General features: G+C 51.0%; 52 protein-coding genes and 1 tRNA gene (1 of these 53 only partly in view). 22 read left to right on the forward strand and 31 right to left on the reverse strand.

What is annotated here, in order from left to right; all coding sequences use genetic code 11:
- From fliD to K0H81_RS13340, 17 genes are all read right to left on the reverse strand, one after another.
- Nucleotides 1-1,182 carry the 5' portion of a flagellar filament capping protein FliD gene (gene fliD / locus K0H81_RS13260; RefSeq protein WP_144204200.1) on the reverse strand. It extends 192 nt beyond the left edge of the window, so only the first 1,182 of its 1,374 coding nucleotides appear in the window; it begins with the start codon at nt 1,180-1,182; its stop codon lies off the left edge, out of view.
- A 30-nt stretch (nt 1,183-1,212) separates the two neighbouring features.
- A complete protein-coding gene (locus tag K0H81_RS13265) occupies nt 1,213-1,602 on the reverse strand; it encodes a flagellar protein FlaG (protein WP_220058621.1) in 390 nt (129 codons plus the stop codon).
- A gap of 104 nt (nt 1,603-1,706) precedes the next feature.
- Nucleotides 1,707-2,525 (reverse strand): flagellin N-terminal helical domain-containing protein, encoded by an 819-nt coding sequence (locus K0H81_RS13270; RefSeq protein WP_041510627.1) that lies wholly within the window; start codon nt 2,523-2,525, stop codon nt 1,707-1,709.
- A 236-nt stretch (nt 2,526-2,761) separates the two neighbouring features.
- Nucleotides 2,762-3,583 carry a flagellin N-terminal helical domain-containing protein gene (locus tag K0H81_RS13275; protein ID WP_041510626.1) on the reverse strand — a complete coding sequence of 274 codons (822 nt, stop codon included), beginning with the start codon at nt 3,581-3,583 and terminating at the stop codon, nt 2,762-2,764.
- Between the two features lie 87 nt (nt 3,584-3,670).
- Nucleotides 3,671-4,861, reverse strand: coding sequence for a flagellar hook-associated protein FlgL (gene flgL, locus K0H81_RS13280; RefSeq protein WP_220058622.1), 1,191 nt, complete (start codon nt 4,859-4,861; stop codon nt 3,671-3,673).
- An 11-nt stretch (nt 4,862-4,872) separates the two neighbouring features.
- Nucleotides 4,873-6,789, reverse strand: coding sequence for a flagellar hook-associated protein FlgK (flgK, locus tag K0H81_RS13285; RefSeq protein WP_220058623.1), 1,917 nt, complete (start codon nt 6,787-6,789; stop codon nt 4,873-4,875).
- A gap of 64 nt (nt 6,790-6,853) precedes the next feature.
- The gene (gene flgJ / locus K0H81_RS13290) at nt 6,854-7,879 is read right to left on the reverse strand and encodes a flagellar assembly peptidoglycan hydrolase FlgJ (protein ID WP_220058624.1); all 1,026 of its coding nucleotides are present in this window, start codon (nt 7,877-7,879) and stop codon (nt 6,854-6,856) included.
- 47 nt (nt 7,880-7,926) lie between these two features.
- Nucleotides 7,927-9,018 carry a flagellar basal body P-ring protein FlgI gene (locus tag K0H81_RS13295; RefSeq protein ID WP_220058625.1) on the reverse strand — a complete coding sequence of 364 codons (1,092 nt, stop codon included), beginning with the start codon at nt 9,016-9,018 and terminating at the stop codon, nt 7,927-7,929.
- Nucleotides 9,019-9,029: 11 nt separating this feature from the next.
- Nucleotides 9,030-9,704, reverse strand: a complete 675-nt coding sequence (flgH, locus tag K0H81_RS13300; RefSeq protein WP_220045235.1) for a flagellar basal body L-ring protein FlgH — start codon at nt 9,702-9,704, stop codon at nt 9,030-9,032.
- A 24-nt stretch (nt 9,705-9,728) separates the two neighbouring features.
- Entirely contained in the window at nt 9,729-10,517 is a 789-nt protein-coding gene (flgG, locus tag K0H81_RS13305; protein WP_011865151.1) for a flagellar basal-body rod protein FlgG, read from the reverse strand.
- 10 nt (nt 10,518-10,527) lie between these two features.
- A complete protein-coding gene (gene flgF, locus K0H81_RS13310) occupies nt 10,528-11,271 on the reverse strand; it encodes a flagellar basal-body rod protein FlgF (protein WP_220058626.1) in 744 nt (247 codons plus the stop codon).
- Between the two features lie 199 nt (nt 11,272-11,470).
- Nucleotides 11,471-12,832: a flagellar hook protein FlgE gene (gene flgE, locus K0H81_RS13315; RefSeq protein WP_220058627.1), complete on the reverse strand. Its 1,362-nt coding sequence runs from the start codon at nt 12,830-12,832 to the stop codon at nt 11,471-11,473.
- 63 nt (nt 12,833-12,895) lie between these two features.
- A complete protein-coding gene (gene flgD / locus K0H81_RS13320) occupies nt 12,896-13,678 on the reverse strand; it encodes a flagellar hook assembly protein FlgD (RefSeq protein WP_220058628.1) in 783 nt (260 codons plus the stop codon).
- Nucleotides 13,679-13,688: 10 nt separating this feature from the next.
- Nucleotides 13,689-14,108: a flagellar basal body rod protein FlgC gene (flgC, locus tag K0H81_RS13325; RefSeq protein WP_011865147.1), complete on the reverse strand. Its 420-nt coding sequence runs from the start codon at nt 14,106-14,108 to the stop codon at nt 13,689-13,691.
- A 2-nt stretch (nt 14,109-14,110) separates the two neighbouring features.
- Nucleotides 14,111-14,509, reverse strand: a complete 399-nt coding sequence (gene flgB / locus K0H81_RS13330) for a flagellar basal body rod protein FlgB (protein ID WP_011865146.1) — start codon at nt 14,507-14,509, stop codon at nt 14,111-14,113.
- A 188-nt stretch (nt 14,510-14,697) separates the two neighbouring features.
- A complete protein-coding gene (locus K0H81_RS13335; RefSeq protein WP_083764348.1) occupies nt 14,698-15,537 on the reverse strand; it encodes a CheR family methyltransferase in 840 nt (279 codons plus the stop codon).
- A gap of 137 nt (nt 15,538-15,674) precedes the next feature.
- Nucleotides 15,675-16,595: a chemotaxis protein CheV gene (locus K0H81_RS13340; RefSeq protein ID WP_220058629.1), complete on the reverse strand. Its 921-nt coding sequence runs from the start codon at nt 16,593-16,595 to the stop codon at nt 15,675-15,677.
- Between the two features lie 209 nt (nt 16,596-16,804).
- Between K0H81_RS13340 and flgA the strand changes: the two genes are divergently transcribed.
- From flgA to K0H81_RS13355, 3 genes are all read left to right on the forward strand, one after another.
- Complete coding sequence (gene flgA / locus K0H81_RS13345; protein ID WP_220058630.1) at nt 16,805-17,512, forward strand: flagellar basal body P-ring formation chaperone FlgA; 708 nt, start codon at nt 16,805-16,807, stop codon at nt 17,510-17,512.
- Nucleotides 17,513-17,632: 120 nt separating this feature from the next.
- Nucleotides 17,633-17,950: a flagellar biosynthesis anti-sigma factor FlgM gene (flgM, locus tag K0H81_RS13350; protein WP_220058631.1), complete on the forward strand. Its 318-nt coding sequence runs from the start codon at nt 17,633-17,635 to the stop codon at nt 17,948-17,950.
- A gap of 10 nt (nt 17,951-17,960) precedes the next feature.
- Nucleotides 17,961-18,386: a flagella synthesis protein FlgN gene (locus K0H81_RS13355; RefSeq protein WP_220058632.1), complete on the forward strand. Its 426-nt coding sequence runs from the start codon at nt 17,961-17,963 to the stop codon at nt 18,384-18,386.
- Between the two features lie 78 nt (nt 18,387-18,464).
- On the opposite strand, the gene K0H81_RS13360 is transcribed toward K0H81_RS13355, so the two are convergent.
- Together K0H81_RS13360 and K0H81_RS13365 are read right to left on the reverse strand one after the other, a co-directional pair.
- Entirely contained in the window at nt 18,465-18,911 is a 447-nt protein-coding gene (locus tag K0H81_RS13360) for an LPP20 family lipoprotein (RefSeq protein ID WP_220058633.1), read from the reverse strand.
- A complete protein-coding gene (locus tag K0H81_RS13365) occupies nt 18,908-19,519 on the reverse strand; it encodes a FlgO family outer membrane protein (RefSeq protein WP_350354812.1) in 612 nt (203 codons plus the stop codon). Before K0H81_RS13365 ends, K0H81_RS13360 begins: the two co-directional genes overlap by 4 nt.
- A gap of 425 nt (nt 19,520-19,944) precedes the next feature.
- On the opposite strand from K0H81_RS13365, the gene K0H81_RS13370 reads away from it, so the two are divergent.
- The 13 genes from K0H81_RS13370 (at nt 19,945) to K0H81_RS13430 (ending at nt 34,774) form a co-directional block, all read left to right on the forward strand.
- A complete protein-coding gene (locus tag K0H81_RS13370) occupies nt 19,945-21,105 on the forward strand; it encodes a flagellar assembly protein FlgT (RefSeq protein ID WP_220058635.1) in 1,161 nt (386 codons plus the stop codon).
- Nucleotides 21,106-21,181: 76 nt separating this feature from the next.
- Nucleotides 21,182-21,257 (forward strand) — tRNA-Arg (locus K0H81_RS13375).
- A 50-nt stretch (nt 21,258-21,307) separates the two neighbouring features.
- On the forward strand, nt 21,308-22,636 hold the full coding sequence (locus tag K0H81_RS13380) for a motility associated factor glycosyltransferase family protein (protein WP_220058636.1): 1,329 nt from the start codon (nt 21,308-21,310) through the stop codon (nt 22,634-22,636).
- Nucleotides 22,633-22,872 carry a hypothetical protein gene (locus K0H81_RS13385; RefSeq protein WP_220058637.1) on the forward strand — a complete coding sequence of 80 codons (240 nt, stop codon included), beginning with the start codon at nt 22,633-22,635 and terminating at the stop codon, nt 22,870-22,872. Before K0H81_RS13380 ends, K0H81_RS13385 begins: the two co-directional genes overlap by 4 nt.
- Before the next feature lie 68 nt (nt 22,873-22,940).
- On the forward strand, nt 22,941-23,813 hold the full coding sequence (locus tag K0H81_RS13390) for an N-acetylneuraminate synthase family protein (RefSeq protein ID WP_220058638.1): 873 nt from the start codon (nt 22,941-22,943) through the stop codon (nt 23,811-23,813).
- A complete protein-coding gene (locus K0H81_RS13395; RefSeq protein ID WP_220058639.1) occupies nt 23,810-25,549 on the forward strand; it encodes a thiamine pyrophosphate-binding protein in 1,740 nt (579 codons plus the stop codon). The genes K0H81_RS13390 and K0H81_RS13395 overlap by 4 nt, the downstream gene beginning before the upstream one ends.
- Nucleotides 25,542-26,276, forward strand: a complete 735-nt coding sequence (locus tag K0H81_RS13400; RefSeq protein WP_220058640.1) for an SDR family NAD(P)-dependent oxidoreductase — start codon at nt 25,542-25,544, stop codon at nt 26,274-26,276. The genes K0H81_RS13395 and K0H81_RS13400 overlap by 8 nt, the downstream gene beginning before the upstream one ends.
- A 9-nt stretch (nt 26,277-26,285) precedes the next feature.
- Nucleotides 26,286-27,470: a methyltransferase domain-containing protein gene (locus K0H81_RS13405; protein WP_220058641.1), complete on the forward strand. Its 1,185-nt coding sequence runs from the start codon at nt 26,286-26,288 to the stop codon at nt 27,468-27,470.
- Between the two features lie 77 nt (nt 27,471-27,547).
- Nucleotides 27,548-28,708 (forward strand): ATP-grasp domain-containing protein, encoded by a 1,161-nt coding sequence (locus K0H81_RS13410; RefSeq protein ID WP_258406293.1) that lies wholly within the window; start codon nt 27,548-27,550, stop codon nt 28,706-28,708.
- The gene (locus tag K0H81_RS13415) at nt 28,705-30,654 is read left to right on the forward strand and encodes a glycoside hydrolase (RefSeq protein ID WP_220058643.1); all 1,950 of its coding nucleotides are present in this window, start codon (nt 28,705-28,707) and stop codon (nt 30,652-30,654) included. Before K0H81_RS13410 ends, K0H81_RS13415 begins: the two co-directional genes overlap by 4 nt.
- Nucleotides 30,651-32,366 carry a cytidylyltransferase domain-containing protein gene (locus tag K0H81_RS13420; RefSeq protein ID WP_220058644.1) on the forward strand — a complete coding sequence of 572 codons (1,716 nt, stop codon included), beginning with the start codon at nt 30,651-30,653 and terminating at the stop codon, nt 32,364-32,366. Before K0H81_RS13415 ends, K0H81_RS13420 begins: the two co-directional genes overlap by 4 nt.
- Before the next feature lie 9 nt (nt 32,367-32,375).
- Nucleotides 32,376-33,812: a B12-binding domain-containing radical SAM protein gene (locus K0H81_RS13425; protein WP_220058645.1), complete on the forward strand. Its 1,437-nt coding sequence runs from the start codon at nt 32,376-32,378 to the stop codon at nt 33,810-33,812.
- Complete coding sequence (locus K0H81_RS13430) at nt 33,812-34,774, forward strand: glycosyltransferase family 2 protein (protein WP_220058646.1); 963 nt, start codon at nt 33,812-33,814, stop codon at nt 34,772-34,774. The genes K0H81_RS13425 and K0H81_RS13430 overlap by 1 nt, the downstream gene beginning before the upstream one ends.
- On the opposite strand, the gene K0H81_RS13435 is transcribed toward K0H81_RS13430, so the two are convergent.
- Genes K0H81_RS13435 through pseB form a run of 6 tightly spaced genes read right to left on the reverse strand, consistent with a single transcriptional unit; the run spans nt 34,729 to nt 40,869 of the window.
- Nucleotides 34,729-35,580 (reverse strand): NAD-dependent epimerase/dehydratase family protein, encoded by an 852-nt coding sequence (locus tag K0H81_RS13435; RefSeq protein ID WP_220058647.1) that lies wholly within the window; start codon nt 35,578-35,580, stop codon nt 34,729-34,731. The two genes, K0H81_RS13430 and K0H81_RS13435, sit on opposite strands and share 46 nt — an antisense overlap.
- The gene (rfbH, locus tag K0H81_RS13440) at nt 35,573-36,889 is read right to left on the reverse strand and encodes a lipopolysaccharide biosynthesis protein RfbH (protein ID WP_220058648.1); all 1,317 of its coding nucleotides are present in this window, start codon (nt 36,887-36,889) and stop codon (nt 35,573-35,575) included. Before rfbH ends, K0H81_RS13435 begins: the two co-directional genes overlap by 8 nt.
- The gene (rfbG, locus tag K0H81_RS13445) at nt 36,882-37,949 is read right to left on the reverse strand and encodes a CDP-glucose 4,6-dehydratase (RefSeq protein WP_220058649.1); all 1,068 of its coding nucleotides are present in this window, start codon (nt 37,947-37,949) and stop codon (nt 36,882-36,884) included. The genes rfbH and rfbG overlap by 8 nt, the downstream gene beginning before the upstream one ends.
- A complete protein-coding gene (gene rfbF / locus K0H81_RS13450; protein ID WP_220058650.1) occupies nt 37,950-38,720 on the reverse strand; it encodes a glucose-1-phosphate cytidylyltransferase in 771 nt (256 codons plus the stop codon).
- Entirely contained in the window at nt 38,717-39,877 is a 1,161-nt protein-coding gene (gene pseC, locus K0H81_RS13455) for a UDP-4-amino-4,6-dideoxy-N-acetyl-beta-L-altrosamine transaminase (RefSeq protein ID WP_220058651.1), read from the reverse strand. The genes rfbF and pseC overlap by 4 nt, the downstream gene beginning before the upstream one ends.
- A complete protein-coding gene (gene pseB, locus K0H81_RS13460; protein WP_220058652.1) occupies nt 39,874-40,869 on the reverse strand; it encodes a UDP-N-acetylglucosamine 4,6-dehydratase (inverting) in 996 nt (331 codons plus the stop codon). The genes pseC and pseB overlap by 4 nt, the downstream gene beginning before the upstream one ends.
- Nucleotides 40,870-41,337: 468 nt before the next feature.
- On the opposite strand from pseB, the gene K0H81_RS13465 reads away from it, so the two are divergent.
- The 3 genes from K0H81_RS13465 to K0H81_RS13475 all read left to right on the forward strand — a co-directional run bounded on the left by K0H81_RS13465 (nt 41,338) and on the right by K0H81_RS13475 (nt 45,194).
- Complete coding sequence (locus K0H81_RS13465; protein ID WP_220058653.1) at nt 41,338-43,821, forward strand: 6-hydroxymethylpterin diphosphokinase MptE-like protein; 2,484 nt, start codon at nt 41,338-41,340, stop codon at nt 43,819-43,821.
- A gap of 110 nt (nt 43,822-43,931) precedes the next feature.
- Nucleotides 43,932-44,411, forward strand: a complete 480-nt coding sequence (locus K0H81_RS13470) for a DUF2947 domain-containing protein (protein ID WP_041510598.1) — start codon at nt 43,932-43,934, stop codon at nt 44,409-44,411.
- 222 nt (nt 44,412-44,633) lie between these two features.
- Nucleotides 44,634-45,194, forward strand: coding sequence for a chalcone isomerase family protein (locus K0H81_RS13475; RefSeq protein WP_220060861.1), 561 nt, complete (start codon nt 44,634-44,636; stop codon nt 45,192-45,194).
- A 154-nt stretch (nt 45,195-45,348) separates the two neighbouring features.
- Here the strand turns inward: K0H81_RS13475 and K0H81_RS13480 are convergent, their stop codons facing one another.
- Both K0H81_RS13480 and K0H81_RS13485 read right to left on the reverse strand, forming a co-directional pair.
- Nucleotides 45,349-46,263, reverse strand: coding sequence for an outer membrane beta-barrel protein (locus K0H81_RS13480; RefSeq protein ID WP_220058654.1), 915 nt, complete (start codon nt 46,261-46,263; stop codon nt 45,349-45,351).
- A 221-nt stretch (nt 46,264-46,484) separates the two neighbouring features.
- Nucleotides 46,485-47,096 (reverse strand): TetR/AcrR family transcriptional regulator, encoded by a 612-nt coding sequence (locus K0H81_RS13485; RefSeq protein ID WP_220058655.1) that lies wholly within the window; start codon nt 47,094-47,096, stop codon nt 46,485-46,487.
- 142 nt (nt 47,097-47,238) lie between these two features.
- On the opposite strand from K0H81_RS13485, the gene K0H81_RS13490 reads away from it, so the two are divergent.
- The 3 genes from K0H81_RS13490 (at nt 47,239) to K0H81_RS13500 (ending at nt 53,643) form a co-directional block, all read left to right on the forward strand.
- Nucleotides 47,239-48,354 (forward strand): efflux RND transporter periplasmic adaptor subunit, encoded by a 1,116-nt coding sequence (locus tag K0H81_RS13490; protein WP_220058656.1) that lies wholly within the window; start codon nt 47,239-47,241, stop codon nt 48,352-48,354.
- A gap of 3 nt (nt 48,355-48,357) precedes the next feature.
- The gene (locus tag K0H81_RS13495) at nt 48,358-51,429 is read left to right on the forward strand and encodes an efflux RND transporter permease subunit (RefSeq protein WP_220058657.1); all 3,072 of its coding nucleotides are present in this window, start codon (nt 48,358-48,360) and stop codon (nt 51,427-51,429) included.
- Between the two features lie 210 nt (nt 51,430-51,639).
- Nucleotides 51,640-53,643, forward strand: coding sequence for a methyl-accepting chemotaxis protein (locus K0H81_RS13500; RefSeq protein WP_220058658.1), 2,004 nt, complete (start codon nt 51,640-51,642; stop codon nt 53,641-53,643).
- Between the two features lie 556 nt (nt 53,644-54,199).
- Here the strand turns inward: K0H81_RS13500 and K0H81_RS13505 are convergent.
- From K0H81_RS13505 to K0H81_RS13520, 4 genes are all read right to left on the reverse strand, one after another.
- On the reverse strand, nt 54,200-54,682 hold the full coding sequence (locus K0H81_RS13505) for a hypothetical protein (RefSeq protein WP_220058659.1): 483 nt from the start codon (nt 54,680-54,682) through the stop codon (nt 54,200-54,202).
- Nucleotides 54,683-54,789: 107 nt separating this feature from the next.
- The gene (locus K0H81_RS13510; protein ID WP_220058660.1) at nt 54,790-55,134 is read right to left on the reverse strand and encodes a hypothetical protein; all 345 of its coding nucleotides are present in this window, start codon (nt 55,132-55,134) and stop codon (nt 54,790-54,792) included.
- A gap of 45 nt (nt 55,135-55,179) precedes the next feature.
- The gene (locus K0H81_RS13515) at nt 55,180-55,845 is read right to left on the reverse strand and encodes a hypothetical protein (protein WP_220058661.1); all 666 of its coding nucleotides are present in this window, start codon (nt 55,843-55,845) and stop codon (nt 55,180-55,182) included.
- A 23-nt stretch (nt 55,846-55,868) separates the two neighbouring features.
- The gene (locus K0H81_RS13520; RefSeq protein ID WP_220058662.1) at nt 55,869-56,561 is read right to left on the reverse strand and encodes an HNH endonuclease; all 693 of its coding nucleotides are present in this window, start codon (nt 56,559-56,561) and stop codon (nt 55,869-55,871) included.
- Nucleotides 56,562-57,671: the final 1,110 nt, after the last annotated feature.

The following is a 57,671-nucleotide window of genomic DNA, read 5'->3' on the forward strand; positions in this document are numbered from 1 at the left end:
ATTATTACGAGAATCGATCAGGCCACCACTCTTAACATAACCTTCAACTAAGGTGTCCAATCTGTTGGCCAAACCTGTGGTATCTGTCGCAAACAAGCCCTCGATGCTACTCATATCTTCACTGATGGCTTTATCAAGCTTAGTGCTATTAACCGACAGCTTGCCGTAGCGATCTGCCTCTATACCTATGTCATAGAGGGCAACCGACTGTCCACCACCAAGATCAACACGATTTGAGATCATATTACGCATCTGAGACTCAATTGAGCGTATCATCGAATCCCCCTGAAGCGCAGAGGCTTTCTCTTTCTCTGCGTCGTAGGAAGAGACCTTGTCTATGGTGCTCATCAGGTTGTTATAGGCGTCGACAAAACCCTGAACATTCTCTTTTACCGCATCTTCATCGAGTTCTATCTTAAGCACTGAGGTCTTATTAAGATCGGCGTCGGTAAGATTAAGGGTCACACCGGCAATCGCATTTTTAATTTCGTTGGTTTGCGACTGTAGCTTCTGGCCATCAATGTAGACGATTGACTCTTTGGCGGCCTGCACTTCGCTCAGATTTCCTACGCCAAACATGTCGCTAAGACCTGTACCAGAGGTATCGCTTGCAGTTACGCTGATGTTATTATCCGGCCCTTCGGTATCGGAACTGATCACCAGACGACTGCCACCATCGGTAGTGACTATCGTTGCGGTAACCCCGACATTGTCGTCGGCACTGTTAATCTTGTCTGCAATGGCTGACAGCGAGTCGCCTGCGGCCACATCGACAGAGAAACTCTGACCATTTACGGTAAAGCCGAGACTGCCCTCACCTACTGCTGCACTGGCATCGGCCGTGAAGGCCCCTGCCACCTTGTGACGCTGGGCGAGTTGCTCAACGACTATGTTATAGCTACCCGTCTGCGCATTTTTATCGGCAGTGGCCGTAAAGAAGCTGCTGTCACCGGTTGAAACCTGACGTTGATTTAGACTGCTGCCATCTTTGAGTTTTTCAAGGGCATCCTGAAACTTTGACAGAGCACTCTTTAGCGAGCCCATGGCCGAGACTTTCGCATCGATTGTGTCTTCTGTCTTATTAAAGATCGCTTCTTTAGGCACCTTCTCAGCATCAACCAGCACCCCCACAATCGTGTTGATATCAAGCCCTGAACCTATGCCTGTTGCCGTTAATGCCATAACTACCTCTACTCAAACTCCAGCTGAAACTTAAGCTTCAGTTTTCATTAATAATCCAGTGACTTCAGAAAGTTTCTGTGCCAACCTCAATGCTTCTTCGTTTGGAATTTGACGGATTACATCACCCGAATCAATATCCATAACGCTAACAATATTTGTGCCAGAATCTTCATCAATCTTAAAGGCCAAGCCCTTACGCATCACAGACATCATATTTGACATCTCTTCGACCAACTTCTGCATCGCTTCGGGCGATTGCTCTTCGACCTGCGCTGCTTCGGCTTGATTGCTCTGTTCGACCGCCTTTATCGATCCTTTGGCTAATTCCACGTCCTCTGCCGCATTTGCTTTAACAGGCGTCATGCCTATATCAATTTTAGCAGCTGTAGCATTGGATGAATTAACAGTATTAATATCCATGACCTATACCTCTACTTCGTTAATTTATCCTTAAAATCACGAAAGGGAGATCCGTCGCCGAACCTCCCTTGTCTTCATCAAACTCGGTCTAACCCATTACTTTATTAGAGTAAAGATAGGGCAACCTGTGGCAGCTGGTTAGCTTGAGCTAGCATAGCCGAACCTGTTTGCTGAAGCACTTGGTTCTTAGTCATAGCAGAGGTTTCTTTCGCGAAATCCACGTCTACGATACGGCTCTTAGCATCAGCAACGTTAGCCTGAGTGTTAGCGCTGTTGCTGATGTTGTGTGCCAAACGGTTCTGAATCGCACCAAGTTCTGCGCGCTGAGTATCGATAGTAGTGATTGCTGCATCGATAGCTGCAAGAGCCGAACCACGGTTTGCAGAAGTCGCGTTAGTCAGAGCATTAACACCTAGAGAGGTCGCATCTGAAGTGCCCACCTTAACAGTGATATCTTCGCCGTCTTGGTGACCAACCTGGAAGCTCTTACCTGCTGAGAAAGAACCATCAAGCAGCTTGGTGTTACCAAATGCAGTGTTGTTACCAATTTCGGTGATTTCTAGAGCCAGCTGATCCATTTCTGCTTTCAGAGCGGCTAAGTCATCTGCGCTGTTCGCACCGTTTTCAGACTGGATAGTCAGGTCACGCATACGTTGCAGCATGTTAGTCTGTTCTTGCATCGCGCCTTCAGAGATCTGAGCGATAGAGATAGCGTCGTTAGCGTTACGCATACCAACTTCAAGACCACGAACCTGAGAGTTCAGACGGTTCGAAATCGCAAGACCGGCAGCATCGTCTTTCGCACTGTTGATGCGAAGACCACTTGATAGACGCTCCATAGAGGTCGCTAGGTTGCCGCTAGAAGCATTTAGGTTTTTCTGTGCTTTTAGAGATGTTACGTTAGTGTTTACTGTAATAGCCATAATCGATTCCTCTTTATACCTGGCTTAAAACTAAGCCTGTCTACTTAAGCCAGGCCGGTCTTACTGGGTTACAGTATATTTAACGGCAGAGGGTTTTCGATCTTTAGAAAAATTTTCATAAAAAAATAGACTATTTTTTATAACCCATATTTATCAACAGCTTATTACAAAAAAAGACGACAAAACGGTGCAAAAAACTCATTTACACCGTTTTATTGTGGGCCAAATCTAAAGGATTAGCCCAGTAGTGACAGGGCAACCTGAGGTAATTGGTTAGCCTGTGCCAACATGGCAGAACCTGTCTGCTGTAGCACCTGGTTTTTCGTCATGGTTGAGGTTTCTTTGGCAAAATCCACATCCACGATGCGGCTCTTGGCATCGGCAACGTTAGCCTGAGTATTGGCGCTGTTACTGATGTTGTGCGCCAGACGGTTTTGCACCGCACCTAACTTGGCACGCTGGGTATCGATAACCTTAATAGCCGCGTCAATTTTACCGATAGCAGCATCACGGCCGGCTGACGTTAACACAGTAAGGCTATTTACTGACAGTACACCTGCGTTCAATGTGCCTACTGAGATAGTGACATCTTCACCGTCCTGGTGGCCCACCTGGAACAACTTACCAGCAGAAAACTCACCCGTGAGCAACTTAGTGTTACCAAAGGCGGTGCTGTTACCGATGGCGGTGATCTCTTCTGCAAGCTGGTCCATCTCGTCTTTCAACGCTTGTAAGTCGGCAGTGCTGTTGGCGCCGTTTTCAGATTGAATCGACAGATCACGCATACGCTGCAACATGTTGGTTTGCTCTTGCATCGCGCCTTCAGAGATCTGCGCGATAGAGATAGCATCATTCGCGTTGCGCATGCCCACCTCAAGACCACGAACCTGAGAGTTCAAACGGTTTGAGATCGCAAGACCGGCGGCATCGTCTTTCGCACTGTTGATGCGAAGGCCACTCGACAAGCGCTCCATAGAGGTTGCCAGATTTTGAGAAGAAGTATTTAGGTTCTTCTGCGCCTTCATCGATGTGACATTGGTATTAACATTAATAGCCATTGTGTTTTCCTCTTCTTGGTTGCACTGCCAAGACGTTGAGCTTGGCTAATAAATTACAAGTTAAGTTTGTCAAAGGCCTGAGCCCGTTTAGATATAATCAAAAAGTGTCGTCGACCCGACTTTGCTAAACACACTCGATACGGCATTTAAGGCCAACTGTTGTTTCTCGAGCTCAGTTATCGCCGAGGCATAATCTAAATCTTCCAGCAGTGAGAGCGCCGAACTATTCACCAGCTTTTCTTCCACATGGGTCGAACTGTAACGCTCAATCTGCTTCAAGCTATTACCGGCTTCTCCCCGGGCAATGCTCAACTGATTGACACCACTATCGATATTATTCAACATCTGTGCCAACTCAGCTTTACCTTGGGTAGTATTCACCTTATTAGGATCTTCGAGCAAGGTGATCGCCTGATTGATGGTATCGAAAACGCTCACCTGAGATTGCGGCGTGATGCTAAAACTATCCCCTGGTGCCATCTGGCCTTCGAGCTTCACCGCAATACCGTTGAAGTTAATGGAATTGGCGGCATCGAAATTAGGCACAGTCGTTACCAGAGTCGCTGACGAATCGCGGATCTCAAGATTGGCGCCATTCATGGTAAAGCTATAGGTATCATCAACATATGTGGCGGGATCGCTAATCGCGGCGCTCAGAACACGAAAATCCCCCGTCTGAGTCGACAAATAATTGGCACTAAAGTCGCCAAGACCTGATCGCGCATTCATAAAGGCCTGATCGCCAGGCACATTGGTGCCCAGGGTGACACCTGAAGCCACGATGGCCTGGCGCACACCACTGTCACCGCTATAGACCACATTTCCCGCCGCATCGAAAGCAAATGGCTGATTGCCAGTCTCATAGCCGGCAAACATATAGTTACCCGATTCATCTTTGGTGTTGGCCACAGAAACCAACTCTTCCAATGTGCCTTTCAGCTCATCGGCAATCATTTGCCGCTCAGAATCAGACAGGCTGCCATTCACTGCACGCAGGATCTGCTCTCTAACCGAGCCAGTCAGGGTTTCGGCAGTGCCTAGCTTGCTCTCGGTCAAGGCCAAGCGATTGGTGGCGTAGTCGATATTCTTCATAAACTGATCGACCAGGGCATTTTGCTGATTAAGGTTATCGATTCCGATAGCCGCCACAGGATCGTCACCCGCAGTATTGACCCGCTTACCACTGGCGATCTGATCGATGATCTTGCTGGTCGCCGATTGCTTGTTAAGCACGCTATTAATGTTTTGATTAAACATCTGCGCCGTTGAGATCCGCATAATAAAGGCTCCTATCTCACCGAACTAAAGAGGGTGTCGAAAATTTCAGTGGCCGTGGTCATGATCCGCGCCGAGGCCTGATAAGACTGTTGGAAGCGCATCAAATTGGCGGCCTCTTCATCCAGGTTTACCCCTGACTCACTCTGCACCCGGGTATAAGCCTGAGAATAGACGGCTTCTGCCGACCCGAAGGCCACCTCGGCGGCTTTGGCTTTGCCACCCACCTGCAACTTGGTGCCTTCGTAAACATCGGCCAGGGTCGAGCTGCCATTGTTCATCAGTTTGGTTTCCGAGAGCTTAGCCATGGCTACTGCATTGGTGTTATCCCCTTCGGCGAAGCTGAGATCGAAGGTAAACCTGTCAGTGGCTGGCGCGCTGGTATCCACCTCGAAGGTGAAGCCATAGGCACTGATGGACGGCGGCGTAAAGGCTGTCGGCGCACCAAGCGAGTTGCCCGCCGCATCGAATACCTCAAAGGTATTGGCAGCAGTATCTATCTCGAAGGTCAACTCGCTACCGGTTAAAGGGAAGTTGGCCGCACTGCGATTGTCGATACTCACTAGTTTCACCTGGGTATTGCCGGAGTTTGCTGCATCTGCGGTGATTTTTGGCGCAGCGGCGGCGATACCCTTAGGATCTGTCATCACCACCTTGATACCGGCCGCGGCGCCTGATGTAGGACGGATCTCGAACCTATCCCCCGAGGCCATGGCGCCAGAATCAATATTGATGCTAAAGCCGTCGCTACCGGTCAGTTGACTGCCATTTAAGGTAAGTGGCGTCACGGTGCCGGTTTCTTGATCTCTTAGCTCATAAGTAGCAGGTGCAGTAAAGGTCAACTCATAGCTGCCACCGGACAGGGCATTGACATCATCTATGTTGACTCTTAGTGCCGCATTGCCCGTGTTGTTGCCATAAGCGCCGGCGCGGCCCACAGACATGGCCGGATCGTTAATATCCAGGAAGAGATCGCTGCCGACTACACCGTTGAGATCGAAGCCTTGGGACTGCGCCTGATTAAAACTGTCGGCAATACCCAGAGCCAACTGGCCCATCTCTAGCTGCGCCGGGATCAGTGTCTCGTCGCGAAATTGAAACAGAGCACCCAGGCTGCCGCCCATCTTGCTGGGGTCGACCACTAAGGTCTGATTGCCGGCCGTGGTGGTGATACGCAACTCCCCAGGATAAGGGTCACCCGTGGTCGCGCCCATCTGCATAGAGACTTCGCCGGATACCAACATCACGGCGCCACCGAGCATGATGCTCTTGGCGCCAGATTCGAGTGGGATCACGTTAACCTGAGCGTATTCGCTGAGCTCCTGGATCAGGGCATCCTGCTTATCGAGCAGCTGCATGTCCGCGCCCTGAGACTTCATCAGTTCCTGATTGATATGGCCAAGTTCGGTACTGATCTCATTGATCCTATCTGTCATAGCCGAGATCTGGTCGTTGGTCTGCTTCATCTGACCATCGAGCTGCGACTGCATCTGATTGAGCACCTTGGCGATCTGGTCAGCATTGCCCAGTAGACTGCCGCGAATGCCCATATCATCGGGCAGATCAGCCAAGCTGTTGAGCCCGGCAAAGAGATCGTTAAGGCTCTGCGGCACTGCCTTACCTATCTGAGAAAACAGCTGATCCAGCTCGCTCATCTTAGTCTGGGTGGTCTGCGCCTGGCTCAGCGCCGTCTGACCGATACGCAGCTCGCGGGCGGCATATTCGTTATAGATACGTTTGACGTCGGTAATATAGGTGCCGGCGCCATAGAAGCTGTTGCCCAGACGCTGTGACTCCAGGCTAGATTGCTCCGCCACCTGACGGTGGTAGCCCTGAGTATTGGCATTGGTAATGTTGTTACTGGTCACCGCCAGTTGTGACTGAGAGGCCAGCACGCCGGTACGGGCGATATTCAGCAGATCCATCGACATTATGCTTTACCTCTTGTTGCACCTGTTGCTAACTGAACACTCATCGCTTATCACTCTCCACTTGTCACTTGCCAATGGCTGCGCCAAGCTGTTTGTTTACCGTCTGAGCCACTGTCTGAGTTACCGCCTGCATCACCTTGATCACCTTATCGGCATAATCAGGGTCTGTGGCATAACCGGCATCTTGCAGGCCTCGGATGAAGGCGGCGGGATTAGCGGCCTTGTCCATCGCCTCTTGATAACGCTCGCCTTCGGAGATGAAAGAGACGAAATCGTCAAAACTTTGTTTGATATCCTGATACACCCTGAAATCGGCTCGTTGCTTCACCGCAACCCCATGTTCAAATTCCAGGGTACTCACGCCTGCGCGCTCACCATCCCAGCGGCGATCGGCCTTGATGTTAAATAGGTTATTGCTGGGCTGACCGTCTGCGCGGCGCACCATCTTCTGCCCCCAACCTGTCTCGAGTGCCGACTGAGCAATCAATACCTCTGGGCTGGTACCCAAGGCCTTAGCCGCCTGCTCTGCATGGGGATAGACCGCCTTGACGAACGCCTCGCGACTCTCGAAGCCCTTATTAGCCAAAGCTATTGGCGCCTGAGACGGCAAGACCTTGCCGCTCACTAGCTCATCGAATACCCGCGGCAAGGGCTTATCACCGCTTGATCCCTTGCTTTGAACCTCTGATTGAGCCAGAGATTGTCTATCTACTTGTTGCACACTATTAGCAACCGGACTCACCATGCCGCCCCGCAGCACAGAAGCCGGCGTCATCTGGCTGGTCTGCGGCGAGAGCTGCTGCACCATGAGATCTGCAAGGCCCAGCATCCCCTTGTCCGACAGGTTGACCGACATCTGCTGGTCATGCATCTGCTCATAAAACTTGGTGTACTGGCTGTTTATGGGGCTGTCTGACTCAAACACCGCATTGGCATCGCGCATGCTTTTCATCAACATCTGCACGAAGATGCCCTCAAACTGCTGCGCCACCTCTTTGAGTGCCGCCTTGTCATCTTTTTGCGCCTTGGCACGTAGGGAGTCCAGGCCCCCTATGTCCAAGAAATGCGATGCGTTTGACAGCTTATCCATGTTGAGTCCCGATGCCTTGGCGACGACTAACTCGTCTGCGACAAAATTTAGATGATGATAAGCTCACCATGCAAAGCACCTGCCACCTTTAACGCTTCCAGTATGGCTAACACATCCGAAGGCGCGGCGCCGACCAGATTCACCGCCCGCACCAACTCATCGAGGGTAGTACCAGGGTTAAACAGGAACATGCGATTATCCGCTTCGGACACATCTATGGTGCTGTCGCTGGTGACCACGGTATCGCCCCCCGCCAACGGATTAGGCTGAGACACCTGGGTCGCCTCGGCGATAGTCACCGTCAGGCCGCCATGGGTCACCGCCGCCGGCAGCAGGCGCACATCTTTACCTACCACTATGGTGCCCGTACGAGAATTGACGATCACCTTGGCCGACTCGGAGGCAGGCTCCACCTCGATGTTTTCCAGCGTCGCCAGAAAAGAGACGCGCTGGGACACATCCCGCGGCGCACTCACCTGCACCGAGGCGGCATCCAGTGGACGGGCCATGCCTGGGCCAAGAAGATCGTTGATGGCATCGGCGAGACGTTTAGCCGTCGAAAAATCGGCGCGGCGCAGGTTAAAGGTCAGGTGATCGCCGGTAGAAAATGGCGTCGCCACGGTGCGCTCGACGATGGCGCCATTGGGGATTCGCCCTACGGTAGGCGTATTTTGAATCACCTTAGAGCCATCGAGTCCTTCGGCGCTAAAGCCGCTAACCACCATGCTGCCCTGGGCAATGGCATACACATTACCGTCGACCCCCTTGAGGAAGGTCTGCAGCAAAGTGCCGCCGCGCAGGCTCTTGGCCTCACCCAGACTAGAAACGGTGACATCAAGCGTCTGACCCGGCTTGATAAAGGCAGGCATGTCGGCACTCACCGCCACTACGGCGACGTTCTTGATCTTAGGACGGAAGTTATCGGGCAGATTAATGCCGAAGTTTTTCAGCATTGTCTTAAAAGTCTGCTCGGTATAACGTGTCTTCTCGCCGGTGCCCGGCAAGCCGACCACCAGACCATAGCCGATCAGCTGGTTGCTACGCACCCCTTGCACGTTGGCGATATCTTTGATGCGCTGGGCCGAGCTGACGCTTGAAAACACCATCAGGGCACAGGCCAATATTATTCTCATCTTCATGGCATCGCTCCTTAGAAGGGCCACCAGTCGCTCATAAAGAACTGGCTTAACCAACCCACCTTCTGCGCGTCGGCAAAGGTACCTGTACCGCTGTACTGAATACGAGCATTGGCCACACGCTGAGAGTCTATGGTGTTGTCGGGACGGATATCTTGCGAGCGCACTATGCCGGTCAGCCTGACAAACTCATCGCCGTTATTGATGGTGATCCACTTCTCACCGCGGATCACCAGGTTACCGTTGTTCAGCACCTGCATCACATTGGCCGAGATGCTACCCGACAGGCTGTTGCTCTGATCGGCATCCGACTCACGCTTAGTGTTCATGCTGTCTTTGTAGCGCAGGTCGATGGGCGATCCGCTAATGGTCACATTGCCACCACCGGCATAGATAGGATCCAGCGTCAAATCTGAGCCCTTCTTCAACTCGTTGTTGGCGCTCTTCTTCGCCTTAGTCGACTCTTGCAGGATCACGGTAATGATATCGCCGACCTTAAGCGCCTTGATGTCCGAATAGAGACTAGAAGCCTGGCTATCCTGATACATGGAGCCCGTGGCGGCAATCTTAGTCGGCGGCGCCTCGGGATAAACTGGTGCATAGTAAGGGTCATCGGCGATCGGCTTCTGGTTGGTTGAGGCACAGCCCACCAACGCCAGCGCAATCACTAAGACAGATGACTTAGCCATAACAAACTTAGCCATATCAAACCTCTACAAATTCTGATTGACGTAAGAGAGCATCTGATCGACGGCCGAGATCACCTTAGAGTTCATCTCGTAGATCCGCTGACTCTCGATCAGGTTCACCAGCTCCTCGGTCACGTTAACATTGGAGGTTTCAAGTGCGCCCTGACGAATGGCACCCATGCCATCCAGAGAGGCGGTGCCCTGAATAGGCGTGCCACTGGCGCCGGTTTCCAGATAGAGATTCTGCCCCATAGGATCCAGGCCGCTCGGATTGATAAAATCTGACATGCTCAGCTGACCCACCACCTGGTTTTCCGCCGCGCCAGGGGTCTTCACCGAGACCTCCCCTTCGGCAGACACGGTAATACTGGTGGCATCATCCGGGATGGTGATCGCCGGTTGCAGCACATAGCCAGAGCCTGGCGTCACTATCTGCCCGGTATCGTCCAAGGTAAATTGACCATTTCGGGTATAGGCGGTTGTGCCGTCTGGCAGCTGCACCTCGAAGAAACCCGGGCCTTCGATCATCAGATCCAGTGAGTTATCAGTAGTCAGCATATTGCCCTGGGTGAACATCTTCTGGGTCGCCACCACCTTAGTACCCGCACCTATGTTCAGGCCGTTGGGTAGCTTAGTATTAGAGGCGCTGATCCCCCCAGCCTGGTTGACGGTTTGATAGAGCAGGTCTTCGAAAACGGCCCGGCTCTTCTTGTATCCAACGGTGCTCGCGTTCGCCACATTGTTGGAGATCACCGAGATATCTGTTTGCTGGGCATCTAAGCCAGTCTTACTAATCCATAACGCCGGATGCATAATCTATCTCCTAACTAATGCGCATTAATGACGAAGAGGCTTGATCCATCTCTTCGGCGGTTTTCATCATCTTGACCTGCATCTCAAACTGACGCTGCAGATCGATTAAAGAGACCATCTCGTCGACGGCGTTGACATTGCTGCCTTCGATGGCGCCACTCTCCACGGCAACATTGGGATCGGCCGGGGCATTAACGCCAGACAATTGACGGAACAGACCATCCTCGCCGCGCATCAGGTTTTGATTACCAGGGTTAACCAATTTGATACGGCCGACCTCCTCGATCACCTCAGCGGTTGAGCCGAGCGGTCTGACCGAGATGGTGCCATCTTGGGCTATTTCGACCTTTTCGATAGGAAGGGGTAACACGATGGGACCGGCATCGCCCATAACAGGGTTGCCTCTGTCGTTACGCAGCAGGCCTGAAGTATCAAAACTCAGGCTGCCAGAGCGGGTGTAGGCCTCACCGCCATCGACGGCCTGCACGGCTATCCAGCCGTCACCTTTCACCGCGATATCGAGATCCCGTCCCGTGGTCTTTATGGGACCGGCGGCAAAGTTGGCCGACGGGGTCTCTGTCATCGAAAACACCCGTGTCGGCAACCCTTCGCCAAAGGCCTGCATAGATCTGGCCTGTTCCAGATCCGACTTAAAGCCGTCGGTATTGGCATTGGCAAGGTTGTTGGCACGCACTGCCAGCGAATGCATATTCTGCTTGGCGCCACTCATGGCGACATAGAGTAATTTATCCACTTGCTGCTCCGTCAATGTTTCAACTAAAACTGTCTAATAACAGAACAAAGCAAACATCATGCCAAACAATGGATTTGGTTAAGCAGGCGAAATCAAGCAGATAGAAATGAAGCTAAGAAAGGAAAGGAGAAGCGGCAAGAGAAGCGGAAATGTGTTGCCGTCAGGGCAACACATTTCACGAATTCCACTAAGCGGCTGCTTAACGGATCTGCAGTACCGTCTGCTGCAGGGTATTGTTCACTTCCAAGGTGCGCGAGTTCGCCTGGAAGTTACGCTGGGCCGAAATAAGGTCCACCAGCTCAGTGGTCAGGTCGACATTTGACTGTTCCAGCGCCGATGAGCGAATGCTACCGAAGGTGCCGCTGTTGGCCTCACCCGCCAGTGCCGGACCCGAGTCAAGGCTCTCCTTCCAGGAGGTGTTACCCACCTGAGTCAACCCCTGCTCGTTGGAGAAGCGCGCTAGGGCAACGCGCGCCAGCGGCACGGTTGAGCCGTTACTGTAGCTGGCGTTGATTAAACCATCGGCGCCCACTTCCACGTTGGTCAGACGACCAACCGTAGTACCGTCCTGGCTCAACTCTGTCACCTCGAATGGCGAGGCGTATTGCGTCGGGCTGTTAAAGTTCAGCGTAAGTGTCTGGGTGCCGTCTGTACCAGGCCCCAAGACATTTGCGCCGCTCACGCCCAACTGCTCAGTGGTTATAACGGCAGGATCGCTACCTGTGTAGGCACCGGTATCGTTAAACGAGAGCACAGAGCCTTTCCAGCCGCTGGCATTAACCGCACTGCCACTAGAGTCGGCCACGCCATCACCCGTGGTATCTCGGCCATAGGTGCCCGCGGCGCCCGCCAGGTCCACCTGCTTGCCGTCTACCGCATAGAAGGCCACCCAGTTACTGGTGCCTGTGTAGGCCGCCTGGGGTGGACGCACGAAATAGGTGGTCAGAATGTGGGGCTCACCCAGTGAGTCGTACATGGTGACCGACGTCGAGTTATTATAGGTATCAGGGTCGTTCGGATTGAAGTTAGCTGGATCCAGCGTGGCCTCACCCGCGTTAAGGTTCATCTGAATACCGATATTGTCTGTCTTCTGTGGGCTACCGGCAGTATCAGGGATCTTCACCGGCTGAGTAGTAGTCAGACTCACAGAGGTCGAGTTGCCATCCTTGTCCACTGGGAAGGTCTGCAGGTAGTTACCGGCCGAGTTCACCAGGTAGCTGTCGGCATCAACCTTAAAGGCGCCGGCACGGGTGTAGGAGAGATCCTGCGAGCCCACTTCTGATGAGGTCACGAAGAAACCACCGCCATTGATCGCCATATCCAGCGCGTTGCTGGTAAATTGCAGGCTGCCCTGCTGGAACTGCTGCGCAACCTGAGCCGTGGTGACACCGCCACCGACAGTGGTCTTGCTGTTGGCGAAGATAGAGCTGGCATACACGTCAGCGAACTCGGCGCGCGACTCCTTAAAACCTGTGGTATTGACGTTGGCGATGTTATTCGCCGTGGTATTGAGATCTTTTTGCGCCGCTGCGATACCACTCAATGCAATGTTAAATGACATAAATCACCTCACTAAAAATTTGTTATCTGTTCTGGACCTTACAGCCCTAACGCTCTGCTTTGTCTAAGTTTCAGACACGGCCAGAACATCACCGAGTTTGATACCGCCTATGCCTCTTAGGTTGAGAATTGCGCCGGTACTTGCCGTCCCCAGCGAAACACTCGTCACGTGAGCGTAGGTCGATACGGCTAAATCTTCACTCTTACCATCTACCTTGCCCGATGCCTTGATTGAATAGTTACCACTGGCAACGGGTTCCCCATCCTTATCCAGTCCATCCCAGGAGACATCTATGTTGCCGCCATCGCTACCATCGACGGTGAAGGTCTTCACCAGCTGGCCCTTCTCATCTTCGATACGCACGGTTATCGACTCGATAGGCTCAGGGGTACTGATCACCCCTTTGAGCACGGGATCTTCCGCCGAGATATGCCCGGTATCCGATGGGATCAACACCTTCTGCCCCACCAGACCAGATGCCTGCAGCGCCTGGCTCGAGGTCATTACGGTGTTGAGGTTGACTATCTCCTCGTTAAGCTTAGTGATGCCATCCACGGTGGAGAAAGACGCCATCTGGGCGATCATCTGATCGTTGTCCACCGGCTTAAAAGGATCCTGCATCGACAGCTGCTGACTGAGCAGGGAGAAGAAATCCTCCTGAGTCAGCTCCTGGCTCTTGGCCTCAGGGATCGAGGACTCCTCTTGCAGACGCATGCTGTCGAGAAACGGATTTCCCGTAGTCTGGGTGGTTTCCTGACTGCTCGATGCCTGAGGCGTCACTGTCTTGGCGCTCTGGGTCGAACTGGTTTGCGCAACCTGAGTATTTAACGGATTAACTAGGCTCACGACTTACCCCCTAGGAATTGCCAATGCGTAAGGTTTGCTGAAGCATAGATTTTGCCGCATCGGCAACCTGTACGTTCATCTGGTAGGAACGAGAAGCCGAGATCATGTTGGCCATCTCCTCCATCACATTGACATTTGGCTTATAAATAAACCCATCGGCATCCGCTAACGGATGATCGGGTGAATACTCTTTCTGTAACGGCTTATCGCTCTCGACGATACCGGCCACCTTTACCGCCTGGCTGGTATTCTGCTGATGACTAGCCTTGGCCAGCTCGGCCTCGAAAACTGGGTGACGGGCGCGATAGGTCTTATCCACACTGCTGGAGACTGAATCGGCATTAGCGATGTTACTGGCAGTGGTATTTAGTCTGACCGACTGGGCCGACATGCCAGAGCCTGCCACATTGAAGATATTAAAAAGGCTCATAATTACGTTCCTTTAAGGGCTTTTTTCAGGCCGGAAAACTTACCGTCAAGAAAACCTAACGACATCTGATACTCGAGCGCATTCTGCATAAACTCTGACTGCTCCTGCTGAATATCCACCGTATTGCCATCACCAGTATCGGGCTGATTTGGCACCCGATAGCTAATGTGCTGCTGGGAAAGCGCCGCTAAATCGAAGTGTTTTTCGTTGCTACGGCTCATCGCCAGCCCGCTTTGGGCCGTGCGCGCCGCCTGCAGCGCCTTATCAAAATCCAGGTCTTTCGCCTTGTAATGGGGCGTATCGGCATTGGCGATATTTGACGAGATCACCTCGGCACGCGCCGAACGTATCCCCAAGGTATACTGATGTATCCCCAATGCCTTATCGAAACTAATCGCCATAAAATTGCCTCCACACACGAATGCCATAAACAAAGCAATACTTGTGCCAATAAAATCCGTTATGGGTAACTTGCTAAGGCAAAGCAGATATAGAAATGGCAGGCATAAAAAATGCCAGCGATTGCTGGCATTTAAAACTTGATTGCGAACTCAGAGGGTTAGCCCCTTCAAGAGCTTAGTCTGTGACCTTAGGTCCGCTTCTGGTAATAGATCCCTGGGTTACACCTCACCATATCAAACTCGTCGGTCAGACCGGCAATCGACTCCGAGGCCCCCAGAAACAGTATCCCCTTGGGATTGAGGGCGGCAGCAAATTGCCGCAATATCTTGGCCTTTGCCTCTGGGGCAAAATAGATCAGCACGTTGCGGCAAAATATGATGTCAAACTTACCCAGCAAGGTGTAACTCTCGAGCAGGTTGTGCGCCCTAAAATTCACCAAACGCTTGACGTTTGCCTTCACCACCATGGAGCCACTCCCCGTGGGTTCAAAAAACTGGCGTTTGCGCTCCTCGGACAGACCTCGCCCCAAGGCGAGGTTGTCATATTCGGCCGCCTTACAGCGCTCTAACATGGAGGGGGAGAGATCAGTAGCCAGAATCGTCGCACTGCCGGGCAAGGCGCCAGGCTTGCGCTGCTGATATTCCAAGATGGTCATGGCTAGCGAATAGGGTTCCTGCCCCGACGAGCAAGCGGCCGACCAGATCTTCAGCGGCCGTCCTAGGCGGGCATATTCGGGTAACAGGTTATTGCCTAACAACTCGAAGGGATAGCGATCGCGAAACCACAAGGTTTCATTGGTGGTCATGGCGTCGATCACCTCGGCACGAAGTTGCCGCTCGGTGGGCTTCATCGAATGTTTAACCACTTCAGATAATGAGGGAAGGTTATATTTCCCCATCAGAGGCGCGAGTCGACTACGAACCAAATATTGCTTATTGTCGCCCAACACAATACCGCTGTGTTGTTCCAGAAATAATTTAAATTGGTTGTACTCGGCTTCGGCAAGTGATTTATTCGGCACCTTGATATCCCAATATCAAAAAAGAAAACAGGCTACAACATACACTATAGCAAGCGTTACAGAGGTCAGCGTTATACATTAGCTAACTCACTGATACAAGCCTAAACTTACCAAATTTAGGCTCAGGCCCAACTTAGTACAAATTACAAACTAAGATGCTTATTCACCGCCGCCGCTAATTCATCAGGATTAAATTTCGCGATAAAGTCATTAGCGCCCACCTTCTCCACCATGGCTTGGTTAAATACGCCACTGAGCGAGGTATGCAGCACCACCTTAATGTCTTTCAATTTAGGGTTGTCGCGGATCTCTGCCGTCAGGGTATAACCATCCATCTCCGGCATCTCGATATCGGAAATGATCAGCGGGATCTCATGGGCCACGTTATCCATCTCGGCGGCGACGCTTACCAGCTTATCTAAGGCCTCACGGCCATCTTTGGCGGTATCTATCTGCAGGCTCAAAGATTCCAGGGCACGGATGATCTGCTTACGCGCCACGGCCGAATCGTCGATCACCATGATGTGATAGTGACGATCTCTGTCTATGGTTAGCTGCTCGTCGACTTCTTGGCTGATCTGAGTCTTCACCGGCGAGATCTCATCGAGGATCTTCTCAACATCGAGGATCTCCACCAGCTCCCCCTCAATCTCGGTCACGGCGGTCAAGTAGGAGTAGCGCCCCGCGCCTTGCGGCGGCGGCATGATCGCCTCCCAGTTCATGTTGATAATACGCTCGACCGACTTAACCAGGAAGCCCTGCACACTGCGGTTGTACTCGGAGATGATGATGAAGCAGCCTTCGGCATCTTCTATCGGTCTGCCGCCAGTGGCCGCACTGAGATCGATCACCGAAATGGTCTGGCCGCGAATATGGGCCACGCCCCTCACATAGGGATTGAGCTTAGGCAGGCCAGTCAGTGGCGGGCACTGCAGCACCTCTTTCACCTTAAATACGTTAATGCCAAACCTTTGCCGCCCGTTTAACTTAAACAGCAATAGCTCTAAACGGTTTTGTCCTACAAGTTGGGTGCGTTTGTTAACTGATTCAAGAATACTCGACATAATGCCTTTGCCCTGTTGTCGGGTGAATGCGAAGCCGTTCCCATGGTAATTATGAGTATAGGCATACTAATTGCTTTATCTAGTTATATGACAACCAGACCTTTACTTTGTCAAATTTATGACACTCATTTCTCACAAAAAATGGCAAAGCCTTGGCTCTTAAAACGAAGTATAGGTGTAATCTGGCTAATCAAGCTAGTCAATTCATTATGAAAGTAAATTTTGCATATTTTCTGTTTTTGCTACTCATCTCTCTGCCCTTAACGGCGGCAGAGACCGCTAGCGTTCCCTCTGTATCGACCATAGCGCGATTAGCTACAGAGGCAGTGCAGGAAAAAATGGTATTCCCCCAAGATGCCAAGGTCATTATTACCCCCCAAAGTCTGGACACCCGGCTAAATCCTCCAGCCTGTTTAGGCGAGCCCAAGGCGGAAATCGCCAGCGATCGCGCCATCAGTAAAAACAACACGGTCAAGATCAGCTGTGCCAGTCCAGATCTCGACTACCCCTGGCAGATCTACATTTCGGTTCGCGTCGAGGTGCTCTTTCCTGTGGTGGTGGCGAACCAAACCTTGGGGCCCGGCGATCTCATCGAATCGGATCAGATACGCCTCGACTATGTGGAGCAGAGCCAGCTCAGAGGTCAGCAATTTGATGACCCGGTAGCAGTGACCGGCACCCGGGTAAAGCGCAGAATTCCCGCCAATCAGCCACTGTTTGCCAGCAACCTCTGCTTCGTCTGCAAGGGCGATATAGTGGCCATCTATGCACGGGCCGATAATTTCGTGATAAAAACCAACGGTGAAGCGTTAAAAGATGGTAACCTTGGCGATAAGATACAGGTGCGCAATAGTCGCTCCAACAAGACAGTTGATGCACATGTAACGGGCATTGGCGAGGTGGAAGTCAGGATGTGATCCTGATGACCTTTGACGCGCAAAAATTTATACTGTTTTTTGAAACTTTATTCTAAAGCTTTGACCATGAGTGCCGATAGACAAGTATGTTGATCTCATTTATGTAAGTTGGACCCCACAATGCCTATAGATATTAAGCACGTAAATACAAACACTAACAGCCGGGTTGGCAGCGCCAGCTCGAAAGCCTCGCAGCACAAAGGTAGCACTGCGGCCACCAGCGCACCAGCGCAGACGGTGAAAAGCGATTCTGTCTCTATCACCTCTCAGGCGCAGCAGCTGCAAAGTGCCCAGGCCAAACTAAACGACATTCCTGAAATCGATATCAAGAAGGTCGAACAGATTAAGGCGGCCATCGCCGAGGGACGCTATAAGATAGATGCCGACAAACTCGCCAGCAACATAGCGCAGTTTGAAAAGGAACTTCAGGATCTTTAACTAATACGTTATGACGCAGATAACCGATATCATCGCCAATCAACACAAATTACTGGACAGCTTGAAGCAGACCATCACGGCAGAGAAGGATGCCCTGATCGCGCAAGACGCAGATCAACTATTGCGTCTGGCCAATGAAAAGGCCCAGTTGTTAAATGAGATCAAACTAGGTGATACCGAATTAGCTGCGCATCCTGACCTGGGCAGACTCACTCAGGAGCCTCAGCTTATGGCCCTGGTCGACGATGCCAAGCAGGCATTGGCCGAGTGTAAACAGCTTAACGAGCAAAACGCCGCGCTTATCGAACACAGCATGGCCAGCGTCAATCGTTTCTCCCAGGCACTGCTGGCCAGTCGTAATGCCAGTAGCCTGACCTATGACGGCAAGGGCAAGACCTCGACTATCTCCACGCTCGGCAATAATCTGAAAGTCTAACGACTAATATAGAGTTACAGGCTCAAGCTGAAGACATTAAAAAAGCCTCTTAATAGAGGCTTTTTTATTTGCGGGCACCTAGAAATAGGTCACTTCCTTCACAGTCTGCGGCCGATTCTGCTGCAGGTATAAGGCCCACACCTGCTGGAAGTCGAGCTCCAGTTCAGTCACATAATGATCCCCGACCGGGTAGCTCTTCACCACTTTCGCGCCGCGGATCACCCCGCTCACCGAGGCCTGAATATTATCATCGGAAAGCATCCAATCCTTCACGCTGCTCGACGCCGATAACTGCTGGCCGTAAACCTGCTCGGCTAGCTCACGGTAGGCGGCGATCTTCGATGCCTGCATCGCCATCAACACACGCTGAGATGCCTCTTTCGCAGGTTGAGTCGCCAGCGGCGCATAGCCGATTGCGGTTAACTTAGGAAAACTTTCCGGCGCCTGGGTTTCCCATTGAATGTATCTGTCTTGAGACGCACATCCACTCAGGACGAGCAGCAACACACTAATTAGATATCTCATTGCTTAACCCCTTTAATCTGGACATCTCCCTGACCCTGGCTGCTGTAACGAATAAGCTTGCCATCCTGGGCGACCACCTTCTCAGACAGGCTAAGGTAGTCCGCCAGCTCGGCCTGACTCACACTCGCCGCTGCGACCGAAACCACACGGTTGTTAGTTACATTAACGATACGGCTGTTTACCACCACACCATCAGGCTTAAGGCTCATGGTTGACACCAATACGTGCTCTACCGGCAGATCCGCTGGTAGTTGGCGCCAGTCGCGGGTCAGCAGCAGCTCACCTTGATCTGTCACCCTAACGTTCTCGCCCACGTTCAGATCCACCAGATTAAACTGATGATCATGCATGGCCGCGATCAGCCCCTGTTGTATCTGTAACCCCAAGGCGTTAGTCGACTTGAGGTTATCCAGCAACACAGGCGTCGCCACCAGCAGGGGCTGCTTAGGCGTCAACTGATCGTTCTGGCGCACCAATTCATTTGCCAACTGCTGAGTCAGATGCATCACAGATGAACTCGCTGGCAAACTATTGCCGGTCTGCAAGGTTGGCGTGGCGGGCTCATTTGCCGCGCAGGCCCCCAATAGCAACAGGGAAGATATTATCAAAGCATTTCGCATCATGATGTCCCATGGTTTTCGATATTGACCCAGGCCAATATACCCACTTGGCTGCGCCATAATTTCGGCCAACCAAACCTATTGGCAATTATGCAGCAATATATATGCCATAAGCTTAGCATTGTTCGATTTACACCTATTAGGGTTAACCTCAAGTATTGGGCTCACACTTGGCGAATCCTGAAGGACTGATTGGCGTTCGTCATCCTACTTTTCAGCAAATGACCTGACGGTGGCCAACTTTGGCTAACTTTGGCTAACTTTGACTAACTTTGACTGACTTTAACCAACTCAGGCATAGATATTGCTTTGAGTCTAACTAATCAATGGGAACATGAGAATGGGCGCAAAAACTGTCAGCATTTTGGCACCAGCTACGCGCTAGATAAACCGGCTCAGTTGAGACAGATACAATGAAACGAATTCAATTACTATTGCTGTTACTCGCCGCCTTTAACACTCAGGTGATGGCTCAGTGGCTTGAGGCCCAGGGCGAAGCCAAGATCATCAACGGCAATATCACCCAGGCGCGAGAAGATGCCATAGCGCAGGCGCTGAGCTATGTCACTTTGCAATCGGGTGGCCAGTTTACCAGCATGCAGCAGACTCAGAACGGTCAGCTAACCCAGACCCAGTTCTCGATGTCGCAGCAGGCCGAGGCCGGCCGCGTCGAGCTTATCAGCGAGCGTATCCAGGGCGATACCCTCAGCGTCAACCTAAGAGTCGATGTACTGCAAAACGCTAAGGTACAGACCTGTGGGATGAGTCAACTCAAGGCGGCCATCCTGGTGCCCCAGGCGCAAATTGCCGATCGTAGCCAACTCAGATATGGCAACCTTGGCAACTTCGAGAAAGCCCTGTCGGAGAAGCTCGGCAGCATCATCGCCCGCGAGGGTAAGGCGAGTTTCGCCCATGTTCATGCCAACGAACGACTCGATATCGAGCAGTCATTGATCGACATCCGCGGTTATCGCCTCCCCAGCTGGCTTAGCGAGATCACCGACAGCCAATACATTCTGCTGCCGGAGATCATCGACATCTCCACCGAGCCGGTCGAAGCCAGTCTGTTTGGCCTCTGGGGTAGCTATCCTCAGCGCCAGTTTCAGCTACGTCTATCTCTGTATCATGGCATCAGCGGCGAGCAGATCTGGAGTGAGTACTACGACGCCCCTGCCCCATGGGAATTTGAACGCCAAGCGACGATACCGGCCCAAAGCAACCGTTTTTGGGCATCCAGCTATGGTAAGAACATCGAAATGCTGCTGACCCAGGCCAGCGAAGATATCGACAAAGTGCTCGACTGCCGCCCGTTACTTGGGCAGGTAGTCTCCCGCGTCGACAACCGGGTTATCATCAACCTGGGGCGCAATCATGGCGTGAAAGTTGGGGATAAATTCCAACTGGTGCTACAGCAGAATCTGCCGGATCGCCTGGATAACATGCGGGCGGTCGCCAGCGAATCTCGAGCCCAAATCACCATAGATCAGGTGACCCAGGAAAGCGCCACCGCCCTGCTGCAAGGCGCCAATGGTGCAATCAACATACAAATTAACGACATCGCGATGAAAATCTAACTTAATTAGTGCACTAATTAAGCAACTAAATCTAAAGCCTTTTCATCGCGATGAAAAACAGTATAATCACTTGCGTCTCCCTATAGCTCAACAGGATAGAGCAGTCGCCTCCTAAGCGATCGATCGGGGTTCGAGTCCCTGTGGGGAGACCAGTTAGTGAACTAGCCTAATAAATGAAGCATGACTTCGAGGGACAGTGTCAATGACTGAGCTTTTTAATGCCAATCTCAACATCATCAGCCAACGTTGGCCTATCATTGCCTCTGCACTTCAACAAGTATCATTCGACCATCTCGACGCAGCACTCGTAACCGGCCAGAATCAAACCATTAGTGTTAACGGTATTCAGCTCAGTAGTCGCCATGACAGACTAGCCGAAGCAAGACTCTTGATCGATACCCTACTCCAAGAGACCCAAACGGTTACCCTGTATGGCATAGGTATGGGTGATGTACCCAGCCTGCTGATCGATAATCCTCAATATAGCCAGATCAAAGTATGCATCTTAAACTTAGCTGTATTCGCCTTAGTGCTAGCCTATACGGATCAGAGTGAATGGTTAAATCACCCAAGTGTGAGCCTATCCCTTAACCCCGACGCCAGACTGGATTACCCCTATATCGCGATTACCCCCGAACTCTCACTTTGCGACGAGGCCCACGCTAGACTAAGGGATCTATTGGTCATAGAGCTAAACCAAGATTTTGCCAATAAGCGACATAGGCTTGATGACCCTTTAACCCAGGAAAGGTTTAAGTGTAATGAGGCGCTTATCATCAAAGATCCCGATGCCGCCTCGCTGATTGAGACGATGAGAACCGATGAGGCCATTGTCATAGGTAGCGGCCCTTCCCTTGAAGAGCACTATGGCTACCTCAAAGCACTCAGTAAACAACCCAATAAGCCTGTGATGATTGCAGCCGATACGGCGCTCAGGGGGCTAATCCACAACGGCATCAGACCCGATATCGTCGTCACCGTGGACAGCCTCATCGATAGCTATCATCTTCCGCTCGAGGATACCGACGGCATTAAGCTGATGTATTTTCCCAAGGCAAACCCAAGAGTATTGGAAAACTGGCAAGGGCCTAGGTACATTGCCTATGGACAGAGCAATGTCTACGACGCCTTGGCTCAGCAATACCCCAAGTTGAGACTCTATATCAGTGGTAGCGTCATTCACCCTGCCATAGATTTAGCGGTTAATTTGAAGGCTAAGCAGGTCACCTTATTTGGCTGCGACTTTGGCTATTGCAACGACAAGAGCCATGCTTTTTGGAGCACTCACTCATTCAGGCTAGAGAATGACGATGCTAAGGCTTGGGTGTCGGCTGTCGATAACATAAGGAAAACCGCTCAACACTGGGTGCTAGATGGTCATGGCAATCGAATAACAACAGACCTAAATCTAAGAGCCTACCTGAGGTATTTGGAGCTCTACATCACTCGTCATCCGCAAGTCAGCTTCTATCGCGCGAGCCTCTCTGGCGCCGATATACAGGGCACCGAATATAAGGAGCCGAACGCATGAAGATGGTCGAATCTTTTATTAACACGGCCCATCTTTTCCGCTTAGGCCACGAAGCTGAAGCCTCGGTGGCACTACGCCAATGCATAGACGAGATGGAAAAACACTACCCTGAAATAATTCGACAGTCATCATTCGGCCAGATACTCTCGCCGATGCTGCAAGCTCAAGAAAGGCAGGACTGGCTCGCACTGGCAGATTATTTAGAATATGAATTACCCCAGCTATTTAAGTTGTAATACTCTGTTTAAAAGCAGTTATTATCAAATTCACATTATTAACACTAACCAATATATTGCGGGCCATTATGACAACACAAGCACCTATATTCATTGCCGAGGTTTCGAGTAACCATCATAGAGATCTGAACAGGTGTTTCGAATTTATCAAGGCATCGGCAGAAATAGGCTGTGATGCGGTAAAGTTTCAACTGTTTAAAATCGATCAACTATTTGCCCCCGAAATCCTTGATCGAAGCGAGATGCATAGAGCACGAAAGCAGTGGGAGTTACCCGTTAGTTTTCTACCCGAGCTTAAACGGTGTTGCGACAGCTATGGCATTCAATTTTCGTGTACGCCTTTTTACTTAGATGCAGTCAAAGAACTGGCACCCTATGTCGATTTTTATAAAATCGCCTCCTATGAATTACTATGGGACGATTTGCTTATCGCCTGCGCAAGAACCGGTAAGCCTGTAATAATCTCTGCCGGCATGGCAAACCTGGAGGAGATCGATCACGCCATCGCGACCCTGCAAGAGGCGGGATGTCAGCAGATCACGCTGCTACACTGCGTTTCAGCCTACCCCACTCCAATGGCAGACTGTAACCTTGCAGTACTAGGCACTTTCCGGGAACGCTATGGCGTCAAGGTCGGTTGGTCTGATCATAGCGTTCAACCGACCGTCATCCGCCGCGCCGTCAATCGTTGGCAAGCAGATTGCATTGAGTTTCACATAGATCTCGACGAACAGGGTGCTGAATACGCCGTCGGCCACTGCTGGCTACCTCAACAAATACAGTCGGTAATAGCAGAATGCCGCGAAGCCGAGCTTATCGATGGTAAGAGCGACAAACTGCTAGCCCCCAGCGAAGCCCCAGATCGTGACTGGCGCGCCGATCCCAAAGATGGTTTGAGACCGCTAAGACACATCAGAAATACTTTTGGAGTTAATGAATGAACCACCCTGTCATCAAGGTTGCAGCCGACGCCGTTATTCACTTCTTAGCCAGCCAAGGGATACGTTCGCTGCACAATTACCCCGGCGGAACCATAGCGCCATTACTAGATGCCTGCGGCCGTTTTGGTATCAAGGTTTTTACTTCCAAACACGAACAGGGGGCTGGCTATGCAGCATTGGCACAAGCCAAACTCACCGGCCTTCCAGGAGTTGTAGCCGTCACCTCTGGACCAGGTGTCACCAATGTGCTTACGCCGGTTGCCGATGCCTTCTTCGACAGCATTCCGCTTTTAGTCTTCACCGGTCAAGTGGGTACCGGCGACTTGACGGCTGACAAACCTGTGCGTCAATCTGGGTTTCAGGAAGTGGATACCCCAGCATTGATGAAGCCCATAACCAAAGCACAGTTTCAGCCTAAATCTATTGCAGAATTAGTCGCTATCCTCCCCAAAGCCTGGCAAATAGCCTGCGAAGGCCGCAGGGGACCCGTTTCGTTAGATCTACCTATGGATGTTCAACGCGCGGTATTTGACGATACAATTGAACCTATTGCGACATCGGCCAGAACAGATACTTCGAATGAGAAATTTATTAGCGAATTACTCGAAGCCATTCAGACAGCTAAACAGCCAGTTATTATCTGTGGCAACGGCATGGCCACTGGCGAACACGCCAGGTTGCTCAGTTCCATTCGCAGTTATTGGCCCGCCCCAGTGAGTCACAGCCTACTTGGAGTGGGCACGCTCGACTCAGAAGATCCCGGCAGTCTGGGGTTTCATGGGCACACAGGCAGTCAACTGGCAGGTAAAGCCATTGCCGATGCCGATCTCTTATTGGTGTTGGGCTCTCGCCTCGATGTACGCCAAACGGGCACCTTAACATCTGAATTCGCCAAACAGGCACGCATCTTCCGGGTCGATTTTGATGCCAATGAGCTCGAATATAGCCGCATTGCCTATCATAATGGTTTGTGTTCGGAACTGACTCCCGTATTGCAGGCATTGCAACAAGCCTTGCCAGGTAAACAGATTGCCGATCTCGGTCCTTGGCAAAAAAAGATCGCCAATTGGCGTCAAACTCTGGGGTGGCCTTATCCAACATATCCGGGGGCCGCACCTAAAGCAGTACTGGAATACCTGAGCGAAGCACTACCGCAAGAGACCATTGTCACCACTGGCGTCGGCGCGCATCAGCACTGGGTTGCCAGACATTTTCGCTTTGTCTTGCCGCAACGAAGACTAATGACTTCTGCCGGCCACGGCACCATGGGATACGACTTGCCAACTGCCATAGGCGCAGCCATACATTCTCCGCAAAGTACAGTACTGTGTGTCGCGGGCGATGGCTCACTGCAGATGAACATTCAAGAACTCGGCATGATTTCCGAGCTAGGGCTCAAGGTCAAAATAGTGGTGTTAGACAACCACAGACTAGGATTAGTGTCCCAATTCCAGTTAATGAACTGGGAAACCGACACCGCCTGTGGTAACAAGCACTCCCCTGACTTTGCTACCATTGCCAAAGGCTACGGCATAAAGGCCATTCACTGTGGCGTAGAAGACGAAGTACAGGCTGCCCTCAAAGCCTTTATCGCATTCGATGGCCCTGTGCTACTGCACTTGGAAATAGACCCCAGACATGATGTCGTCCCAATGCTACTTGGCGGCCAGCCTACTCACAAAATGTGGCCCTATTTCGACGCGCAAGGCAATCCTAAGGAGATGGGTGATGACTAAACTGGTGTTTATCAGTGGTGGCACTGGTGGGATAGGTACAGGCCTTGTTAAGACATTTGCTAATGAGGGTTATCGGGTTGCATTCAGCTATTGCCATCAAAAGCAAGCAGCCGAAGCACTGGCAAAAGCTCTCGGTGAGCATGTCGCCGCCTTTGAACTAGACCAATCAAACCCTCTCAGCATTAAGGGCTGTATCAGTGCTATCGAAGCACACTTCGGCACAGGTATAGATATACTCATCAATAATGGCGCCATCGCCCAGGAAAAGCCCTTCGAGGAGATCACTCCAGAGGACTTCAGCCAAATGCTGGATACCAACCTCCGGGGGCCATTTCTATTGGCTCAGGCCTGTATTCCATTCATGAGAAACACGGGTTTTGGCCGCATCATCAACATAGGTTCCGTAGGCGGTCAATGGGGCGGCTTCAATCAGGTGCATTACGCCGCGGCCAAAGCTGGGTTGATCAATTTAACCCAGTCGATCGCTAAGATTTATTCAAATGTTGGCATACATGCAAACACTATCGCCGTAGGCTTAGTGGCTACAGAGATGACAGCCAATGAACTAAATACCCCGGCTGGCCAACAAAAAGTTGCTGCTATTCCCGTTGGACGCCTTGGCACCGCTGAAGATATCAGTGGCATAGCATTATTTCTCGCATCTCCCCAGGGCGACTATTTGAGTGGCCAAACACTCAATGCCAATGGTGGTATGTACTTCGGTTAAGGTATCAAGATGATTCGAAAATGTTTTCTCTGTAACTCAGCCACCAAGGTGGTATTTTCCACCACCTGGGCACTGCCGGGACTAACACCAAGAGAGATAGGTTTCTCGGTCTGTCCCCATTGTGGCTCTGTGTCCCAAAGTCCTGCGGTCAGCTTTGACGAGATGATGACCTTCTATAGCTCCATGGCGGTATACACCAATCCTGGTCGAGCAGAAAAACCATCCGAGGCCAAGATCAGAGATCTCGATGAACAGATTCAGTTTATCAAACGTGGCATAGGTCAACTGCCAGGTTCGGCATTGCAAATTGGTTGCTCCGATGGCTACACACTGTCGCGTTTTCGCGACGCTGGGGTCAAACGAGTACTAGGGGTAGAACCGGGTACAGCCTCGGTAGAACTGGCCAAACGCCTCTATCAGGTAGACTGTATCCTCGGCTCAGCCGAAGCGTTTCACACCGAGGAAAATTTCGAGTTAATTCTCTTGACCCATGTGCTCGAACACCTTTATGCACCACAATCCATCCTAGCCAAGTGCCGTTCGCTTCAACAGGAGGTAGGTGAGGGCTTCATCTATGTAGAGGTGCCATTGATGGCACACCCAGACAGCTTATGTCCTGGATTTTTCTCCTTCGAGCACATCAACTATTACACCAAAGAGAACCTGCTCCAGAGCCTGCAACAAGCAGGCTATTCGCCTGTGTCAGTGGTGGAACACTTCAATAGTAACCTTTCCCCCATCATAGGCATTCTAGCCAGCACCAAACACCAGGGACACTACCATCCCCCCAAGGTCGACCCTGAACTCAACCGCCAATGGCTAAACAGTTACCGTGCGAAGGAAGTCAGCTACTGGCAAGGCTGCCTGGACGCAGTGCTTGCGCAGTTACAACAAAGCCAGCGCATCTTCTTATGGGGCGCCGGCATCCATACCTGCCAGTTGGTCGCCAACACCAATCTGCTAACCTCTTGCCATATCGATGGGCTAACCGACACATCCTCACTCAAATGGGGACTCAGACAGGGTGACTGGATCTGTCAAGATCCGGCGAACATCGACTGGCAACCCGGCGATACTGTGCTTATTTCCTCTTATGCCTCTGAAAAAGAGATATTTGATGCCCTATCCTGGCTGAGAAACAACGGCATAAATACCCTAAGACTACATAACGTAGATGATACCCGGGCCCACTGATGTCAAACATAAACAAACATTTGCTCATTGTAGGTGCAGGCATTGAAGCCTGTGAAGGCATACGCATTGCTAAGTCCATGGGTCTAAAGCTTATTATCGCCGACGGCAATCCAACGGCACCGGGACTGGCCATGGCAGACTGGTCGATCATAGAAAGTACATACAACGGTGAGGGGATCCTCACCAAGGTTCAACAGCTAATGAAACAGGGTGTCGGTGTGGATGGGGTGATAGCCATGTGTGCCGATGTGCCCCTCAGCGTAGCCGTTGTCAGTAATGCCCTAGGACTGCCTGGTCTATCATTGGAGTCAGCCTTCTGGGTCTCGGATAAGCTCGCCATGAAGACCAGACTCGCGGCACAGGGAGTCCCCATCCCCCATTTTGCCGATGTTTCCGATATTTCCACGCTACATGAACGGGCACAGGCCATAGGTTTCCCGCTGATAATAAAACCCGTAGACAGTCGCGGAGCACGCGGGGTACAACTCATAGAGAGTATTGATAAACTAAAGCAGGCCTGGTCATTGGCGGCCAAAGAGTCACCCACTGACAGAGTAATGCTGGAAGAATACTTAGCCGGGCCGCAGTTTAGCACCGAAACCCTAATCGATAACGGACGTTGCCACACCTTAGGATTTGCCGATCGTAACTATGAGTGGTTGGAGCGTACTAAACCTTTCATCATCGAAAATGGTGGCGAGGCCCCAACTGGCGTCAGCCCAGAGATCAAAGCCGAAGTGATCGAAACGGTAGAAAAAGCGGCAGCGGCGCTTAACATCAATCAGGGGGTAGCCAAGGGCGATATGGTGTATACATCCCAGGGCGCTAAGGTGATCGAGATAGCCGGCAGGCTTTCTGGTGGTTTCTTTTCCACCACCCAAATCCCCCTCGCCTCCGGGGTCAACTTTGTCGAAAAAGCGATAAAACTGGCCCTAGGCGAACCTTTAACCGACGCTGAAGTCACCCCAAACAATCAGCAGGCCGTCGCCATTCGCTACCTGGACCTACCACAAGGCAAGGTTAAGATGATAAGCGGAGAAGCCGATGCCAGAGCCGTCCAGGGCATCGAGATGCTCAAGCTCTTCATCGCCCCTGGAGATATTATTCAGCCAATAGCTAACCACACCCAGAGGGCCGGATTCGCCATCGCCTGCGCCGATGACAAGCAATCCGCCATCGACCGTACCTATGATGCACTGTCTAAAATTCAAGTGGTATATGAGGCTGCCGGCTCATGAATACCGCTCTGTACACTGTATTTCACCTCAACCTGGCCTTTTCTTCTATTGAAAAGGAACAGCATGTCGAGGTGGTTGAACGCTGTTATTGGCCACTACTAAAAATCGCAGAGCTTGGTATTCCTGTTGGCTTGGAGCTGACGGCCTACACTCTTGAGTGTATCAATACCGTAGCCCCCGCCTGGATCGAACAATTCAAGGCACTGCTACAGTCCGGTCACTGCGAGCTGATCGCCAGTGGTGACAGCCAGATCATAGGGCCACTGATCCCGGCCGAGGTCAATAGTGCCAACCTAAAACTAGGGCAAGACAGCTATCAACGCCTATTGGGCGTCCTTCCCAAAGTGGCTTATCTCAATGAGCAAGCGGTTTCTGCCGGGTTACTCGATGTCTACATAGATGCAGGCTTCGAAGCAGTGGTGGTGGAATGGGACAACCCCTTTTCTCATAACCCAGATTGGCAAAAAGAACTCTTGATGCAGCCTCAGTCACTAAAGAGCGCCAGTGGCCGCCATATCAAAGTTATCTGGAATCATGCCATCGCCTTTCAGAAGTTTCAGCGCTATGTTCACGGCGAACTAACTCTGGAAGATTATCTGCAGTATTTACTTAAGGTGTTAAAACCCGACACTGTGGCATTTCCTGTATATGGCAGCGACGCAGAAGTTTTTGATTTCCGCCCTGGGCGATACCATACCGAAGCAGAACAAATAAGCGGCGAATGGCAACGAGTTGAACAGTTATTCGTTACCCTCGATGCTATGGATAACTACTGTTGGCGTCTTCCCTCCAAGCTGCTGGCGAAAAAGGCAGACACCCTTTCCTTGCCACTCACCAATGCCCACTACCCTGTCTCGGTCAAGAAACAGGCCAAATACAATATAACCCGCTGGGCTCTGAGCGGCCGCAATGACCTCCTGCTCAATAGTATTTGTTATCGCAAGTTAGCCGAACTCAAGTCACAACAAAATACAGACGACGAGTGTTGGCGATGCTTGTGCCGACTCTGGGCCAGTGATCTGAGAACCCACTTAACCCAAACTCGTTATGATGCACTGACGTTAACCAAGATGGCTTCTGTAGCACCAACATTTGCCGCCTGGCATGATGATAAAGATCTGCGTGTTCATTATGATGAAGCCAGGCGCCGTCTGGAAGTGCAAACCCCCAAGATAAGACTGATACTTAACGGCAACCGCGGTCTGGCAATTGAAACGCTCGCCTTTGCCAGCCACAACTTTGAAGCGGTTGTCGGTACCCTATCCCATGGGCACTTCGACCACATCAGCTATGGTGCAGATTTTTACAGCAATCACCTCCTGCTGGAACGTTTTCGAGACCGCGACAGAGTGGCCGATCTCAACAGGGTGGAGTACCAGTTGGGAGAGCAAGATGGCTGTCTGGTCATCTATTGCCGCCAAGCACTCAATAGCGGTGCGGTCGTGAAATGGTATCGGCTAGAAGACGAACGCCTCTATACGGGCTTCCACTTTGAAGAAACCTGCCGCCCAGAAGCCTCGGTACGTTTAGGCTTCATGACCCTGCTCGATTGTCAGCAGCGAGCCTGGTATCAAACCCGTCTCGGCGGCTATGAGGATGAATTTTTTCAAATAACCCATGACATGGACCAAGGCGCACCAATTTCCTCCATCGTCTCATCATCCAGCGCTCTGGGAGCGACGGCCGGCGCCATCTGCTTTGGGAACCAGTTCAAGGGCATACGTATTGACTGGGATCCGGCTCGTTGCGCAGCCTTGCCTATGATTTCCAGTAAAAAAATCGATGAACAATACCTAAATCGCCTGTGGTTTTCTTTGACCGAAGCCGACGAAACCCTCAAACCCAATGGGCAACTGTTGGATTTCGAAATATGCATCAGTCCAGTGGTTCTGGACACTGACTCGCCTAAGTCAAACACATATCTCAAAGAGGAAACTTGCACATGACCAAGACACTCGCCATTGTAGGGGCCAGGCTCAATTCCAGTCGTCTGGCGGGCAAGCACTTATTGCCACTGGCCGGCGAACCTATGATTAGCCATATTTGGCGCCGACTGATGCGATGCAATGAGGTCAATAGTCTCGAACTGGCTACCACAGCAGATAATTTTAATCGTCCACTGCTGAATTGGGCAAAAGAACATCGGGTGGAATGTCATCCCTATGAAGGCGATGTCAACGACCTAATGGCAAGGCTCGATAACATTATTCAAAGACAAAACCCGGACTATATCCTCTACGTCTGCGGAGACTGCCCGCTAATCGATCCCGAGTTTATTGACCATGGGCTAAAGGCGCTTAAGCATTCAGACAAAGACAGCATCACACTAAAAGATGGGGTCCAGAGCTTACACGAAGGCTTGGCCTTTTATAGTCGCAGTGGTTGGAATAAATTAATGGCCGCCAGCCAATGTGCCATGTCCAGAGAACATGTGGGCTATGCCGATAGAATTACTCCCATACTCGATACGCTGGCCATTGACGACAGTGCAGATTACTCACAGGTCAAACACAGAATATCTGTAGATACCCAGGCAGACTATCGCTTTATGGCGGAGACATATCGACGTTGGTATCAGGACAATGATGCCAACTCCATCGTCGATCTGCTAGGGGTACAGCAGCTACTGTTAGATGAACCCGAATTGAAAGCAATTAACGACCATGTGCAACAAAAACGCCCTGAACAACACTATGCCAATATCAGCCTCTACTGTCATATTGGTCCATCAATAGGCTTAGGTCACTTGAGACGCTGCGCCCTCATCGCGGAGGCGTTACAGGAGCAATTAGGTACAGGTACAGAGATCTTTGTTGTAGGCCAAGCCTGTGAACTGCCATGGCTTCATACAAAAATTTGCTGGCTGGAGCACGAATCACAACTGATTTCTCGGCTAAGCAATGACAACAACCAACTGTTGATATTAGATTTCCATCCTTCTTATATCGACGAAACGACCTTATTGCCTGTATGCAAGCAAATGCAACACCAAGGCACATCTATCGTAGCAATGGATAAAATGTCTTCCCTGCTTCCCTTTGCCGAACTGCTTTTCGTTCCCAGTTTCTTCACTCGCTTGCAGGATCCCAAATTAAGCTTCGGCTGGGATCATTATCTCTTTGAGCCTGTGCCCCAAGAGACGAAAGAGAACTTGGTGCTCATATTAACAGGAGGCAGCGACGCGCTTGGTTTTGGCCAGTCACTACCCAAAGCCATACAGCAAACGCTGAGCCCTGATTGGCGCTATATTTGGGTTCAAGGACCGCTCGCCCCCTCCCCTGAATTAGCGGGAATAGAGAAGATAGCGCTGATGGTCAACCCACCCAATCTCGCGACGCTGATAGCAAAAGCCAAGATAGTCGTAACTTGCTATGGTCTCTCCTTGTTTGAGTCTATGGCCAGAGAAGCCGCTGTGATCCTGCTGCCTGCCCAAAAAATTTGTGATGAAGATGAGTTAGCATCCCTTGCTGAAACAGATGCCTGCCTTGTGAGTCATACTACAGAAGAAGCGGTTAACTACCTGACTCATTTGCAATCTTCACCCGAACAAATGAGACAATTATCCGAAAAAGCTGGCTCACTTTTTGCTGGTTCAAACGGTATGTCAATTTTGATACAAAAAATCAAAGCACTCTTACTTGCTGGTCAAAGCACCTAAGGATTAAAAATGTTCATTCTGGTAACGACTCCCGTAGGACGAACCGAAACAGGGGAACAAATAGACTACTTCCCCAGCAGATGGAGCGGAAGCTCGGGCCAGTATAAAGTGACAACCTTTTATCCGTTTAACCTGTCATATCTTACTGCCATGTTGAAACGTGACAGCGACCACAGAGTCAAATTTGTAGACATGAATTACTTCGGTGTTGACAGTGACGAATATATCACATTGCTCAACCGACTCAGACCCGACATTTTAATAGTAGAAGTCGATTCCATTATCTATCGTAAACAGATGACTATCTTGCGCACATTAAAGCAGGACCTACCATTGCTAAAGATAATCATTTGTGGCCCCCAAGCCACAGCCACCCCGGAAGATGCTTTGGCAAACGGTGCTGACTTTGTTGCTATCGGCGAGTTTGAAGAATCAATAACGGAACTGATTACTTCGGGTTTATCAGAGAGCGTTGAAGGTATCTACCCAAATAGCCGCCGGAATTTATTGGACGTCAATTCACTGCCGTTTCCCGAAAACGAAGATATAAAGCGCCGAGATTATTGCCGTTTATATGGCTCGGAATACAATGAAGTTGAGATGTGGGTGACCCGGGGCTGCCCAGTCATGTGCAATTTTTGCGTGGTCGCCAACGTGTACTATGGTAAGCCCAACCATAGAGTCCGAGATCTCGATAATGTGATAGCCGAAATTAAGCTGCTGCAAGAGAGCATTCCTGATTTACAGGGCATTTTCTTTAATGAAGAGGCCCATACGATTAATCGAAATTATCTCAGAGCCTTGTGCCAACGCCTGATAGATGAAGGATTACATCAAACACTAAAATTCAATTGCATGGGCAATTATGACACTCTCGATACAGAGACATTGAAGTTAATGAAAGCGGCCGGCTATTACAAAATCCGCATCGGCCTTGAGAGCCTGGACGAGTCGGTAATGCAACATATATCCAAGTTCAGATCCAAGAGTAATGTCGCCCGATTACTGGACGTGCTGCACGATTGCAAAGAACTGGGTATTAAAGTCTATGGCACCATGTCTGTCGGAACCGTCGGCGCGAACTACAAATCGGATATTGAATCTTTAAACACAATAGAAAAGTTGCATGCCGAAGGCTACATACAGGAGTTTTCCCTATCCATTAATACACCGCTGCAGGGAACGCCCTTCTTCGATAAAGCTCGTGATGCAAATTGGCTCATCGCGACCTCCTCAGATTATGATGGCAGTTACGGCTCCATGGTGGATCTGCCAGATTATCCCGCAACACTGGTCAATGAAGCATTTGAGTACGGTTCAATAATCCGGGCTCGAATAAATCAAAAAAATCAGGATAGTGGCGTACATTACTCATCTTACGATCGACAGTGGTGTGCCCCGGTTTATGCCACATCAAATCGAAAAGTTGGCGAGGGGATCATCTAATGTCCCCAACAATCACTATTTGTATCCCGAACTTCAATCATGGAAAGTTACTCGGCCAGACACTCGACGCTGTATTCAGCCAGAACCTTGATGGCGTACAGGTTTTAGTATCAGACAATGCCTCAAACGACGACAGCCTTAGCGTGATCGACACCTTCCGTCACCAGCCAGAATTGAGAGTATTGCGCCAAGATTCGACCATTCCCATGGCATCAAACTGGAATACAGTAGTGAAAGCTGCAGATACTCCCTGGATCATCATGCTGTGTTCAGATGATCTTCTGCTGCCCTCGGCATTGAGCCAATTAAAGCAGGCCGCACAGACCTCGGACGTGCAAGCAATATTCTTTGAATATGATTTTCTTGTTGAGGGCCAGCGGATCAAGAAAACACCTTTTTACCAGACCTCGGCTATGATCTCGGGACAGCGACAAGCTGAAATTTTCCTCAAAGGAAACAATTATCCTTTATCAGCCTGCATGTTTAAACGAGACTTACTACAAGGCATTGGCTGGTTCGATGAAAGCAAGGCATTTTGTACCGATTGGCATGCCTGGCTGCAAATGAGCGCAGCGGCCAATCAGGTACTCTACATCAAAGAGCCCCTTCTGCTATATCGTCAGCATGCCGAGAATGAAACCCACAGGTGTGTAAGGGACCAAGTCGCTCTGAAAGAGGTTATTAAGATGAAAACAGATTTCATCTCCGAACACGCCATTACCGACAAAGATATCATTTATGGCGCGGCCTCAAACAACCTCAAGCTCGCCAAACACTATGCCAGCCAGATGGTTACTCAGGGATTTTCAAAGGCCGCCAATTATTATCTGCAACAAGCTTCTTTACTTGAGCAGCAACTGACCACCATAGGTACCAAGCCCCAAATGAGTCACTCTTCGGCACCTTATCCTCTGCCTCAAGATGCTGCCGAATGCAAATCCTTGAGCTTCTGCCTGACATAATCCTCAAGTTGATAGCGGGGGGACCAACCTGGAAGGGGAGGAAGCAGGCTGTCAGCAGGCAAAGCGATCTCAACGGTTTCGCTCTGATGAAGATTAAAATTCAGTTGCAATGGATGGCCCAGTTTAGCCAACATCGCCGATAACTCGTTGAAACTATAGAGGTGTTCTTGCCTGACCCGATAACTGACTTGAGGCAATTGAACGGGAGAATTTATCAGGCTCATGATAGCACTCACGACATCTCTGACATCCGTCAACGAAAAGCGTTTACCTGAATCCCCAAGCTTGGCAGGCAAACCGGAGTGCGCCTGATGAATTAAGTAATCGACCAGCTTCCCCCTGGTATCCCCGGGGCCATAGGTGGAGGATAATACCAACTGATAAGCTTCAAGTTTCTCCCTTTGTCGGAAGTATTCCAAATATACCGCCAAGGCTTGTTTGCTGGCGCTGTAATAATCAACCGCAGCACTGCACTCCTGATCGCCAAACTGCCAGAAACTGCCGGTGGCAATGAACTTAACATTGCGCTGGCTAGTCGTCCAGTTAAGTAATCTCAGTGGCAGCATAAGGTTGGCATTAAATCCAGCACCTTTAGCCTCATTTCCATATGCCGCGGCCAGATGAACCACGGCATCAGGAGCAAAGTCCGACAGTCTTATTTCCAGCTCGGGAGAGTCAAATGCCAGAGCATCCCCCTCTTGCCGGCGCTGTATCGACAATACTTGGAATCCCTGAACCTTAGCCGCTTTCACTAAGTGGCCACCAAGAAATCCTCCGGCACCTGTGATAACCAAGCGTTTAGTCAATTAACCTCCGCGACAGGCTTGAAATAGTTTCAACGACATACTCAAGCATACTAGCGGTGAGGCCGGGATGAACACCGAGCCAAAACGTATTGTTCATCACTTGGTCAGTATATTGCAGGCTTCCTGCAACACGGTAGTTGACGCTTTCAAAATAGGGCTGCTTTGTTAAATTGCCCGCAAACAGTAATCGAGTACCAATCCTAGCGGCTTCCAGAGCCGACACAAACTCCTGACGACGCCCCGATAACGCCCCCTTCAGCGTAATGGGGAGCCCAAACCAAGATGGGTCACTGTCTGCCGTGGCCTTACCTGTTTCTATCCCGGGAATTGAGGCCAATCTAGCCGAAAGAAAAGCAAAGTTATGTCGGCGCGCTTCACAAAATCCATCCAACTTATCCAATTGTGCCAACCCGCATGCCGCCTGCATATCTGTGATCTTCAAGTTATAACCCATATGACTATATATATACTTATGATCATAACCATAAGGAAGGTCACCAAGTTGCCAGTCAAATCGCCTTTTACAGCTATTATCGGCCCCAGGCTCACAATAACAATCTCTCCCCCAATCCCTGAATGACTCGACTATCTTAGCGAGCTTCTTAGAGCGGGTAAAAATGGCCCCCCCTTCTCCCATGGTAATATGATGCGCAGGATAAAAGCTCAATGTGGCAATATCACCAAATGTCCCTACATGCTGCCCTTCATATTGACTTCCCAGAGCATCACAACAATCCTCAATAAGCCATAATCCATGTTGTTGGCAAAAATTATTCACCGCAGCCAAATTGAACGGATTCCCTAAGGTATGAGCGATCATAACGGCTCTTGTTTTAGGGCTCAGCGCGTCCTCAAGTAGGCTAGCATCAATGTTCAAAGTCTCTGGATCAATATCGACAAACACTGGGACGGCATTATTCTGAACAATAGGATTAACAGTGGTTGGAAACCCTGCAGCAACAGTGATAACTTCATCACCCGGTTTAATCGCTCTGTCACCCAGCTTGGGCGAAGTCAGGGCTGAAAATGCTAACAAGTTGGCGGCAGAACCTGAAGCCGTTGTCAAAAGGTGCTCAACACCGATCCACTGTGCCAGCCGTTGCTGAAATAACTGATTAAACCTTCCGGTAGTTAACCATCCATCTAGGCTAGCCTCAACCATAGAGCTTATCTCGTTACCATCCAGCGTCTTACCAGAAACGGGGATATAATTTTCACCAGCAATGAAAAGCCTGTCTTGATATTTTATTTCGGCATATTCACGAACCAGATTCAAAATCTCTCGATGTAATTCTTCCAACCTACTCATGCAGCGCATCCTCTAGTGCAAGATAATCGGCTATCTGTTTTTCTGTAAGTGCCTTGGGGTCGGCTTTATTCGCCACACCTATATACCATTCCAATAAACGCTTGATGGTTATATCCAGTGACCAGCGTGGCAGCCAATTTAAGCTATTTTTCGACTTACTACTGTCCAGCAACAAGATTTCAGTCTCACTGAAACCAAGGTTTTGAGCCTCGCAGCTAAAGCTCAGAGACATCTGCGAATAGCAACGAGTTACTAACTCCTCTACGGTACAGGCGTCTTCGGGAGCGGGACCAAAATTCCAAGGCCCCGAATACTCATCTGGATCTTCAAAGAGCTTTTCCGCCAGCAACAAATAACCATAGAGCGCATCAAGCACATGTTGCCAAGGACGCACAGCCGAAGGATTCCGCAGCGCAATTCCCTCATTCCGAATGATGGCGTCCACTATGTCTGGTACGATTCTGTTGGCTGAATAATCACCACCACCGATAACATTACCAGCTCTGGCCGACGCCACACCAGTCATCGGCTGTTGTTGCAGGAAAGAAGCGTAATAGGACTCTACGACGAGCTCACAACCAGCCTTAGAAGATGAATATGGGTCATTTCCGCCTAAGGGATCTGACTCGACAAATCCTCTAGTGTGCATACCCGGCCGATAACATTTATCCGAGCTGATGACGACTATCGCCAGTCTCGACTCCCATTGACGGAAGTTATCCAGTAACTTGGCCGTACCGAGAATATTGGTTTCCAGCGTCAAAATCGGCAACTTATAACCTTCAGATACCAAAGGCTGAGCCGCCAGATGAAAAACGACATCCGGTTTCACCTGTTTCACTCTCTCGCTCAACTGCTGGTCATCATTAATATCACCGAGTTGATGATCACAAACCGATGAAAGTGATGCGATATCAAACAGGCCACCGGGTTCGACTCTATCTGAATAACCAAATACCTGAGCCCCGCGGGCATGCAATAACAGCGTCAGCCAGCTTCCCTTGAAGCCTGTATGGCCAGTGACAAGAACACGCTTCCCTTGCCAGAACGATCTCTTCATCTACCACACCTTCCAAGGAGCCGTATCTGAATTCCACAAGGATTCCAGATGCATTTTATCCCTAAGAGTATCTACAGGTTGCCAGAATCCGTTATGCACATAGGCCATCAACTCTCCCACATCGGTCAAATGTCGCAGCGGCTCCTGTTCCCAAGAAGTACCTTCACCATCAATAAACTTCAGCACTTGGGGTGACAAAATAAAGAATCCACCATTAATACGCCCCCCTTCATTTGCCGGTTTTTCATCAAATCTGGTTACTTTGGCACCATCCAGAGTCAACCCCCCAAAGCGAGGAGGAGGCACGACTGCGGTCAAAGTGGCTAATTTCTTATGACTGAGATGAAAGTCAATTGCTGCCGAGATATCAATATCCGCGAGTCCATCACCATAGGTCATGCAAAAAGCCTCTTCCTCACTCAACAAATCAGCAACTTTCTTTAGACGGCCCCCGGTCATAGTGTTTATTCCGGTATCAACCAAGGTGACGCGCCAAGGTACCGGCGCGGCATCATGTACAATGCGCTCACCGGTCGCAAAATCAAGGGTAAGATCGCAGCCAAGCAAATGGTAATCATTAAAATACTGTTTAATGATCTCAGCCTTATAGCCGCACAATATGATGAAATCATTTAACCCGTGAGCGGAATAGATTTTCATAATGTGCCATAGCAACGGCTTGCCACCAATTTCCACCATAGGCTTGGGGCGTATCGCTGTTTCCTCACTTAAACGGGTGCCAAATCCCCCCGCTAAAATCACCACCTTCATAGACTCTCCGTACTCATTATTTCCGCAATGCCTGAGCATATATATTCCACTTCCTGCTCAATCAACGCTGGAAAGAGTGGTAAGGTCAAGATCTCTTCATAAAACTGCTCAGCACAGGGAAAGTCACCCGCTTTGAAGCCGAGCTCCAAGTAATAGGGTTGCAAATGCACCGGGAAATAGTGCACATGGACCTGCACACCTCGCTCTCGCATGCTATCGAACACTTCTCGACGCCGCTCTGCTTGCTTTAAACGTATCATGTATAGATGGCGGGCGCTGACGCTGCCAAGCAGTGGTTCTACGCTTACAACAGGCTGCTTTGCCAATGCTTGAGTGTAATATTCGGCCAACTGATTACGCTTAGAGACAAATTCATCCAAGCGTTTGAGTTGAGAGAAGCCCAGAGCCGCCTGCAGATCTGTCATACGGTAATTGAAACCCAGCTCATGTTGCTCGTAGTACCACTTTCCCTCGTCGGGTCGCAACATAGTATCTGGATCCCGGCGAATCCCGTGACTTCGAAAGAGCGCCATCTTATCGGCCAATAATCGACTCCGGGTCAGTGCCATTCCACCTTCGGCACTGGTAATTATTTTTACCGGATGAAAACTGAAAACCGTGATATCCGAGTACCCACAGCTCCCCAGCTTATGGCCCTGATAACTGCCGCCGATGCCATGAGAGGCATCTTCAATAATCTTAAATCCATACTCTTTACCAAGCTCGAATATGGCAGCCATATCACAGCTGTGACCACACAGATGAACTGGGATCACCACCTTAGGCAAGGTCCCCTGACGCTTAGCCTCAATGAGCTTAGATCTCAACGCCTCTGGAGACATGTTACCTGTGTTGGGGTCGACGTCGACAAAATCAACTTGAGCGCCGCAATAAAGTGCACAGTTAGCCGATGCCACAAAGGTGATCGGCGATGTCCACACCCTATCGCCAGGGCCGACACCAAGCACTAGGCAAGCTATATGCAAAGCCGAAGTTGCACTGTTTGCCGCCACAGCAAACTTAGCGCCGGTATACTCACACACAGCCTGCTCAAAGGCTGGCACCTTAGGCCCTTGAGTCAACCAGTTCGATGACAATACCTCGACAACCGCATCAACATCCTGTTGGTTGATATCTTGTCTTCCGTAAGGGATCATGCCTTGGTATCCAGCTGAATGATGTCATCACCTGTGAGAAAATGTGGGTTCGTGCCCGAATTGTACTCAAAGCCCATCTCAACTAACTTGCCTTTCTCTCCTAAGGCATTGGTACAAAAGTCTGTTTCACGCCCAAAAAATCGAATGCTGGGTGTGATAACAAAATGATCATCAAACTCTAAGGTGTGGTGTGAGTCATCTGCCGGACACATGATTTCATGCATCTTTTCACCCGGCCTGATCCCAACGATATCGAGGTCAAGATCGGGACCATAAGCCTTAGCCAGATCGGCGATTCGCACGGAAGGGATCTTAGGCACAAAGATCTCGCCCCCCTGCATGCGCTCGAAATTTTTCAGTACGAAATCGACCCCATCTTGCAAGGTGATCCAAAACCGCGTCATATCCGGATGAGTGATGGGAAGCGATTTGGCCCCTTCAGAAATCAGCTGCTTAAAAAACGGGACCACAGAGCCACGAGAGCCGACGACATTACCATACCGCACCGCCGCAAAACGGGTCTTACCACTGCCAACCATATTATTGGCTGCAATAAATAACTTATCAGAGGCTAACTTGGTTGCGCCATAGAGGTTGATCGGATTGGCAGCCTTATCTGTCGATAGCGCGATCACTTTATCGACATTGTTCGCGATTGCCGCGCGGATCACGTTTTCTGCGCCATGAATATTTGTCTTGATACATTCGGTCGGATTGTACTCGGCGGCAGGCACCTGCTTTATCGCCGCGGCGTGAATGACATAGTCGACCTCTTTAAACGCCTGCATCAACCTGTCGCCATCACGCACATCACCAAGGAAATAACGCATACAAGGCGCGTTAAATTTCTGCTGCATCTCATACTGTTTTAATTCATCACGAGACAAAATGATTAAACGCTTTGGCTTGTATCGGTCCAATATGGTCTTAGTATACTTCTGACCGAAAGAGCCGGTGCCACCTGTGATCAGGATAGATTTATTATCGAACATTAACGCTCCATATTCACATTAAAAGCAGCATCACAAAAATAAACAATTATTTAAGCACGCCGTCGGTTACGAGCCTGCGACTAATTTTAATAGCCAATCATGTTAGGCAAATTTCATACCATACCTTTCAGAACTCAGACGTCCAACAGACAATGCCCCTAAAAAGGCCAGCCCCGATCAATATGTAATAAACATCTTTAATCTTAGTAACTTAATATCTAATGTCTAACCTTATTTTTCAACAAGTCCCTAAGTGGTCTCATTTTGGCTAAATTTTAATCCTCTTCTACCTCAAATACTTACTACAGGCTGGCTGGCATAAAACTCGCATTCATATCAGATTAATCCCAGATTAACATCGCACTTGTGTCGTATTTGAGTCAGACTCTAAGCCATGCAGGGATTTAAATCGGCAAAAGTCGGCCAGAGTGTCAATAAATTGTCTAAAAACATCGAATTGAGGGTGCAATGCAGAACAATCAATCTGAAATAACCAATACCTTTGCCGTCAGCCAGTTTGGTGAATATTACTTACCAAGCGTCAACCGCAACACCTTCGAAAAAATCGATTCGACGACCCTCTTCGACAATAAACTCAAAAAAGCGTTATCAACCCCGGATACACTGCATATCATTGCTGGGCTAGACTCTGGCCTACTGGCAAACTATGTGATGGAGCAAACCACCCCCACGGGTAGCAAGTACATCTTTGTCGAACTCGATGAGATCTTATCTCTACTCTCTATCGAGATCCCCTCGACTCTTTCTGATGCTATTCAGGTCGTTTCCCTAGAACAGTTTTCGACTTTAATTCAATCCTATGAGAACAATTTATTCATCGTAAAGCAGCAATTTAAATTACATAGATCCGTTGCGGCTGACGGTAACTATCTCGATAGCTATAGTTGGCTACACGCCCAAATAGACAACGCCGTCAGACAGGCTTATTTCGAGAATAGCATAGGCTTCACCCAAAAAATCTTCGTCAAGACTCAACTGAAAAATGTCGCGGAAACCCTGAGACCGGCATCGATTTTAAGGGATAAATTCAGAGGCAAGAGCTGTATCATCCTAGGGGGTGGCCCTTCGTTGGATACTCACGTTGAATGGATAAAAGAAAACAGCGACAAGCTGGTCATCATCGCCGCATCACGTGTCATAGGTAAACTCAATCGATTGGCCATCAAGCCCGATATCGTCGTCTCGGTCGACCCTCAGTCCGTCAGTTTCGATGTCAACAAGGATATGATGTCGCTGCCCCATGACACCCTACTCATCTGCTCATACCATGTAACCCCGCAGATCTTGGGGCAGTGGCGTGGCGCTTGCCTATACACAGGACCGCGCTATCCCTGGAATGATTTTGCCAAAGACAAGAATATTCAATCCATAGGTCCGACCGTGATCAATAGTGCGATGGAAATTGCACGGGAGATGGGATTTAGCCAGATATTGCTCAGCGGCGTCGACTTCTGTCATTCCCAAACGGGCGCCAGCCACACCTCGGGCACCTATGCTGCCAGCCTTGGACCAAATTTGGGCGCCGTCATGGAATGGGTTGAAACCTATTCAGGAGAGATGGCCGAGACCCCAATGCAGTTATTGCAGGCGATCGGCGCGACCGAGGATCTTATCGCCTCTCACCCCCAGCAAGCTAACTATATCAATCTATCCGCCGATGCAGCCAAGGTGAAAGGTATCGAACATCACCCGGCAGATACTATCGCCCTCACACAGATAGATGCCGTCCAGCGACATCTACTCGCACCAGAGGCACACCTTGCGAGCGACGCCGAGTGGGTGGCGCATTTCACTCGTACTCTCAAAGAGTTGACCACAGCTCGACAGGCTTTAATACAGCTCAATAGCAAGAATAGTGACGCGCTGGCCATCATTGGTAAACTGGAGAAAGAAAGGACAAATGAACGCATCGCGCAGCTCGCTAACAAGCTGGAAAGCATCGAGCAGAGCATCAATAAAGAACACAAGGTGCTAGCAAGCCTGATTAAATTCTACGGTTACTACGAATTCAGTCATTTCTTATCTACCCAACAATCCGATGACTGGTCCCAAGAAGAGATCAACAAGCGCACGCGCATCTACTACAGCGCCTTCAAAGAGATGAGCGAGCAGCTACTGGAGCAGGTCCAATCGGCGATCGAGAGAACTGAGTCTCGCCTAGCCGAATATCAAAAGAAAGTCGAGGTAGAGCCACTGTGCCAAAGATGGGCTCAGGATAAGCAGTGGGGCCGCGCGTTACTTTGGCAGGAACGACATCCCCAGCAGTATCAAAAGCTGTCAGCCGCAGAGCAAGAAATGCTTACCGAGTGCCAGAAGACCTTTGATGCCTTGTTTGTCGTCAAGGAATATATCGATCATTCGGCTGAGCGTACCGCCCCAATCATGGATAACGCCTTTAAAAAACTACAGTTACTCAGGCAGCAAAAGCACTTGTTGGGTATCACTAAGATGGTGCAATATACGGCGCCTCATATCGATGAAGATCCCGAGATTGCCCGTTTATACAACCTGGCACTCAGTTATCGTTACCTACTGGAGAATCAATTACAGGCCTCACTCGATGCCGTGCTGAAGACCCCCTTGGCCGACCGCCAAGAGGAGGAGCTAAAACAGATCATTCAGCTTTCCCTGCAGCTCAACCAACTGCCGCTGGCCCTAGAGCACTATGCCAAGATAATCGCCTACAGCGACGAATATCTGCCGCAATATGCCCATGCGCTGAACTTGAGTGGCGATCCTCAGGCCGCGCTAGGCATCTACCTGGACTACCTGGACAAGTACCCGCAGGACATTCCTGTCATGTTGAAATTAGGGATATTTCTGGCTCAGGCGGGTCAAATCGACGGCGCCGCCTCCTGTTTCGAAAACGTCCTCATGCTGGATGAGCATAATCAGGCGGCGCTTAACTATCTCAAGCAAATAAAGCCCTAAGGAATATTTTGGCGCCAAGGGCTCATTTATCCTGCGGCGCCGTTTCCCTTGTCCGGTGGCAGGCCGTATAATGTCTGGCGTTAATAACTTACAGCCGATAGCGAGGCCCTGTGGCGCACACCTATATCCCACTCGAACAATACAAACGCAAATGGATCTTTAACCATAAAGATCTTCCTGTCACAGATGAAGACAAGGCCTGCATCAAGCCCCTGGATCAAAAATCATCCATGACGGTGTGGAATCAGTGGGTGAGCAACAAGAGCAGCCGCAGCGAGCAATTTACCAAGGGCGACTGGGCCGCCAAGGGCGATGCCTGGCAGGAAACCGACCACTGGCAAAGCGCCTGGGACAGCGACTCCCCCGCCCTACCCGAGCTGTTTCAGGGCCACTTCGATTGGAGTGATGATACTCAGGTCTATTTCTGCTACGACAAGTATCAGATAATTGAGACCCGCTGGGACATCTTCGTGCGTAACTGGAAATGTTTTCTCTTCTTCGATGACGGCCCACTGCTGATCGCCCCCAAGAAGAAACAGGCGGCGCTTTTCCACCAGAGCGGTCAATATCAGCTGGGTAAACGCGGCTAGTCCAACGATTACAATCTATACCAATCACGGTAAGTAAGTGAACAGAAATAGCGCAGGAAAAACGTTCGAGAACAAGGCAGAATTTTTCGATAAGTAGTTATTCTACAATCAAAAATAGTAACACAGTTATCGGACGATTTAACAAGCTAGAGTGATCAATTATTTGCTACGATTGGTATTATAAGAGGTTATATGAAGTCCCTCCTACGCCAACTACTCCTAATGACAGCCGTGGTCAGTGCTCCACTGGCCGCCAACACACTTACCGCTAACACACTGGCCACCAACATCCTGGCCGACGTGCCACTCGCCGACGAGATCACCCTAAGCGGACAGCCTTTAGCCCTTAACGGCGCCGGCATTCGCAGCAAGTTCTTTATGGATCTCTATGTGGGCAGCCTATACACCCCGAGCCCGAGCCAAACGCTGGAGAGTGTGCTCAACGCCCCTAGGATCGCGATTCGCTTGAATATCGTCTCAGGCATGATCACCTCTGAGAAGATGCAAGATGCGATCATCGAAGGTTTTGACGACGCCACAGACGGAGAGCCTCAGGCGATTCAACCCCAGATAGATGCCTTCATGGCCCTGTTCTCGGCGCCGATTGCCGAGGGGGATCAATTTACCCTGGAGGCAGTAAAAGATCTTGGCGTCACCGCCTATAAGAATGGCGAAAAGCAGGCGACGGTCAAGGGTGAGGCCTTTCGCAAGGCGCTGCTGAAGATCTGGCTGGGCGATAAACCGGCGCAGAAGAGCCTCAAAAAAGCCATGCTAGGTGATTAAGCAAGAGTTGAAGCTAGCCGGTAGCTAACTGAAAGCTAGATGAGAAATCATAAAAAAATGGCCTGACGGTATGTTCAGGCCATTTTTGTATTCATCACATTTTCTGATTCATCGCATTTTTTGATTCATCACTTTTTTATTCATCAGCGACAACCTAGAATCGATACTGGGCGGAAAACGCCAACGCGAGTTGATTCTCCAGCGACTCCTGGGTTTTCGGCGAGGAGAGCTCTATCTCACCACTGAAGAAATAGCCCAGATAGGCATCAAATTTGAGTGGCTCGCTCGCCTGCCAGCCCGCCCTGACAAAGCCAACCCACTCGTCTATCTCTAGGGTCACATCTTCATCTTTCACCAAGAATCTCTGGGTGCGCTTCGAACTGCCGACGCCTACTTCGAGCGACTCATACCACTGATAGCTCAGCTCCAGGCCGGCGGGGCCACTAAAGCCCGCCGAGAAGGGGTTGGCAAGCTTAAGCTTGTCGGTTATCTGCCAGTTCACCGCCAGATAAGGCAAGGTGCGCACCTCGGAGATGTCATTGAGATAGGCGACCCCGAGGCCCAACATGTTGCCGCCATTGAAGCGATACATGCCTGAGGCGACCACCCCATAACTTTGGGCATTGGACGATGAGGTGCCCTCGCTATAGGCGTACTGCAGCTTAGGCGCCAGCATGAACAGCCAACGATTGTTGGGACGAAAGCTGACCCCCAGGCCAACCCCATACCTGTCCACATTGGACCAGGGCGCCAGATTACCCTCCAGCAGTGAGGCGCCGCGGCCGCTCCAGTCATAATCCAGCCTGTCGTAACTGATGCTGGCACTCAGCGACCATTGACGATTCAAGGCATAACTGGTCTTGGCGCCGAACAGCCAGGTGTCGCGCTGCAATGCCAGGCCGCTGTCACCCACATCGGCCTCACCGACGCCGATGCGCGATACCGACAGGGTCAAGGGCGACGCCTGTCGCGCTCCCCCTTGGGCCGCCTCGGCGGAAACGGCCGTCAGACAGGTTACCCCTAGAAACAGGGCGTTGATCTTATTGCGAGATAACAGGCTTGGCTTCATACCCTCTCCCTGGGGCTACTCAGTTGATCTTAAGGTTTGGCCGGCTGCGCGATTTCAATGTAGGCACCCGACCAAATTCCAATCATAAAGTTAGTACACTCAAGCTTAGTACGACCAGACTGGCGAAAAGATCACTTTCCCTTCAAAACGGCAAGCTCTGCTACTAAAAGCGTGGCTAAAACTCTGATTAAAGCCGCACTCTGAACTAAAATTGCCAGCGCCTAGACTCGATAGGCGCGCAAGAACATGCTCACCGTCTCTTTGATGTAGGCCGGGCGCTTAGCAATCAGATCCTCTACCGGTAAGCCCAGCTCTAGCTTGAGACGCATCTCGCCAAACAGCATCATACACAGACGCACCGAGGCATGGCGCAGATCGCCAAAATGATACTGACCTAGCTTCTCCACCTGGGCGAAATAGTTTTCTAAAAGGTTCAATAAAAACTCAGGGCCGGCATTAAAAAACAGCGCCGAAATTTCCGGGTGGGTATCGGCCTGGGCCACACAGGTCTTAAACACCTCTATCGCCTCGGGCGATACTATCATCTCGCCAAAATAGTTGCCGAAATGCAGCAGCGCCTGCTCGGGATCCTGGGGGCTGGTAAACAGCTCAGCCGTCACCTGATGCACCACACACTTAGATTCGATTGATGCAACGAACAGATCATCCTTGCTGCCAAAATGCGAATAGACGGTCTGTTTAGAGACGCCCGCCAACTTCGCGACCTCATCCATGCTGGTATTGGGAAATCCTTGCCCACAGAAGAGCTCAATCGCGGCGTGTAATATCTGCGCCTTCTTCTGTTCACTACGGCTAAGGGGTGTTTGTACCATTGAAACGTCCTATAAGGTCTTCATTTTCATCACGACATATTTATACACAAACTAGACTAGACAGTCCAGTTTTTGCAAATTAGACTAACAAGTCTAGTTTAACGATTTATTCACCAACTGTTAACCACGGAAGTGTATCAGTATGACGATCTTTACCGCCAAGTCCCTCGCCAGGGTGTTGTTATGGAGCAGCCTCAGCCTCGCGGCCAGCGGCTGCCAACAGGATGAGTCCAGCAGCGCCCCCGACAGCGAACATTTCCCCAAGGTCTCCAGTCAGCGGCTGATCCGCTCGATCAGCTATGACACGGAGCAGGTATTCACCGGCAACATACGCGCCGGCAATACCACGGCCATCGGCTTCGAGCTGGCAGGTAAGATCAAACACCTGGCGGTAGATAGCGGTAATCATGTTAAACAGGGCGACCTCTTGGCCCAGCTGGACACCTCCTTGCTTGAAGCCGAGAAGCGCGAGCTGCAGGCCAGCCTGGCGCAAAACCGCGCCGACAGAGAGCTGGCCCAGAGCACCCTCAAGCGCAGCCAAGCCCTGAAACAACAGGGCTACGCCTCGGCCCAGCAACTGGACGAACTCAAGGGACAACTCAGCAGCCTGCAAGCCGCCGAGCAACGTCTGCGCGCCGCCATTGAGGCCAACGCGCTGCGGATCGCCAAGTCCACCCTAGTCGCGCCATTTGATGGTATTATCGCCAAACGTAACAATAACTTAGGCGAAGTCGTCGCCCTGGGCGCGCCGCTGTTTACCCTGATCCAACACAACAATCCCCAGGCCATCGTCGGCGTGCCCGTAGGACTCGCGCAAAGTTTGCAAGACAGCCAGCAGCTGACCCTAACGGTGAAAGAGACCCCCTATCTCGCCACCGTGGCCGGCATAGGCGCCGAGGTCAATCCTGTGACGCGTACCGTACCGGTGCGCCTGACCCTGCCTACCGATGCTAAGGTGATCAACGGCGAGCTGGCTTATTTGCATTACAACAAGACAGTCAATAACGCCGGTTTCTGGGTGCCCATCTCCTCGCTCACCGACGGCCTTCGCGGCCTGTGGAACCTGTATGTGCTGGTCGAGCAACAGCCGGATCAATACCTTATCGAGCGGCGCGACATAGAGATCCTCTACACCCGTGGCGATCAGGCCTTCATCCAGGGAGCCATCAGCGAAGATGAACGCTTCGTCACCCAGGGCCTGCACAAGGTGGTGGTAGGCGAGCGCGTCATGCTCAACACCCAAGTGGCGACGAGGTAAGTCATGATAAAAGCCTTAGTCGAAAATGGTCGTCTGGCTAGTCTGGTGATCGCCCTGCTGATCGTCGCTGGCCTTGGCGCCATCACCAGCCTGCCCCGCATGGAAGATCCCAGCATCACCAACCGCTTCGCCTCTGTGGTCACCCACTATCCGGGCGCGTCGGCGGAGCGGGTCGAAGCCTTGGTCACCGAGGTGCTAGAGAATCAGCTCAGACGCCTGGAAGAGCTGAAACTGGTGCAGTCCACCTCACGCCCGGGGATCTCCGTCATCCAGCTAGAGCTGAAAGACAGGATCACAGAGACAGACCCCGTCTGGTCAAGGGCCAGGGATCTCATCAACGATGCCAAGAACCTGCTGCCCCCCGCGGCGCAAAATGCCCTGCTGGATGATCAGCTGGGCTATGCCAACACCGCCATTCTGGGTCTGGTGTGGCAAGGTGCGGGCGAGCCGCGCCAGGATATCCTCAACCGCTATGCCAAGGAGCTACAGAGTCAGCTCAGGCTGATCCCGGGCACAGACTTCGTGAAACTCTATGGTGCCCCCACCGAAGAGATCTTGGTGCAGATCGACGCCCAAAACGTCAACCGCATCGGCCTCAGCGCCGCCGCCATCGCCCAGATCCTGGCTAACGCCGATACTAAGGTGTCCGCCGGAGAGATCACCAACGACGCCTTTCGCGCCCTGGTGGAGGTCTCCGGCGAGCTGGACTCTGTCACCCGCATCAGACAGGTGCCGCTCAAAGTGGATGAAAACGGTCAGATCATACGCCTGGGAGAGGTCGCCAGCGTGCAGCGCCAGCCCAAGACACCCGCCGCCAGCATCGCCCTCATAGAGCAGGCTCAGGGGATCATGGTGTCGGCGCGCATGCTCAACAACACCCGGGTCGACCTCTGGCTACAGCAGGTGCATCGCGTGGTCGAGAAGGTGCAAGGGGATCTCTCCTCCAACGTGAAGATCCAGTGGCTGTTCGATCAAGAAGGCTATACCACCACTCGCCTGAGCGACCTTATCGCCAGCCTGCTGCTGGGCTTCATCATCATCTTGGTGGTGCTCATGCTGACTCTGGGGCTGCGCAACGCGGTGATCGTCTCCCTGTCGCTGCCGCTGACCGCCCTCTTTACCCTGGCCTGCATGAAGTATGTCGGCCTGCCGATTCATCAGATGTCGGTGACCGGCCTGGTGGTGGCGCTGGGGATCATGGTGGATAACGCCATCGTCATCGTCGATGCCATCGCCCAGCGTCGCCGCCAGGGGCTGGATCGCCTCAGCGCCGTCGGCGAGACCCTCAAACATCTCTGGCTGCCACTGGCAGGCTCCACCATCACCACCATGCTGGCCTTCACCCCCATCATCCTCATGCCGGGGGCCGCGGGAGAGTTTGTCGGCGGTATCGCTATCTCGGTGATCTTCGCCCTGCTAGGCTCCTACCTCATATCCCATACGCTGATCGCCGGTTTCGCGGGCCGATTCGGCGCCGAGGGCGATGCCACGCACTGGTATCAGCGTGGGGTCAACTTCCCCATTATCGCCCGCGCCTTTAGCACTACACTGCATATCGCCCTCAAGCGTCCCCTGTTGGCCGGCGTGGTGATAGGCATATTGCCCATTAGCGGCTTTATCGCCTCGGGGCAGATGACAGAGCAGTTCTTCCCGCCGTCAGACAGGGACATGTTCCAGATAGAGGTGCACCTGGCGCCCCAGTCCAGCATTGAGAACACCCGCGCCCTAGTAGAGCGTATCGATGCCAAGCTCAGGGCCACCGGCGAGATGCAGAGGCTCGACTGGGTGATTGGCGGCAATGCGCCTTCCTTCTACTACAACCTTCTGCAGCGTCAGCAAGGGGCGGCCAACTATGCCCAGGCGATGATCAAGGTTGCCGACTTCGAGCGCGCCAACCAGCTGATCCCAAGATTGCAGACACAGCTCGACACCGAGTTCCCCGAGGCGCAGATCCTGGTGCGTAAGCTAGAGCAGGGCCCACCGTTCAATGCCCCCGTAGAGCTGCGCATCTACGGCCACAACTTAGATACCCTTAGAGAAATAGGCGATGAGGTGCGGCGCATTCTGATCACCACAGATCACGTGCTGCACACCCGCGCCACCCTGAGCGCCGGCGCACCTAAGGTCTGGTTTCAGGTAAACGAAGACGCCAGCAAGATGAGCGGCCTGAGCCTGACGGATATCGCCAACCAGATCCAGATGGCCACTACCGGCATCAACGGCGGCAGCATACTGGAGCAGACGGAGTCGCTACCGATCCGGGTACGAACCCAAGATCTGATGCGCGAGCAGCAGACCGAGCTGTCACAGATAAACCTGCTGTCGAGCAACGGCGTCGGCATCCCGCTCTCGGCGCTGGCCAGCAGCCGTATCGACGTCAGCCTGGGCGCCATCCCCAGACGTGACGGCCAGCGCGTCAACACCATAGAGGCCTACCTGGAGAGCGATGTGCTGCCCCAACAGGTGCTCAATCAGGCCAAGACGCGCATCGACGCCCTCACCCTGCCCGCCGGTTATCGTATCGAGGTGGGCGGCGAGAGCGCCAAGCGCAACGAGGCCGTGGGTAACCTGCTGTCCAACATCGTCTTGGTGATCACTTTGCTGCTGGCGACCGTGGTGCTGTCGTTCAACTCCTTCCGCCTGACCGGCATCATACTGCTGAGCGCAGTGCAGTCGGCAGGCCTTGGCCTACTCGCCGTCTACCTGTTTAACTATCCCTTCGGTTTTACGGTGATCATCGGCCTGCTGGGCCTGATGGGGCTGGCGATCAACGCCGCCATCGTCATCCTGGCCGAGCTCGAGGATATGCCAGACAGGCGAGAGGCGAGTATTGAGGCTATTGTCCAAGTGGTCAGCAGCTGCGGCCGCCATATCGGCTCAACCACCATCACCACCATAGGCGGCTTCCTGCCGCTTATCATCGCAGGTGGCGGCTTCTGGCCACCGTTTGCCATCGCCATCGCTGGCGGCACGGCGCTCACCACCCTGTTGTCCCTGGTCTGGGTGCCAACCATGTACCAGCTGCTGATGACCAAGCGCCAGGCGGCGCCCGTGCCCGCACTTCAGCCCAGCTAACGGCTTGGCTAACGGCTAAGCTAACGGTCTTGTCAACTCGCTAATCACAAGATGCACTGGCTCGCCCGCCCAGGGTGATCCAGTGCATATTTAGACTAATTGCCGAGGCCTGGGGCAATTTTTCCTTTACCGAAATAGACCTGCGTCAAAACAATCTCGCACTACCTTAGTTACATTAGCGACAGTCTAACCACAAGGTGGATTACCATAATGAACTATAAAAACTGGCCTATCGCCAAACAGATAGGCGCCCTTGCCCTGATCCTCACCGTCGTCGTATTTGCCATTCTCAGCAGCGTCTCCTACATCACAGCCGCCAACGTGCTGGAAGATAAAGGTAAGACGGCCGTAAAAGCGCAGATGCACAGCACCGCCGACCTGATTGAACTCGAGTACAACAGCCTGCTGTCTCTCGCCAGACGCAACGCCGATGTGCTCAGAGCCATGTACCCTGGTCAATTCTTCAAGCCAGATAAGACCGTCATGGTCATGGGGAAGCCCACCCCGGCGCTGGTGCACGAGCGCGAACAGATCAACGCCTCTAAGAGTAAGGTTGATCGCTACTCCAACCTCACCGGCGGTAACGCCACCGTCTTCGTACGCGATGGCGACGACTTTATCCGCATCTCCACCTCGCTGAAAAAAGCCGACGGCAAACGTGCCCTAGGCACCTACCTGGGTAAGAAGCACCCGGGCTACGGCGCGCTGATGGCGGGCAAAGAGTATGAAGGCTATGCCAGACTGTTTGGCAAAGACTATATGACAGTCTATCGCCCCATCACGGGCCCACAGGGCGACATCATTGGCATACTCTATATCGGCTTCGATATCTCAGAGGCGCTGACCGAGCTGCAGCGCTCCATGAACCAGCTCAAGCTGGAGGAGTCGGGTTACTTCACCCTGATCCGCAACGTGGACAACGCCATCATCGCCCAGCCCAACCAAGAGTCGGGCACCATACTGAACGAGGCGATACTGGACGGCCTCTCTCTTGACGCGGCCAAACGCGGCGGCCAGGAGAGCGAATACCTCAATGGCAACAAGGAGCCCATGTACGCCTACGCCGTCACCATTCCCGGCTGGCAATGGACCCTGCTGGGTCAGGCCAAGAAGCGTGAGCTGAACGAAGAGAGCCTGAAACTGCTGAGCATCAATGCCGGCGTCGCTGCCGTGGGCGTGCTGCTGATCACCCTGCTGCTCTCCATGGTGCTGATTAAGACACTGCGCCCGCTGCGTCACCTGCAGCACCAGCTTAGCGAGCTGGGCAAGGGTGACCTGACTCAAGAGTTCGACCAGGTCAGCCCAGACACAGACAACGAGGTCGACAGAATCACCCACGCCGCCCGCCAGATGGCACTGAGCCTGCGCGAACTGGTCGGTGCCCTGCGCGCCTCGGTTAATACGCTTGAGGAGCAGGCCAGCAGCGCCCAGGAAGTGGCCAGACTCAACGGCGAAGAGGCCCAGCAGCTGATGGCGCAGACCGACCAGATAGCCACGGCCATCGAAGAGATGTCCACCTCGGTGCGCGACGTGGCCAACCACGCCAGCGAAGGCGCCAGCCAGAGCCAGCAGGTCGACAACGCCTCCCGCGATGGCCACCAGCAGCTCGATCAGCTGGTGCAGGGCCTTGGCAAACTCAGCGAACAGCTAGATGCCAGCCATATGAGCGTCGAGAACGTCAGCAAGGAGAGCGAGGCGATTAGCCAGGTCACTGAGGTGATCAACAGCATCGCCGAGCAGACCAACCTGCTGGCGCTCAACGCCGCCATCGAGGCCGCCCGCGCCGGCGAACAGGGCCGCGGCTTCGCCGTGGTGGCCGATGAGGTGAGAACCCTGGCCCAGCGCACTCAGACCTCGATCTCAGAGATCAGCCAGACCATCACTCAATTGCAGCAGCAGATCAAGCTCACCGCCGAGCAGATGGGCCAGAGCCACCAGCTGGGCACCGCCTCCGCCGCCCAGGGACAGGAGGCCGCGACCAACCTCAACCAGATCACCATCAGCATCGGGGAGCTGGCTATCGCGTCGAGCAGCATCGCCAGCGCTACAGAGCAGCAGAGTGCGGTGGCCGACGAGATCACCCGCAACCTGCATGAGATCACCGAGCTCGCCCGCGACGGCGAACAGCGCGCCGGCGACACAGTCGACGCCGCCCAAAACCTCTCCCACATAGCCGCCGAGATCAAACAGAAGATCAGCGTGTTTAAGTCGTAAATTCAGCGTAACCGCTCATCTCAACGAAAAAAGCCGCTATCAAGCGGCTTTTTTATGTCTAGCTGACATACCAGTACCTGATGTGCTTAGCGAGGTGTCGACTCTTGGAAATTTAATGCCTAGGTAGTTTAACGATTGAAGCGCTGTGGCTTGGAATGGATGTTTAACGTTTGCCGGCATAGCCATCGGAAAGGAAGCCTTAACCATGACTTCATGGTGTATCAATTGCCTGCCGCAGGCCTTATGTGCAAACACATTTGTGACACGCTGCAAGCACTTCCTTGTGAGCTCTACCTCGGCATCCATGCCTCGGAAGGTCACAAATGTGTTTACACCTGATTATCTGTCTCTTCGATTGAGCTGCATTTGATATCCATAGACAATCAAAACAAAATCATACTTGGAAAAAGCAAATTAGATTCTTAACGCGGCTTCATCAGATTCGAATTAAATTTTATATGTGTAACCCTCCAACAGAGGGCCTATAAATGCTTAGCTACACTTTGCGACAGAGGAGCCGAGCCAATTCCCCCCAAAGCATTATTGGCTTGCTATCTTAAGACCTGCTCAATGCAATGCTGAAATTGAAAAGGAGCTCTCTTAATGAGTCTTCATCAATTTCGACTGATTGAATTTCCGATTCTTTCTCGTCATCTAAGGAGATTGTGATGAACAACTTTTCACGGTAAGGCACAAGAAAACACATTACGTAGTCTGTGTTTGTGCCCCAATCAAAAACCTGATGCTCGGCATATATTTCATCTGAATCTTTGAAGTCAAAGTCAGAAATGCGAGTACCAAGAATGAATTTGTGTATTTCTTTCTCATCCTTTCCGTGAAAATAATGATTGAATCTTGCGAAGTCTCTAACTTTTTCTGATTCGGAAAAAGCAATTCCCGATAAACTAGGAATATGTGCGATACCATCTCTTTGCGTGACCAGAACACCTGCCACCCAAATCTCGATTTCTCTTAAATCGCGACTATCAGCCAAAGTTTTACCAACTTTAAAACCGACAATTTCCTTCCTACCTAGCACGATTCACCTTAGTAATATAACGCCTTGCTAAGGGGCAGCCGAAATGCAGTGTAGGTTGTCCCGCGGAGGCCGAGCTTTTTTCGGCCGGAGTGAACTTGAGCAACTTGTTAAGTGTTTGCACAGAGTTTGGCATAAATTACCTTTTGCGCTGCTTCTGACTGAGAACTTTCAAACCGCTCGAATAGACCAAACCAGTACAGCCTCTCGTTCATGCTCATACCACCAATGCCATCTATGGCCTCTTTTTTAAACTTAGACCAGAGGCGATACAGGTGATTATGGGTTTCCTCTCTTTCGATCCAGGAATTACCAAAGAATCGCTCAATTGAATCCGCCAACTCGAAGGTATCAGTATCGTCCTGCTTCCACTCTGAAAGATGTTTCCCTAGACGAGCAACCACCTCATCTTCTGAGAACTTTTCAACTTCCTTGATATATTCGTCGTAGTTCATTCTGACACTTAACGCTTGCGTAATTGGTGCGAGCTTGCGAGCATCCTAATTGACGCACTTGTTAGCCATTTGACATGCTTCATGTATTACATTCCAGTAGAGAATTGGATCTTTGACTAGGCCATAGACATAAGCAGATATAGCTAGTAAAAAACAAACTACCAGCATTGAACTGGCTAATTTATTAAGGACTGAATTTTCTTTTAACTCTGGTCTAGTTGCAGATTTAATAAGAAAGCCACATCCGACCACCATGACTGCAAATACTGTTGCAGCTAAAAATGCATGGCTATAGCCAAGCTCCTTCAATCCGTAAAGGCATATACCAAGAAGAGTGCCTCCAAGGCAGAGCACTATGAGAGCTGTGCTTCCCGTAAAAAATGCAAGGTACTTGGAACTCTCGTTGATTATCCGAATTTGATTTTTATCTAGGCAGTAGGCACCTAGAACTAAGGTCCAAACTGTAAATAAAGGAACCGTACTAGCGATTAATTTATCGGCAATCATGCCTTGAACATCGACAAATTCTGACACTAAAGGATTGGCAGCGGAGATTGTTTTATACCATTCGTAGGCATCTGAAGTTATGAAGGGGCCAAATAGAATGAAGCCTAATCCCAGACTAGCTGACACAAAAAAAGCGAGAATAAAAAGCTTCCATTTCGAGTAGAAACTGAGCGTACTATCAATAACTATTTTAAGACGATTCATGTACTATCCCTGTATGGCTGGCGTTAGCCATTGTTTTTTCTTTTCCAGTTTAGAAAATGCTGTTTAAGCGCCGTCGGACTCGGCAACTGTTCCGGTACATCAGGTACACGAAGATGCACACCCACTATCTCTGGATATGAACTATGGAATTGCGGAGCTAACGCGACCTCTGCTGTCTCAGGATCAATTGATAGATGAAATAAATCGAAGAGCGTATGAATATCAGCTCGGAGTAACAACCCGTTTGAGATCGAGTAAGACTGTGACTCTGCATGCGGTATGATATGCGCGGCTTCCAGGACCGGCTCTGCATCGCAGCCCGTTATGGCGCAACGCCTACTATATGCTTGTAACAACCCCTCCCTAAATGCTTTTTGTCCTCTCCTAGTTAAGATGCTAGAAAGTACGTGTTCATCAACGACAGGGACCGGTTCAATAGGTTCGCTTATTGCTGGTACTTCTATTTGGAACAGTTCTTCGAGTTCTTTTGGACGGGCTGAGCCTATTGATTCATATTGAGAGATCTTTTGAATGGATATCTCTGCTTTAACAATTTCGCCTTCATTGTTCGGATCAGGCTTAACAACAAAACCACTTTTTGAGCCTTCCTCCCATACGATGACATAGAGTGGCTTTCCTTGCTTCTTGTAATCAATTGCGGCTTTTCCGGAAAATAGCGCTTTCGCACCCCGCTTCGTACCTAGAGCGTTTTCCATATTGTCGTGCCGTGCCTGACGCCACAAATTCTTCGTATGTATGGCTCGATAGTTGACGTTTCGTTCCTTTGACAATGCGAAGTCTCCATACTCTTTTGGCTAACGCCGTGTTTTGCGGCCATAACCGCGAGGTTGTTTTGTGCTATTCAAGCACAAAACGAGCGAGCGGTTAAGGGTCCGCAACAACACCTTGTTAATGTGCGGCTGCATTAACTTGCCGACCACCACGTTGTGGAGCGCCTGCGGAACCTTAGCCTGTAGAATGGCTGCTTTACATACCACCCAACTCGCAACGACCCACAAGGTTTGCTGGAGCAAATTGCCCAACTTATAGAAACCTATGAAGCCAGAAGATTTACCAACGAACTGATTGAACACTTTTACCACTTCCCTGTTCGATTACCACCAAACTTTTTTCTGGCTTGACCCGCAAATTAACATTTTATTAGTGCGCATGCGCGTTTACCTCGTTGGACCAGTGAAAACGCGCACAGCTAACTATTTGTATGTAATGAACTTATCAGCATTTTGCCAAATATACCATTTGGAAAAACGCGCATGCGCGTTTTTCAAACCTATTATCTACTTAACAAATATTATAAGCACTTGATTTTAAAGCCATTTATTTACACCTAAATGAGAAAACGCGCACAAATACAGGATAAAAATCGTTCAAAACCCTTGTGATTTGAATATAACTGTATAGTTATCCAGTTTTTTGGTTGGGGAGTAGTGAATTACATCACGCGGGTGTAGCGATAAGAATTTCTAGGCTAGAAAGCCCATTCGTTACTGCTCAGCCGACAACTTTCTAAGAACTTTGGGGCAAAATTCAGTTAGCTTTCACCCTTTAAATACACCAATACCGCCAAATCGAAGAGACGTTGGCCCCCAGTGTAGATGCATCTGCGGACGTCGATGGCAGGGATGCCATCGTCGAGCCTACAAGGAAGTATTCACGGCGTGTAGCAGATGTATCTGCACAAAAGCGAGCCGCAGGCTATAGGTTGCCACGAAGGGTTGACCTTCAATGTACTAGCCAATACCAATTGCTGCCATACGCAATTACCACTATCCCCCCTCGTCGGGCAGGCGTTAGATAGCCATGAA

It is taken from the genome of Shewanella halotolerans (genome assembly GCF_019457535.1).
GTDB lineage: Bacteria > Pseudomonadota > Gammaproteobacteria > Enterobacterales > Shewanellaceae > Shewanella > Shewanella halotolerans.

Coding starts and splice junctions, on each gene's coding strand:
- K0H81_RS13265 (WP_220058621.1), bottom strand. CDS start 1,602: ATGGATATTAATACTGTTAATTCATCCAATGCTACAGCTGCTAAAATT.
- K0H81_RS13270 (WP_041510627.1), bottom strand. CDS start 2,525: ATGGCTATTACAGTAAACACTAACGTAACATCTCTAAAAGCACAGAAA.
- K0H81_RS13275 (WP_041510626.1), bottom strand. CDS start 3,583: ATGGCTATTAATGTTAATACCAATGTCACATCGATGAAGGCGCAGAAG.
- flgL (WP_220058622.1), bottom strand. CDS start 4,861: ATGCGGATCTCAACGGCGCAGATGTTTAATCAAAACATTAATAGCGTG.
- flgK (WP_220058623.1), bottom strand. CDS start 6,789: ATGTCGATGGATCTGCTGAATATCGCCCGTACCGGCGTGCTGGCCTCT.
- flgJ (WP_220058624.1), bottom strand. CDS start 7,879: ATGGATAAGCTGTCAAACGCATCGCATTTCTTGGACATAGGGGGCCTG.
- K0H81_RS13295 (WP_220058625.1), bottom strand. CDS start 9,018: ATGAAGATGAGAATAATATTGGCCTGTGCCCTGATGGTGTTTTCAAGC.
- flgH (WP_220045235.1), bottom strand. CDS start 9,704: ATGGCTAAGTCATCTGTCTTAGTGATTGCGCTGGCGTTGGTGGGCTGT.
- flgG (WP_011865151.1), bottom strand. CDS start 10,517: ATGCATCCGGCGTTATGGATTAGTAAGACTGGCTTAGATGCCCAGCAA.
- flgE (WP_220058627.1), bottom strand. CDS start 12,832: ATGTCATTTAACATTGCATTGAGTGGTATCGCAGCGGCGCAAAAAGAT.
- flgC (WP_011865147.1), bottom strand. CDS start 14,108: ATGAGCCTTTTTAATATCTTCAATGTGGCAGGCTCTGGCATGTCGGCC.
- flgB (WP_011865146.1), bottom strand. CDS start 14,509: ATGGCGATTAGTTTCGATAAGGCATTGGGGATACATCAGTATACCTTG.
- K0H81_RS13340 (WP_220058629.1), bottom strand. CDS start 16,595: ATGTCGAGTATTCTTGAATCAGTTAACAAACGCACCCAACTTGTAGGA.
- flgA (WP_220058630.1), top strand. CDS start 16,805: ATGAAAGTAAATTTTGCATATTTTCTGTTTTTGCTACTCATCTCTCTG.
- flgM (WP_220058631.1), top strand. CDS start 17,633: ATGCCTATAGATATTAAGCACGTAAATACAAACACTAACAGCCGGGTT.
- K0H81_RS13355 (WP_220058632.1), top strand. CDS start 17,961: ATGACGCAGATAACCGATATCATCGCCAATCAACACAAATTACTGGAC.
- K0H81_RS13360 (WP_220058633.1), bottom strand. CDS start 18,911: ATGAGATATCTAATTAGTGTGTTGCTGCTCGTCCTGAGTGGATGTGCG.
- K0H81_RS13370 (WP_220058635.1), top strand. CDS start 19,945: ATGAAACGAATTCAATTACTATTGCTGTTACTCGCCGCCTTTAACACT.
- K0H81_RS13380 (WP_220058636.1), top strand. CDS start 21,308: ATGACTGAGCTTTTTAATGCCAATCTCAACATCATCAGCCAACGTTGG.
- K0H81_RS13385 (WP_220058637.1), top strand. CDS start 22,633: ATGAAGATGGTCGAATCTTTTATTAACACGGCCCATCTTTTCCGCTTA.
- K0H81_RS13390 (WP_220058638.1), top strand. CDS start 22,941: ATGACAACACAAGCACCTATATTCATTGCCGAGGTTTCGAGTAACCAT.
- K0H81_RS13395 (WP_220058639.1), top strand. CDS start 23,810: ATGAACCACCCTGTCATCAAGGTTGCAGCCGACGCCGTTATTCACTTC.
- K0H81_RS13400 (WP_220058640.1), top strand. CDS start 25,542: ATGACTAAACTGGTGTTTATCAGTGGTGGCACTGGTGGGATAGGTACA.
- K0H81_RS13405 (WP_220058641.1), top strand. CDS start 26,286: ATGATTCGAAAATGTTTTCTCTGTAACTCAGCCACCAAGGTGGTATTT.
- K0H81_RS13410 (WP_258406293.1), top strand. CDS start 27,548: ATGGGTCTAAAGCTTATTATCGCCGACGGCAATCCAACGGCACCGGGA.
- K0H81_RS13415 (WP_220058643.1), top strand. CDS start 28,705: ATGAATACCGCTCTGTACACTGTATTTCACCTCAACCTGGCCTTTTCT.
- K0H81_RS13420 (WP_220058644.1), top strand. CDS start 30,651: ATGACCAAGACACTCGCCATTGTAGGGGCCAGGCTCAATTCCAGTCGT.
- K0H81_RS13425 (WP_220058645.1), top strand. CDS start 32,376: ATGTTCATTCTGGTAACGACTCCCGTAGGACGAACCGAAACAGGGGAA.
- K0H81_RS13430 (WP_220058646.1), top strand. CDS start 33,812: ATGTCCCCAACAATCACTATTTGTATCCCGAACTTCAATCATGGAAAG.
- rfbH (WP_220058648.1), bottom strand. CDS start 36,889: ATGAGTAGGTTGGAAGAATTACATCGAGAGATTTTGAATCTGGTTCGT.
- rfbG (WP_220058649.1), bottom strand. CDS start 37,949: ATGAAGAGATCGTTCTGGCAAGGGAAGCGTGTTCTTGTCACTGGCCAT.
- rfbF (WP_220058650.1), bottom strand. CDS start 38,720: ATGAAGGTGGTGATTTTAGCGGGGGGATTTGGCACCCGTTTAAGTGAG.
- pseC (WP_220058651.1), bottom strand. CDS start 39,877: ATGATCCCTTACGGAAGACAAGATATCAACCAACAGGATGTTGATGCG.
- pseB (WP_220058652.1), bottom strand. CDS start 40,869: ATGTTCGATAATAAATCTATCCTGATCACAGGTGGCACCGGCTCTTTC.
- K0H81_RS13465 (WP_220058653.1), top strand. CDS start 41,338: ATGCAGAACAATCAATCTGAAATAACCAATACCTTTGCCGTCAGCCAG.
- K0H81_RS13475 (WP_220060861.1), top strand. CDS start 44,634: ATGACAGCCGTGGTCAGTGCTCCACTGGCCGCCAACACACTTACCGCT.
- K0H81_RS13480 (WP_220058654.1), bottom strand. CDS start 46,263: ATGAAGCCAAGCCTGTTATCTCGCAATAAGATCAACGCCCTGTTTCTA.
- K0H81_RS13485 (WP_220058655.1), bottom strand. CDS start 47,096: ATGGTACAAACACCCCTTAGCCGTAGTGAACAGAAGAAGGCGCAGATA.
- K0H81_RS13490 (WP_220058656.1), top strand. CDS start 47,239: ATGACGATCTTTACCGCCAAGTCCCTCGCCAGGGTGTTGTTATGGAGC.
- K0H81_RS13495 (WP_220058657.1), top strand. CDS start 48,358: ATGATAAAAGCCTTAGTCGAAAATGGTCGTCTGGCTAGTCTGGTGATC.
- K0H81_RS13500 (WP_220058658.1), top strand. CDS start 51,640: ATGAACTATAAAAACTGGCCTATCGCCAAACAGATAGGCGCCCTTGCC.
- K0H81_RS13510 (WP_220058660.1), bottom strand. CDS start 55,134: ATGAACTACGACGAATATATCAAGGAAGTTGAAAAGTTCTCAGAAGAT.
- K0H81_RS13515 (WP_220058661.1), bottom strand. CDS start 55,845: ATGAATCGTCTTAAAATAGTTATTGATAGTACGCTCAGTTTCTACTCG.
- K0H81_RS13520 (WP_220058662.1), bottom strand. CDS start 56,561: ATGGAAAACGCTCTAGGTACGAAGCGGGGTGCGAAAGCGCTATTTTCC.